The sequence below is a fragment of the Bordetella sp. H567 genome, from assembly GCF_001704295.1.
Classification (GTDB): Bacteria; Pseudomonadota; Gammaproteobacteria; order Burkholderiales; family Burkholderiaceae_B; genus Bordetella_C.
Map to the genome: position 1 here is coordinate 2788338 of NZ_CP012334.1, position 55975 is coordinate 2844312.

The 55975-nt window shown below is 63.8% G+C and carries 56 protein-coding genes and 2 pseudogenes (1 of these 58 running past the window's edge); 31 read left to right on the top strand and 27 right to left on the bottom strand.

Translation table 11 applies throughout. The features are described 5' to 3' along the window. From AKI39_RS12530 to AKI39_RS12570, 10 genes are all read right to left on the bottom strand, one after another. On the bottom strand, positions 1-494 hold the 5' portion of the coding sequence (locus tag AKI39_RS12530) for an ATP-grasp domain-containing protein (protein ID WP_066636282.1). Its footprint begins 472 nt before the window's first position; the window shows 494 of its 966 coding nt (coding positions 1-494); the start codon lies at positions 492-494; its stop codon lies beyond the left edge, outside the window. 124 nt (positions 495-618) lie between these two features. Further along, a complete protein-coding gene (locus tag AKI39_RS12535) occupies positions 619-1311 on the bottom strand; it encodes a GntR family transcriptional regulator (RefSeq protein WP_066636285.1) in 693 nt (230 codons plus the stop codon). 38 nt (positions 1312-1349) lie between these two features. Beyond that, positions 1350-4508 (bottom strand): FAD-binding and (Fe-S)-binding domain-containing protein, encoded by a 3159-nt coding sequence (locus tag AKI39_RS12540; RefSeq protein ID WP_066636288.1) that lies wholly within the window; start codon positions 4506-4508, stop codon positions 1350-1352. Then, the gene (locus AKI39_RS12545; RefSeq protein WP_066636292.1) at positions 4505-6025 is read right to left on the bottom strand and encodes a tripartite tricarboxylate transporter permease; all 1521 of its coding nucleotides are present in this window, start codon (positions 6023-6025) and stop codon (positions 4505-4507) included. Before AKI39_RS12545 ends, AKI39_RS12540 begins: the two co-directional genes overlap by 4 nt. 94 nt (positions 6026-6119) lie before the next feature. Further along, positions 6120-6626: a tripartite tricarboxylate transporter TctB family protein gene (locus AKI39_RS12550; protein ID WP_066636295.1), complete on the bottom strand. Its 507-nt coding sequence runs from the start codon at positions 6624-6626 to the stop codon at positions 6120-6122. Positions 6627-6793: 167 nt separating this feature from the next. Then, the gene (locus AKI39_RS12555) at positions 6794-7771 is read right to left on the bottom strand and encodes a Bug family tripartite tricarboxylate transporter substrate binding protein (protein WP_066642864.1); all 978 of its coding nucleotides are present in this window, start codon (positions 7769-7771) and stop codon (positions 6794-6796) included. Positions 7772-7842: 71 nt separating this feature from the next. Next, positions 7843-9060, bottom strand: a complete 1218-nt coding sequence (locus tag AKI39_RS12560; RefSeq protein ID WP_066636298.1) for a pyridoxal-phosphate-dependent aminotransferase family protein — start codon at positions 9058-9060, stop codon at positions 7843-7845. A 179-nt stretch (positions 9061-9239) separates the two neighbouring features. Next, positions 9240-9974 carry a metallophosphoesterase family protein gene (locus AKI39_RS24915; protein WP_076879695.1) on the bottom strand — a complete coding sequence of 245 codons (735 nt, stop codon included), beginning with the start codon at positions 9972-9974 and terminating at the stop codon, positions 9240-9242. Between the two features lie 140 nt (positions 9975-10114). After that, entirely contained in the window at positions 10115-10660 is a 546-nt protein-coding gene (locus AKI39_RS12565; protein WP_066636302.1) for a GNAT family N-acetyltransferase, read from the bottom strand. A gap of 1 nt (position 10661) precedes the next feature. Then, positions 10662-11237, bottom strand: coding sequence for a helix-turn-helix domain-containing protein (locus AKI39_RS12570; protein ID WP_066636311.1), 576 nt, complete (start codon positions 11235-11237; stop codon positions 10662-10664). A gap of 402 nt (positions 11238-11639) precedes the next feature. Here AKI39_RS12570 and AKI39_RS26045 point away from each other — a divergent pair. Next, positions 11640-11738: pseudogene (locus AKI39_RS26045) on the top strand (IS5/IS1182 family transposase); the annotation flags it as partial. A gap of 213 nt (positions 11739-11951) precedes the next feature. On the opposite strand, the pseudogene AKI39_RS26050 reads toward AKI39_RS26045, so the two are convergent. Continuing rightward, positions 11952-12173 (bottom strand): annotated as a pseudogene (locus AKI39_RS26050) (DoxX family protein); the annotation flags it as partial. A 473-nt stretch (positions 12174-12646) separates the two neighbouring features. Between AKI39_RS26050 and AKI39_RS12580 the strand changes: the two are divergent. From AKI39_RS12580 to AKI39_RS12590, 3 genes are all read left to right on the top strand, one after another. Continuing rightward, the gene (locus tag AKI39_RS12580; protein ID WP_066636315.1) at positions 12647-13201 is read left to right on the top strand and encodes a YSC84-related protein; all 555 of its coding nucleotides are present in this window, start codon (positions 12647-12649) and stop codon (positions 13199-13201) included. Positions 13202-13346: 145 nt separating this feature from the next. After that, a complete protein-coding gene (locus tag AKI39_RS12585) occupies positions 13347-14864 on the top strand; it encodes a DUF3300 domain-containing protein (RefSeq protein ID WP_066636316.1) in 1518 nt (505 codons plus the stop codon). Between the two features lie 10 nt (positions 14865-14874). Beyond that, a complete protein-coding gene (locus AKI39_RS12590; RefSeq protein ID WP_083229107.1) occupies positions 14875-15825 on the top strand; it encodes a DUF2950 domain-containing protein in 951 nt (316 codons plus the stop codon). Between the two features lie 89 nt (positions 15826-15914). Here AKI39_RS12590 and AKI39_RS12595 read toward each other — a convergent pair whose 3' ends face one another. Next, positions 15915-16913: a LysR family transcriptional regulator gene (locus AKI39_RS12595; RefSeq protein ID WP_083228809.1), complete on the bottom strand. Its 999-nt coding sequence runs from the start codon at positions 16911-16913 to the stop codon at positions 15915-15917. 93 nt (positions 16914-17006) lie between these two features. On the opposite strand from AKI39_RS12595, the gene AKI39_RS12600 reads away from it, so the two are divergent. The 14 genes from AKI39_RS12600 to hutH all read left to right on the top strand — a co-directional run bounded on the left by AKI39_RS12600 (position 17007) and on the right by hutH (position 31214). After that, the gene (locus AKI39_RS12600) at positions 17007-17792 is read left to right on the top strand and encodes an MBL fold metallo-hydrolase (protein WP_066636318.1); all 786 of its coding nucleotides are present in this window, start codon (positions 17007-17009) and stop codon (positions 17790-17792) included. Beyond that, the gene (locus AKI39_RS12605; protein WP_443101952.1) at positions 17789-18928 is read left to right on the top strand and encodes an Ldh family oxidoreductase; all 1140 of its coding nucleotides are present in this window, start codon (positions 17789-17791) and stop codon (positions 18926-18928) included. The genes AKI39_RS12600 and AKI39_RS12605 overlap by 4 nt, the downstream gene beginning before the upstream one ends. Before the next feature lie 15 nt (positions 18929-18943). Continuing rightward, positions 18944-19891 carry a hydroxyacid dehydrogenase gene (locus tag AKI39_RS12610; protein ID WP_066636325.1) on the top strand — a complete coding sequence of 316 codons (948 nt, stop codon included), beginning with the start codon at positions 18944-18946 and terminating at the stop codon, positions 19889-19891. Positions 19892-19963: 72 nt separating this feature from the next. Beyond that, on the top strand, positions 19964-20770 hold the full coding sequence (locus AKI39_RS12615; RefSeq protein ID WP_066636327.1) for an HpcH/HpaI aldolase family protein: 807 nt from the start codon (positions 19964-19966) through the stop codon (positions 20768-20770). Between the two features lie 40 nt (positions 20771-20810). Next, entirely contained in the window at positions 20811-21872 is a 1062-nt protein-coding gene (locus AKI39_RS12620) for a Bug family tripartite tricarboxylate transporter substrate binding protein (protein WP_083228810.1), read from the top strand. 21 nt (positions 21873-21893) lie between these two features. Further along, positions 21894-22868 (top strand): Bug family tripartite tricarboxylate transporter substrate binding protein, encoded by a 975-nt coding sequence (locus AKI39_RS12625; protein ID WP_066636332.1) that lies wholly within the window; start codon positions 21894-21896, stop codon positions 22866-22868. An 8-nt stretch (positions 22869-22876) separates the two neighbouring features. After that, a complete protein-coding gene (locus tag AKI39_RS12630; protein WP_235610623.1) occupies positions 22877-23824 on the top strand; it encodes an amidohydrolase family protein in 948 nt (315 codons plus the stop codon). A gap of 277 nt (positions 23825-24101) precedes the next feature. Beyond that, positions 24102-24602 (top strand): hypothetical protein, encoded by a 501-nt coding sequence (locus tag AKI39_RS12635; protein ID WP_443103616.1) that lies wholly within the window; start codon positions 24102-24104, stop codon positions 24600-24602. 187 nt (positions 24603-24789) lie between these two features. After that, a complete protein-coding gene (locus tag AKI39_RS12640) occupies positions 24790-25884 on the top strand; it encodes a TauD/TfdA family dioxygenase (protein ID WP_066636338.1) in 1095 nt (364 codons plus the stop codon). 70 nt (positions 25885-25954) lie between these two features. Then, positions 25955-26827, top strand: coding sequence for an ABC transporter substrate-binding protein (locus AKI39_RS12645; RefSeq protein WP_066636341.1), 873 nt, complete (start codon positions 25955-25957; stop codon positions 26825-26827). A gap of 13 nt (positions 26828-26840) precedes the next feature. Next, positions 26841-27977 carry an amino acid ABC transporter permease gene (locus tag AKI39_RS12650; protein WP_083228812.1) on the top strand — a complete coding sequence of 379 codons (1137 nt, stop codon included), beginning with the start codon at positions 26841-26843 and terminating at the stop codon, positions 27975-27977. Between the two features lie 11 nt (positions 27978-27988). Beyond that, the gene (locus AKI39_RS12655) at positions 27989-28732 is read left to right on the top strand and encodes an amino acid ABC transporter ATP-binding protein (protein WP_066636344.1); all 744 of its coding nucleotides are present in this window, start codon (positions 27989-27991) and stop codon (positions 28730-28732) included. Positions 28733-28780: 48 nt separating this feature from the next. Beyond that, on the top strand, positions 28781-29563 hold the full coding sequence (hutC, locus tag AKI39_RS12660) for a histidine utilization repressor (protein WP_083229108.1): 783 nt from the start codon (positions 28781-28783) through the stop codon (positions 29561-29563). A gap of 85 nt (positions 29564-29648) precedes the next feature. Then, positions 29649-31214, top strand: coding sequence for a histidine ammonia-lyase (gene hutH, locus AKI39_RS12665; protein WP_066642878.1), 1566 nt, complete (start codon positions 29649-29651; stop codon positions 31212-31214). A gap of 44 nt (positions 31215-31258) precedes the next feature. On the opposite strand, the gene AKI39_RS12670 is transcribed toward hutH, so the two are convergent. Then, positions 31259-31690, bottom strand: a complete 432-nt coding sequence (locus tag AKI39_RS12670; protein ID WP_235610629.1) for a cupin domain-containing protein — start codon at positions 31688-31690, stop codon at positions 31259-31261. Between the two features lie 520 nt (positions 31691-32210). On the opposite strand from AKI39_RS12670, the gene AKI39_RS12675 reads away from it, so the two are divergent. The 4 genes from AKI39_RS12675 to AKI39_RS12690 all read left to right on the top strand — a co-directional run bounded on the left by AKI39_RS12675 (position 32211) and on the right by AKI39_RS12690 (position 36118). Continuing rightward, a complete protein-coding gene (locus AKI39_RS12675; RefSeq protein ID WP_066636347.1) occupies positions 32211-33185 on the top strand; it encodes a Bug family tripartite tricarboxylate transporter substrate binding protein in 975 nt (324 codons plus the stop codon). A 134-nt stretch (positions 33186-33319) separates the two neighbouring features. Beyond that, a complete protein-coding gene (locus AKI39_RS12680) occupies positions 33320-34282 on the top strand; it encodes a chromate resistance protein ChrB domain-containing protein (protein WP_066636349.1) in 963 nt (320 codons plus the stop codon). A 23-nt stretch (positions 34283-34305) separates the two neighbouring features. Further along, positions 34306-35508, top strand: coding sequence for a chromate transporter (locus AKI39_RS12685; RefSeq protein WP_066636352.1), 1203 nt, complete (start codon positions 34306-34308; stop codon positions 35506-35508). A gap of 148 nt (positions 35509-35656) precedes the next feature. Next, a complete protein-coding gene (locus tag AKI39_RS12690) occupies positions 35657-36118 on the top strand; it encodes a chromate resistance protein ChrB domain-containing protein (RefSeq protein ID WP_066636354.1) in 462 nt (153 codons plus the stop codon). A gap of 98 nt (positions 36119-36216) precedes the next feature. On the opposite strand, the gene AKI39_RS12695 is transcribed toward AKI39_RS12690, so the two are convergent. Next, positions 36217-36606 carry a hypothetical protein gene (locus tag AKI39_RS12695; RefSeq protein ID WP_066636357.1) on the bottom strand — a complete coding sequence of 130 codons (390 nt, stop codon included), beginning with the start codon at positions 36604-36606 and terminating at the stop codon, positions 36217-36219. Positions 36607-36635: 29 nt separating this feature from the next. After that, positions 36636-37580: a nickel/cobalt efflux transporter gene (locus tag AKI39_RS12700; protein WP_066636359.1), complete on the bottom strand. Its 945-nt coding sequence runs from the start codon at positions 37578-37580 to the stop codon at positions 36636-36638. Positions 37581-37615: 35 nt separating this feature from the next. On the opposite strand from AKI39_RS12700, the gene AKI39_RS25525 reads away from it, so the two are divergent. Beyond that, positions 37616-38005 carry a hypothetical protein gene (locus AKI39_RS25525; RefSeq protein ID WP_145925264.1) on the top strand — a complete coding sequence of 130 codons (390 nt, stop codon included), beginning with the start codon at positions 37616-37618 and terminating at the stop codon, positions 38003-38005. 39 nt (positions 38006-38044) lie between these two features. On the opposite strand, the gene AKI39_RS12705 is transcribed toward AKI39_RS25525, so the two are convergent. The 8 genes from AKI39_RS12705 to AKI39_RS12740 form a co-directional block, all read right to left on the bottom strand. Further along, the gene (locus tag AKI39_RS12705) at positions 38045-38539 is read right to left on the bottom strand and encodes a MarR family winged helix-turn-helix transcriptional regulator (protein ID WP_066636363.1); all 495 of its coding nucleotides are present in this window, start codon (positions 38537-38539) and stop codon (positions 38045-38047) included. Between the two features lie 223 nt (positions 38540-38762). Further along, complete coding sequence (locus AKI39_RS12710; RefSeq protein WP_066636365.1) at positions 38763-39728, bottom strand: Bug family tripartite tricarboxylate transporter substrate binding protein; 966 nt, start codon at positions 39726-39728, stop codon at positions 38763-38765. 138 nt (positions 39729-39866) lie between these two features. Next, entirely contained in the window at positions 39867-40364 is a 498-nt protein-coding gene (locus AKI39_RS12715; RefSeq protein WP_066636367.1) for an aromatic-ring-hydroxylating dioxygenase subunit beta, read from the bottom strand. 27 nt (positions 40365-40391) lie between these two features. Beyond that, positions 40392-41705 carry an aromatic ring-hydroxylating oxygenase subunit alpha gene (locus AKI39_RS12720; RefSeq protein WP_083228813.1) on the bottom strand — a complete coding sequence of 438 codons (1314 nt, stop codon included), beginning with the start codon at positions 41703-41705 and terminating at the stop codon, positions 40392-40394. Positions 41706-41752: 47 nt separating this feature from the next. Further along, positions 41753-42670 (bottom strand): PDR/VanB family oxidoreductase, encoded by a 918-nt coding sequence (locus AKI39_RS12725; RefSeq protein WP_158515172.1) that lies wholly within the window; start codon positions 42668-42670, stop codon positions 41753-41755. Between the two features lie 453 nt (positions 42671-43123). Further along, a complete protein-coding gene (gene catA / locus AKI39_RS12730) occupies positions 43124-44059 on the bottom strand; it encodes a catechol 1,2-dioxygenase (protein WP_066636369.1) in 936 nt (311 codons plus the stop codon). 51 nt (positions 44060-44110) lie between these two features. Continuing rightward, on the bottom strand, positions 44111-44401 hold the full coding sequence (gene catC / locus AKI39_RS12735) for a muconolactone Delta-isomerase (protein ID WP_066636371.1): 291 nt from the start codon (positions 44399-44401) through the stop codon (positions 44111-44113). A gap of 20 nt (positions 44402-44421) precedes the next feature. Next, on the bottom strand, positions 44422-45600 hold the full coding sequence (locus tag AKI39_RS12740) for a muconate/chloromuconate family cycloisomerase (RefSeq protein WP_066636379.1): 1179 nt from the start codon (positions 45598-45600) through the stop codon (positions 44422-44424). A 147-nt stretch (positions 45601-45747) separates the two neighbouring features. Here AKI39_RS12740 and AKI39_RS12745 point away from each other — a divergent pair, with 147 nt between their 5' ends. Next, positions 45748-46707 (top strand): LysR family transcriptional regulator, encoded by a 960-nt coding sequence (locus AKI39_RS12745; protein WP_066636381.1) that lies wholly within the window; start codon positions 45748-45750, stop codon positions 46705-46707. A gap of 71 nt (positions 46708-46778) precedes the next feature. On the opposite strand, the gene AKI39_RS12750 is transcribed toward AKI39_RS12745, so the two are convergent. Continuing rightward, the gene (locus AKI39_RS12750) at positions 46779-47405 is read right to left on the bottom strand and encodes a family 16 glycoside hydrolase (protein WP_066636384.1); all 627 of its coding nucleotides are present in this window, start codon (positions 47403-47405) and stop codon (positions 46779-46781) included. A gap of 463 nt (positions 47406-47868) precedes the next feature. On the opposite strand from AKI39_RS12750, the gene AKI39_RS12755 reads away from it, so the two are divergent. Next, positions 47869-48099: a hypothetical protein gene (locus AKI39_RS12755; protein ID WP_066636387.1), complete on the top strand. Its 231-nt coding sequence runs from the start codon at positions 47869-47871 to the stop codon at positions 48097-48099. A 133-nt stretch (positions 48100-48232) separates the two neighbouring features. On the opposite strand, the gene AKI39_RS12760 is transcribed toward AKI39_RS12755, so the two are convergent. From AKI39_RS12760 to AKI39_RS12770, 3 genes are read right to left on the bottom strand one after another with little or no spacing between them, the layout of a single operon-like run. Beyond that, positions 48233-48547, bottom strand: coding sequence for an AtuA-related protein (locus tag AKI39_RS12760; protein WP_066636389.1), 315 nt, complete (start codon positions 48545-48547; stop codon positions 48233-48235). Further along, positions 48544-49905 (bottom strand): acyclic terpene utilization AtuA family protein, encoded by a 1362-nt coding sequence (locus tag AKI39_RS12765; RefSeq protein ID WP_066636398.1) that lies wholly within the window; start codon positions 49903-49905, stop codon positions 48544-48546. The genes AKI39_RS12760 and AKI39_RS12765 overlap by 4 nt, the downstream gene beginning before the upstream one ends. Next, complete coding sequence (locus AKI39_RS12770) at positions 49902-50360, bottom strand: PaaI family thioesterase (RefSeq protein ID WP_066636401.1); 459 nt, start codon at positions 50358-50360, stop codon at positions 49902-49904. Before AKI39_RS12770 ends, AKI39_RS12765 begins: the two co-directional genes overlap by 4 nt. 302 nt (positions 50361-50662) lie before the next feature. Here AKI39_RS12770 and AKI39_RS12775 point away from each other — a divergent pair, with 302 nt between their 5' ends. The 6 genes from AKI39_RS12775 (at position 50663) to AKI39_RS12800 (ending at position 55930) form a co-directional block, all read left to right on the top strand. Then, positions 50663-51466, top strand: coding sequence for an enoyl-CoA hydratase/isomerase family protein (locus AKI39_RS12775; RefSeq protein WP_066636404.1), 804 nt, complete (start codon positions 50663-50665; stop codon positions 51464-51466). A 107-nt stretch (positions 51467-51573) separates the two neighbouring features. After that, positions 51574-51954 carry a MaoC/PaaZ C-terminal domain-containing protein gene (locus AKI39_RS12780; RefSeq protein WP_235610631.1) on the top strand — a complete coding sequence of 127 codons (381 nt, stop codon included), beginning with the start codon at positions 51574-51576 and terminating at the stop codon, positions 51952-51954. Positions 51955-51987: 33 nt separating this feature from the next. Next, the gene (locus tag AKI39_RS12785; protein WP_066636410.1) at positions 51988-53127 is read left to right on the top strand and encodes an acyl-CoA dehydrogenase family protein; all 1140 of its coding nucleotides are present in this window, start codon (positions 51988-51990) and stop codon (positions 53125-53127) included. Then, on the top strand, positions 53127-54386 hold the full coding sequence (locus AKI39_RS12790; protein WP_066636412.1) for a CaiB/BaiF CoA transferase family protein: 1260 nt from the start codon (positions 53127-53129) through the stop codon (positions 54384-54386). Before AKI39_RS12785 ends, AKI39_RS12790 begins: the two co-directional genes overlap by 1 nt. After that, positions 54383-54889, top strand: a complete 507-nt coding sequence (locus tag AKI39_RS12795) for an FAS1-like dehydratase domain-containing protein (protein WP_083228815.1) — start codon at positions 54383-54385, stop codon at positions 54887-54889. The genes AKI39_RS12790 and AKI39_RS12795 overlap by 4 nt, the downstream gene beginning before the upstream one ends. A gap of 30 nt (positions 54890-54919) precedes the next feature. Next, on the top strand, positions 54920-55930 hold the full coding sequence (locus AKI39_RS12800; protein WP_066636416.1) for a Bug family tripartite tricarboxylate transporter substrate binding protein: 1011 nt from the start codon (positions 54920-54922) through the stop codon (positions 55928-55930). Positions 55931-55975: the final 45 nt, after the last annotated feature.

The window sequence follows — 55975 nt, forward strand, 5'->3', positions numbered from 1 at the left end:
TCGAAGGCATCGCTGTCCAGATGCTGCTTCAGCGCGTCCACACCATGGAACAGGTGCACGCCCAGCCCCTTGCCGGCGCGGTTGTGTTTGGTGATGAAGGACCCGCGCATCTTGCGCGCAGCGGCCAGGATGTTGTCGCGCCCGATCGCCGCTACCGTGTGCGGCGTGCGTATCCCGAAATTGGCCAGGGCCGCATACTGCGCGATCTTGCTTACTTCCAGCTGCAGGGCGCGGCCATTGTTGATGACGCGGCGACCGTGCGATTCCAGCCACGCCAGCACGCCGGCCGTGTATTCCGGCGCGTAGCGGTGGCCCCGGCTGTGCGAAGAGGCGCTCATGCGGTTGTAGAAGACCCCGTCGGGCGGCGCGCCGGACAGGTCCAGCGTGCCCTGGTCCAGGAACCATTCCTCGAAGGGCAGGTCCAGTTCGTCGAACGCCGCGCGCAGCGGCTCCACCCAGGTCGCGTTCTCGTGGATCACGTAGATTTTCGGCATGGTCGCTCTTTCGGATGCGCTTATGGCGCGGAAGAAGGGATTTGGTCTGCTTTTTTTAGCGAGCATACCGGCCGGGATCCGCATTGGATATGGCGGATCCGGCATATGGTTATGGGGATTTTTTCTAAGCGAGCAGGCCCAGCTCCAGGATGGCATCGCGCTTGTCCAGCAGGTGCTGGCGCAGGATGCGTCCCAGCCGGGCGCCGTCGCGCTGACGCAGGGCCAGCAGCATCTGTTCGTGGTCCTCGATCGCGCTGGCCCACTTGGGCGCCTTCAGGTTGGAGCGCAGCCGCAGGGCTTGCACCCGGCGGTTCACGGAAAGGTAGGTCTGCCGCAGCACCTGATTGCGGGCCGCCAGATTGATGCGGTCATGGATCTGCTGGTTGCGGCTGTAGTAGCCGGGCAGGTCGTTGCGGGCGCGGCAGTCCAGCATGGCGGCATGCAGGGCCTCGATCTGTTGGACTTCGTCGTCCGTGATGCGTTCGCAGGCGAGCTCGCCGGAGAAGGCTTCCAGCCCGCTGAGCACTTCGAAGGCCTCGCGGATTTCCGCTTCGGACATGCGCGCCACGGCGGCGCCGCGGTTCGGCGATATCTCGATCAGTCCTTCGGCGGCAAGCACTTTCAGGGCCTCGCGCAATGGCGTGCGCGAGATTCCCAGCGTTTCGCACAGCTGCCGTTCGTTCAGCTTCATGCCGGGCGCGAGTACGCCCTCGATGATGAAGTTGCGCAAGTGCTCGGTGACCGAATCGTGCAGGATCGCCCGTTCCACCGGCGTCAGCAGCGGTGTGGCCTGGGAAGTTTCCGGGTCTTTGTACATAGCGAATCTGGATGGACGGGCTGGCGCGCCATCATCGCTCAGGCGGGCGCATCCTCCCCTTGCCGCGGCAATGGGGCGGGGTCCAGCGCCGCCGCCAGCACCTGCGCGACGTGCAGGGATTCTACCCCGGTCCCATCCAGGACCTGGTGCCGGCAGCTGGTGCCGTCGGCCACGATCCAGCTGTCCGGCGGCGCGGCGCGCACGGCGGGCAGCAGCGCGGCCTCGGCCATCGCCTTGGAGGCGGCGAAGTGCTCGGCCTCATAGCCGAAGCTGCCCGCCATGCCGCAACAGGACGATTCAATGACCGAGACTTCCAGTCCGGGTATCCAGCCCAGCACGGTCTTGACGGGCTCAAGCGCATCGAAGGCCTTCTGGTGGCAGTGGCCATGGACCAGGGCCAAGCGGCGCGCGGGCGCGCGCAAGGGCAGCGCGAGCCGGCCGGCCTTGTGCTCGCGCACCAGGAACTCCTCGAACAGAAAGGCCGATTCCGCCAGGCGCCGCGCGGCGTCGCCGTAGCCATAGTTCAGGAACTCGTCGCGCAGGGTCAACAGGCATGAGGGCTCCAGGCCCACGATGGGTATACCGCGCTCGACATAGGGCGACAACGTATCGAGCAGCCGTCGGGCCTCGGCCTTGGCCTGGTCCACCAGGCCCGCGGCCAGGAAGGTGCGGCCGCAGCACAGCGGTCGCTCACCCGCGCGCAGGTTCAGGTGCACCGCATAACCGGCCGCCTCCAGCACTTGCCGGGCGGCGCGCGCGTTGGCCGGCTCCATGTAGTTATTGAACGTATCGACGAAGAGCAGCACTTCCCTGGCGGGCGGCCTTCCGGCGGCATGCGGGGCTGCCCCCGCGCCTGCGCTCGCGCTTGCGGGTACGTGAGGGGCGGCACTCGGGGCCGTCCGCGCGCGGGCATTCGCGGCCACATCCCGACCGCCATCGCGGGCCGCGTCGGCCAGGAAAGACCGGCCAAGGCGGGGCAGCGACCGCTGCTCGGCCACACCCAGGCTATTCTTGACCAGCCGTGCCAGCGCGGGCGTGCGGTCTATCCATCGCATCAGCGCCCCGAGACGGCTGGCCATCGGTGCATAGCGCGGCAGGAACGCCACCACGCGGTCCCGCAGTGTCAGGCCATGCGCGGCCACCCACGCGCTGCGCGCCTCGATTTTCAGCTTGGCCATGTCGACGCTGGTCGGGCACTCGCGGCGGCAACCCTTGCACGATACGCACAGATCCAGCGCCTCCCTGACGGCGCTGCTGGCAAGCCCGTCCAGCCCCACCTGTCCGCTGATCGCCAGGCGCAGGGTATTGGCGCGGCCGCGCGTGACGTGCTGTTCGTCCTTGGTCACGCGGTAGCTCGGGCACATGGTGCCGGCGTCGAACTCGCGGCAATGGCCGTTGTTGTTGCACATCTCCACGGCCTTGGCCAGCCCGCCCGTGGGGTCGCCGGCGCTGCCGGGCGCCGACTCCTGGCCGGTCATGGGGTCGCGGGTCACGTCCCACGCCGACCAGTCCAGCGCGGGCACATACGGCGTGACGCGATAGGCCGGCGGGAAGCGGAAATTCCCGGCATCGTCCATGCGCGGCGGGTTGACGATCTTGTCAGGATTGAAGCGGTTGGCCGGATCGAACAGCGCCTTGATCTCGCGAAACGCCTGGTTGATGCGCGGCCCGTATTGCCAGCTGACCCACTCGCCGCGGCACAAGCCGTCGCCGTGCTCGCCGGAATAGGCGCCCTTGTAGCGGCGCACCAGTTCGGCGGCTTCCTCGGCGATGGCCCGCATCCGGGTCGCTCCGTCGCGCCGCATGTCCAGGATGGGCCGCACGTGCAGTGTCCCCACGCTGGCGTGCGCGTACCAGGTTCCCTCCGTGCCGTGGCGATGGAACACCTCGGTCAGCTGGCGCGTGTATTCCGCCAGGTGTTCCAGCGGCACGGCGCAGTCCTCGATGAAAGAGACGGGCTTGCCGTCGCCCTTCATGCTCATCATGATGTTCAAGCCGGCCTTGCGCACTTCCCACAGGGCCTTTTGCGGGCCGGCTTCGGTCATCTCGACCACCGCGCCCGGCAGGCCCAGGTCAGCGGCCAATTCCGTCAGCCCGCGCAACTGTTGAAGCAGCGCCTGCTTGTCGTCGCCGGCGAACTCCACCAGCAGGATGGCCTGCGGCTGCCCCACCAGGGCGCGTACGATGACCGGACGGAAGGCGGGGTTGTCCATCGCCAGTTCGATCATGGTGCGATCCACCAGCTCCACGGCCACCGGGCCGAGCCGCACGATGTGCTGGGCCGCCTCCATGGACTGGTAAAAGGTAGAGAAGTTCACCACGCCCAGCACCTTGTGCGCGGGCAAGGGCGACAGCTTCAAGGTAAGCCGCCGGGTGAAGGCCAGCGTGCCTTCGGAGCCCACCAGAAGGTGGGCCAGGTTGGCCTCGCCATCGTCGGTATAGGCGCGCGGATTCTGGCAATCGAAGATATCGATGTTGTAGCCCGCCACCCGCCGCAGCACCTTCGGCGTGCGCGTAGCGATCTCGTCGCGTTCACGCATCGCGATGCCGCGCACGCCCTCCAGGATGGCGCGCAGGCGCGGCTCGGGCGCCAGCCGCGACACCGGCCCGAACGTGCCTTGCGTGCCGTCGGGCAGGATGGCATCGATGGACAGCACGTTGTGCACCATGTTGCCGTACTCGATCGAGCGCGAGCCGCAGGAGTTGTTGCCGGCCATGCCGCCCAGCGTGCACTGTGCCGAGGTCGACACGTCCACCGGGAACCAGAGTCCATGCGGCTTGAGCCACGCGTTCAGGTGATCGAGGACGATGCCGGGCTCGACCGTGACGGTGCGGGCCTGTGGGTCGAAGTCGATGACCTGGTTCAGCCATTTGCTGGTGTCGATGACCAGCGCCTCGGCCACCGTCTGCCCGCACTGGCTGGTGCCCGCGCCGCGCGCCAGCACCGGTATCTGTTCGTCGCACGCGATGTCCAGGGCGGTGGCCAGGTCGGCCTGGTCGCGCGGCACCACGATGCCGATGGGCGTCATCTGGTAGATGGATGCATCGGTGGCGTAGCGGCCGCGGCTGGCGCCGTCGAAGAGTACATCGCCGCGCAAGGCCTTGCGCAGCCGCGTGGCCAGGGCCGGCGCGGCGCCGGCGGCGTAGGGGACCAGGCGGACAGGCTGGGGCAGCACCGGAGAAGGCGTCGTGGTCATGGATAGCGTGGCGACAGGTTGTTGCGGGTCTTGCGCAGGCGCGAGAAGGCCATCGAGATCACAGGCCAGAACAGCGCGAACAGGGCGAGCGCGACGATGCTGCCCACCAGGCCGTTGGACCAGAACACGCTCAGGCTGCCCGAGGAGATCAGCATGGTCTGGCGAAAGGCATCTTCGGCCCGGTCGCCCAGGACCAGCGCCAGCACCAGGGGCGCCAGCGGATACTGCAGCTTCTTGAAGAGATAACCGACCACGCCGAAGACGAGCATCAGCCAGATATCGAAGGCCGCGTTATGCACCGTGTAGGCACCGATGGCGCACACCACCAGGATCATCGGCGCGACGATGGAAAACGGGATGCGCAGGATGGCGGCGAACAGCGGCACGGTGGACAACACCACGAACAAGCCGGCCAGATTGCCCAGGTACATGCTGGCGATCAATCCCCACACGAACTCCTTCTGCTCCGCGAAAAGCAGGGGGCCGGGCTGCAATCCCCAGATCATCAGTCCGCCCAGCAGCACCGCGGCGGTCGCCGAGCCGGGTATGCCCAGGGCCAGCATCGGCAGCAGGGCGCTCGTGCCGGCCGCATGGGCCGCGGTCTCGGGCGCCAGGACGCCTTCCACGTTGCCTTGGCCGAAGGAATCCGGGTCCTTGGCGAACTTCTTCGCGACGCCATAGCCCATGAAGGATGCGGCGATGGCCCCGCCGGGCGTCACGCCCAGCCAGCAGCCGATCGCCGCCGACCGCAGCAGCACCAGCCAGTAGCGCGGCAGCGATGCCCAGGTCTTGAAAACGACCTTCAGGTCGATGGCGGCCTTCTTGCCCTTGAAGGCGACGCCTTCCTCCATGGTGAGCAGGATTTCGCCGATGCCGAACAGGCCGATCACCGCCACCAGGAAGTCGAAGCCGCGCAACAATTCCGAAGAACCGAAAGTCATGCGCAGGTCGCCGGACACGGTATCCATGCCGACGGCGGCCAGCGCGAAGCCGATGCCCATGGAGATGACGATCTTGGGCTTGGACTCGCGTCCCATGCCGATGAAGCTGCAGAAGGTCAACAGGTAGACCGCGAAGAACTCCGCGGGCCCAAAGCGCAGCGCGAAACGGGCCACCGCCGGCGCGAGGAAGGTGATCAGCAGCACCCCCACCAGCGCCCCGAAGAACGACCCGGTGAACGCCGACGTCAGCGCCTGTCCGGCGCGTCCTTGTTGCGCCATGGGATAGCCGTCGAAGGTGGTGGCCACGGACCAGGCCTCGCCCGGGATGTTGAAAAGAATCGACGTGATCGCGCCGCCGAACAGCGCGCCCCAGTAGATACACGACAGCAGGATGATCGCCGAGGTGGGGTGCATGGAGAAGGTCAGCGGCAGCAGGATGGCCACGCCGTTGGGCCCGCCCAGGCCCGGCAGCACACCCACCACGATACCCAGCAGGATGCCCACCATCATCAGGCCGACGTTGCCCCAGGACAGGACGACGCCGAAGCCGTCCCAGAGCGCGGATAGTTCTTGCATCGTGTTCTCCCAGAGGCTGCTGCCCCCTTGTCGCCGCGCGGCTCACCCCCTTAGGGCGAACATACGGCGCTACGGGCCGGCCACCCCGTCATACCTAATAGCCGATCAGGCTTTCCAGCGGCCCCTTGGGCAGCGGCACCAGGAATTTCATTTCGAAGACCCAGAACAGGACCGCCATGATGGCCACCGCCAGCGGCAGGCCCTTCCACAGCGGATACTTGCCTACCCATCGCATGAAGGCCGCCACGAAAATCGCCGAGGAGACGTAGATGCCCAGGAATCGAATAAGCCCGACGTAGATCACCAGCGGCACCAGTACCACGCACACCTGGCGCAGCTCGTCCACGTGCACGAAGGGCCGCCGGTCGTGCTTGCGCAGGGCCTGCACCGCCACCGCGGCAGTTGCCGCCAGGATGATGATGCCGATCCGCATCGGGAAGTAGCCCGCCTGCGGACCGTCGTCCGTCCAGCCCGCGCCGATGGTGTAGTTGCTCCAGATCACCGTCACCGCCAGCGCGGCGAGCAGGGCGGCGACCACCAGTTCCATGGCCATGTACGAGACCACGGCGCGGCTCGCGGGCCGCTCTTGCTCTTCCACCATGATCGTGCTTCCTCCGTGGGCGTACGGACTATCCATCCTTCCGTCCATCGATCAGTCCATCGAGCCATGCATCGATTAGTCCATCCACCGTTCCCCCAGGCGGATCATCGGCACGCTGGGGCGCCCAGATCGCGCCGCGGACGGCGCGCGCCGGGCACCTGCCTCGCCTAGAACCCGGCGGACTTGATGATGTCCTTGTGCATCGCTTCGTCCTTCTCCAGGTACTGGTTCAGGGCCGTCCCGGTCAGCAGTTCCGGCTTCAGCGCGGACCGCTCCAGGTATTGCTTCCACTCCGGCGTCTCGCTGATCTTCTTGAAGACATCGGTGTAATAGGCCACCTGGTCCGGCGCGACCTTGCCGGGCAGCAGAAAGATGCGCAGCATCTCGTAGTGCACGTCCAGGCCCTTTTCCTTGCAGGTCGGGATGTCGGCCCAGCTCTGGGTGTCGGTGACCTTATGCGTATAGGCCAGGCGCTGTTCGGCGAAGACGCATAGCGCCCGGTGCTCGCCCGCGCGCCATTGCGCCACGGACTCGGCGGGGTTGTTCACGTTGGCGTCGATATGGTTGCCCGACAGCTGTGTGGCCGCCTCGCCGCCGCCCTTGTAGGGCACGTAGATGAACTTCGCGCCGGTGGCATGTTCCACCATCGCCGTGATCATCTGGTCCTCGCGCTTGGAACTGGTGCCGCCCATCTTCAGCTTGTTGGCCTTGGCCGCGGCGATGAACTGGTCGACCGTCTGGTAAGGCGCCTTGGCATTCACCCACAGGATGAACTCGTCCACCGCCACCATGGCGACGGGTGAGAGGTCGCGCCAGTTGAACGGCAGCTTGCTGATCAAGGGCACCGTATACAGGGCCGAGGACGCCACCAGCAGCTTGTGCGGGTCGCCGCTCGCACTCTTGGCATCCATGAGCCCTTCGGCCCCCGATGCGCCGGCCTTGTTCACCACGATCAGTGGCTGCTTCATCAGCTCGTGCTTGGCGACGATGCCCTGGATGGTGCGGGCCATCTGGTCGGACGCGCCGCCGGCACTGAACGGCACGATGATCTCGACCGGTTTGGTCGGTTCCCACGCCCAGGCGGCCGCCGGCATCAGCGCCGCCATGGCCAGGGCTATCACGCTACGCGCCTTGCTTGTCTCCATCATGGTCTCCTCCGTGGTGTGTGGCCGCGGATGTGGCGTCGCCTTCTGCGCGGCGATCGCCCCGCGCAGCGTCAGGCCGCCTTGGCCCGGCACGCTTCCGCGCTGTGTTGCAGTATGTCCATGGCCGCCTGCACGCCGCTGCCGGCCAAGGTGACGCCCGAGAGCTTCAGGCCCATCTCGCATCCCGACAGCGTGGCCATCAACGTCAGGTCGTTGCAATCGCCCAGGTGGCCGATGCGGAACATGCGGCCCTTGACCTTGCCCAGGCCGGTGCCCAGCGACATGTCAAAGCGCTCGTAGATCAGCTGGCGCACGGCATCGGCATCCACGCCGGCCGGCATCACGACGCCGGTCAGCACGGGCGAGTAGCATTCGGGCTCCACGCACTGGATCTCCAGGCCCCAGGCCTGGACCGCGGCGCGGCAGGCGCGCGCCAGGCGCTCGTGGCGCGCGAAGACGGCGTCCAGTCCCTCGGCAAGAATCATCTCCAGGGATTCATGCAAGGCGTACAGCAGGTTGGTGCTGGGCGTATAGGGCCAGTAGCCGGTCTTGTTGGTTTCCAGGATCTCCGACCAGCGCCAGAAGCTGCGCGGCAGGCCGCCATGCTGGCTGCGCTCGATCGCCTTGGGCGAAAGCGCGTTGAAGCTGATGCCCGGCGGCAGCATGAGGCCTTTTTGCGACCCCGATATCGAAACGTCGACGCCCCACTCGTCGTGGCGGTAATCGGCGCAGGCCAGGCCCGAGATCGTATCGACCATCAGCAGGGCAGGGTGGCCGGCCGCGTCGATGGCGCGGCGAACCGCGGCGATGTCGGAGGTGACGCCGGTGGAAGTCTCGTTATGGACGACGCACACGGCCTTGATCTGGTGGCCGGTGTCCGCGCGCAGGCGATCCTCGATCATCCGCGCCTGCACGCCGCGGCGCCATCCCTCGGTGCCGGGCAGGCCCAGGAATTCCGTCTTCAGGCCCAGGCCGTCGGCCATTTTTTTCCAGAGGCTGGCGAAATGGCCGGTCTCGAACATAAGGACCTGATCGCCCGGGCTCATGGTGTTGGAAAGCGCGGCTTCCCACGCACCGGTGCCGGAGGCCGGGTAGATGATGACGGGGTGCTGCGTCTTGAAGATCTTCTTGATGCCTTGCAGGACCTGCAGCCCCAGCGCGCCGAACTCGGGGCCGCGGTGGTCGATGGTGGGGTAGCTCATGGCCCGCAGAAGCCGATCCGGTACGGGACTGGGGCCGGGGATCTGCAGGAAATGGCGGCCGGCGGGATGGAAGTCGAGTCGCAGCATGGGGCCTCGCTCCTGGCATCTTGAATTTTGAATGCAAAATACCATAGCAGCGGGCGGGGGCTGTGGGAAGTGGCCGAAGCGTAGTGGTTTACCCCTGTTGGGAAGAGGGACGGAGCTGGCGCACCGGTGCTAGATACCGAGCGTCATTCAAGGCATTCTCGAAGACACCTACCTGCTCATCAACACCGGCCACCGCGAAGTGCGGCTCCCCAGTCCGGACGTCCGTTCAACTCGGCCATTGCCGCCGCCTTATCCCACTCGTACTGGACGGACCGAAATTCAACTCTCCATTCAGAACCGACTCTAGTCACGCAGGAGTAACGAGCGTGCGGTGAGCCCATTTCCATACGGTGGGGAAAAGGACGATCGTCCTTATAAGCCTGTAATCCAACGCTGCCAGGATTCACGATTAGACGCCCATCCTCGAGCTTCATCGATCGCTGCAAATGCGTATGTCCGCACAGTATGAGCGCAGCATCGCAACTGCCTGCAAGGCATTTGACTTCATCGTGCGTTGCCGGTCGGCAACCGCTCGGCGTTACGGTTTCGAGAAAGTAGGCGACATCGTCTTCGGGTGTACCGTGCACGAGTAGAACGTCTTCCGTAAGCCTCAAGGTTACGGGTAGTTCACGTAACCAAAGAAATTGGTCGTCGCGCAGAGAGCCGTACGCCCACCGATCTGAAGGCCCCATACCAGATGGGTCACCGGAAAGAAGCTGTCTTTCATGATTGCCACGGATCGTAGGCAGGCGCAACGGTCCCAAGCGATCCGCCGTTGCTGACGGTTGTAGCGGCCCGGAAAGGATGTCCCCCAGGTTAACGACTACATCGGCGCCTTGCTGACGAATATCTTCTAACACCGCGTCCAACGCAGCTAGATTGCCGTGTATATCCGAAATGGCTGCTATCTTCATCGCGTAAACCGGTTTTGACCTTGGTCTACAGAGCCTTGATTGTCAGAAAATCTGGAAGAGCTGTCCAATGGCTGGTCCTGGAACATAGCAGACTGTCACCGCAATCCATTGGTATTTTCGTCGCTCAACCTGGACGCGGCTCATCGGCCGCGGCCGGAGGGCGATAGCCGCTTGTAGAAGTAAGTCGTCGCAGCCAGGCCGCCGAACGGCTTCACGGCGTAATCGGGAATCACCCCCGCGCGCGTCCAGCCGGAACGGACATAGAGCCGCTCGGCATCGCTCCCTGTCTCCGTATCCAGGACCAACAACGTCCGCCCGGCGCCCGCGGCGACGATATCGACCTCCGCCATCAACTTGCCGCCAAGGCCCAGACGTCGGAAATCGCGATGAACCAATAGCTTGGACACGTCTGCTCTGTGCGGTTGGTTCTCGGGTTGCCCGATGACGATCTGCACCGTGCCCATGATCCGCTCATCGGATTCAGCGACAAGCAGGATCCTATCGCCTTGCGCGATGCCGTCAGCGACATTCCTCCAGAATTGCACGGCGCGCGACATCTCAAGCGGCGCAATAAAGCTGACCGAGGCGCCGCCGGCGACGCAGCCCACCAAAAGCGCGGCCAGCTGCTCCGCCAGACTTCGTGCCTCTTCCGCGCCTACGATGCGGATGTTTGCTTGAGTCGTCATCTCAGATTCCTTTTTGGGAAGGCGCGGTTATCGCTACCAGATAGCGGGCCGTTACGCGGCCTGGGTTGTGGAATGCGGTTGGCTGATTCAGTTTCATCGTCAGGCAGTCGCCTTTCCCCAGGCGCCAGGTCGTCTCTCCGACACGCACCTCCATCGTTCCTTGGATCATCCAGACCTGCTGCACCACATCCGGCTCCTGCATCGACGTCTCGTACGAGACCCGCTGACCGGCTGGGAAGTGGATTTCGACTAGCTGGGTGGGACAGGCCACAGCCGCCGAGAGGTGGCGACGAACATATCCCGATGCCGGGTCCGTCCAGACCGCTTGCTTGTCAGCCCGGGAGATCGGGGAGGGGGTGTCTTCAGCCGAGGGGCGCTCGAACAACGATGCCAGGGGGACATGAAGTGCCGCGGCCAGTTTGTCCAGGACAATGGCAGTCGGGCTGCTTACACCTCGTTCGATCAGGGATATGGTGGAACGGCTGACGCCACTCCGGTCGGCGAGCGCATCAAGCGACCAGGCGTGTTTGCCGCGTAGATCCCGAATGCGAGACGCAATGAGCTGGTTGATGTCCATGGATATCCATAATACTAGAATATCCGTCTATTTTTATGGATGTCGCGCTCGCGACATCCATTCGTGATGTCGTGTGGAAAGCTCAAGAGCGTGTGTCGCTGAAGTCGCGGCAGTCCGCTGTCCAGAGCAAGTAGCAGCCGCTGGACGGCCTCAGCACGCCGGTAGCGCACAGGCGGCACACGTGCAACCAATGCGGACGCGTTCGGTGGACAGTCGGGACGTCAGATAAATGCAACCCTGCGCGCCCTTCGCCCGCAACTTCCTTGCGAAGTGCGAACGATCTCGCCCGCATGCTGACGGAGTGGAGGAAATCTCACGAGAGTCCATCGGCCATACCGACGGAGATGTCACCGCAAGCGCAATCCCAACTCGCGGCGGAGGCTGGGCCGCAATTACGTCGCCCGCAGCCGTCGCCGACCTGACATTCATGAAGCATTCCTCAAACGAGCCTGCTCACTCGTTTGCTGGAACATCTTCAGCCGAACCAAGACGTCTTTCTGAACTGGCCTTTATCCGGTCTCTGCCGGTGTTTCCTCGCAAATTATCGAGGGCGTAAGCTCCGCCTCCGGCAAAAAATAGGTACAGCAGGATGAAGCACAACAGGACCGTATCATTGCCTCCGTTCTGAACCGGAAACAGGCCGCGCGGTTGAAACACCATAAAGTACGCGAACGCCATTTCGCCAGATAGGATGAACGCTGTCCAACGAGTGAACAGGCCAACGATAAGAAGCAGGGCCCCCACGATATCCAAAATGCCAGCGAAGCCCAAAAGCGAATAGATCTGGACGCTGTCGAACTTCGCCACATGCGGCCAATGGAGAATCTTGGCTGTGCCCTCCTGGAGGTAAATCAGGCCAGTGACAATGCGTAACAGGGCGAGCGCCCTCGGCGACCAGGCGGTCCAAAAGTTTTCTGCTGGATTAGTGCTCGACATGACAGCTCTCCCTACGTTGGGTGACGTTCGCAACGTCAGCGGCTTGATTTTACGCAACCGCAGAGAAGCCGCTCGGTCTTGACCTTGGCCAGTCCTCGGCACAGTTGCTCGATCTCTTGCTGCTGGGCATTCTTTAGCGATTTACCACACTGGGTGGCTGTCTTCGGGGCCTCGCCGCCTAAAGTCGTTGATCGGTACGGACGTGGAAATCTAAATCCGGTGAGCTTCGACACCGCCCATCGCTCGGATGGCCACCGACCGCCGAAAGCCGCAAGTAGTGCCGCTTTCTCGCAGATTTGCCAGTCTGCCTGGCCCTGCTGCATATTGATAACGGCACCGAACTACCGGGATCGTTTACCCGGATTGCGACCGAAGGCGGACGCCAGCGATCCATGCCCGGTATATCTTTGCAACGACAACCAAGCCCGCACACCCGCGGTGTTGTCCCCCTACACCGCACGGAAGGAGAAATCATGGCCCCACGTTCACTTCGGATTCTCTGGCTGGCATTCCTGGTTTTCTTGACAGCGTGTGCAAGTCAATCAAGTTCGCAGGGCGATGCTGAGTTGGAGGCTAAGTCCAGGGCCGCTCTGACGCAGCTCTTCGATACGACGCCAAAAGCCTCGGAACTGCGGCAGGAGGCGCGGGCGATCCTGGTGTTCCCCGATATATTGAAGGCCGGCTTTCTGGTGGGTGGGCAAGGCGGCAAGGGCGTGATGTTCTCCCGCGATGGCAAGGTATTGGGCTACTACAGGGCCACTGCACTCTCATTCGGCATGCAGGCTGGGGCGCAAAGCTTCTCGGAGGCCTTGTTCCTGATGACCGACGACGCCATCCGCTATGTCAACACGACGGGCGAGTGGTCGATCGGCGTGGGACCCAGCGTGGTCGTGATGGACGCGGGCGCAGCCAAGTCCATGACGACCACCACCATGAAGTCGGACATCTACGCCTTCATCTACGGCCAGCAAGGACTGATGGCGGGGATCGGATTGCAGGGCCAGCAAATTCGTAAACTCGACCAATGATCCCCGGCCGGGCGGCCCCTAAGGGTCACCCGGTAAGGGGCTATAGCGCCACTCGATGACGCAACAACCCGCGCGGCCTCGGTACGAGGCCGCGACGGCGGATTCGCTCCGTGCAGCGGGACGGCGCCAATCCGAGGAGGGAGACATGGCCTCTTGGTACGGACGAGGAGCGTGCGCCATTCTCATCTGGCTGGTGACCTTCACGGCCTGTCCGGCGGACAGCCCGGACGCCACGCCTGCATTCAAGCCCGAGGAAATCGAGGCCCTGGTCGCTCCCATCGCGCTATATCCGGATACCCTGCTGTCCCAGGTCCTGATGGCGTCGACGTATCCGCTGGAAATCGTACATGCGGGACGTTGGATCCGGGAGAACCCGAACCTCAGGGGAGACGCCGCGGTCAAGGCCGTCGAGCAAATGCCCTGGGATGTCAGCGTCAAGTCGCTGGTGGCATTCCCCCAGATCCTGGCGCCGATGAACGACAAACTGGACTGGACCCAGAAGCTGGGCGATGCGTTTCTCGCACAACCCTCCGATGTCTTCGCCGCCGTGCAGCGGCTTCGGGGCCGCGCGCAGGCATCGGGCAATCTTCAGTCGAACCCGCAGCAGACCGTCAGCGTCGAGCCCGCGCCGGCGGGCGGACAAGCGCAGGTCCTGCGCATCGAATCCGCCGACCCCCAAGTGATTTATGTGCCCGCGTACAACCCGACGGTGGCCTACGGTGGGTGGAGCAGTCCTTCCTATCCCCCGACGTATTGGCCGCCGCCTCCGGCCTATTACCCCGGCACGGCACTGATGAGCGGCTTGGCCTGGGGCGTCGGTATCGCCGCCGCGGGCGCGATCTTCAGTGATTGCAACTGGGGCGGCGGCGACGTTGATATCGACTACAACAAGGTAACGAACATCGATCGCAACTTCGACCGCTCCAAGGTGCAAGGGCAGGGCGGACGTTGGCAGCATGATCCCGGCCACCGGCAAGGCGTGGCCTATCGGGACAACGCCAGCCGGCAGCAATATGCAGGGGCCGTGCCGGGCGCCGACCGGCGCGCGGAATATCGTGGTCGCGACGCCGCCGGCGCGAATCAACGGGCGGCGGATCGCGCGAACGCCGGTGGCCGCACGGCCGGCGCGGGCGGGCCGGCCAACGCCAACCGCGCCGAGGGCGCCGCCCAGCGCGGCGCGGCAGGGAACCGGCCATCCGGGGCCAATAGCCCAGGTGCCGGCAATCGCTCAACCGGCCCGGATCGCTCGACAGCGGCGAACCGGCCCGCGTCTGCGGATCGGCCCTCTTCAGCGAACCGGCCGACGTCTGCGGACCGGCCTTCTTCAGCGAACCGGCCAACGTCCGCGGAACGGCCTTCTTCAGCGAACCGGCCAGCGTCCGCGGACCGCCCTTCCTCGGCGAACCGAGGGGCAGTGAACAACCCCGCCGGCGGTAGAGCGAATCAGGCGGGCGGTGCTAACCGCGGCGCCACCAGCGGCACGGCGGGCGGCGGACGCGATAGCGCATTCGCGGGCGTGGGCGGGGGGGGAAATTCCGCCCAGCGCAGCTACGATCGGGGCAGGTCCAGTGCGCAGTCGTCCGGCGCCAACCGGGGCGGCGGCGGCCGGTCCGGCGGCGGTGGTGGCGGCGGCGGTGGTGGTCGCGGCGGCGGCAGGCGTTGAGGGGAAAACCATGGATGTCCAACGGCATGGCGCGGGCAAGCGATTCATACATCTGTGCATACGCCTCGCCACCGCGAGCGTCTTGGTGTTCTGCACGGCAACGGCAGTGCATGCGCAGAAGAATTTCAGTTCCCCGGACGCGGCCATGGAAAGCTTCGGCGATGCGGTCTTGAATAATCGGGAAGACGCATTGAGGGAAATCCTTGGCAAGGATTTCCGCACGCTGATTCCCCCCGCCGATGCGGGGGTACGGCAGACTTTCCGTGGCGAATGGGCGAAGGCACACGCGGTGAAGCCGACGGACGCCTCGCGCGCGGATATCACCGTTGGGGACGCGGGATGGACCCTTCCGATCCCTCTGGTCAAGACCGATAAGGGATGGCATTTCGATACGCGCGCCGGCGCTGAAGAGATGCGCCTGCGGCGTATCGGCCGCAACGAGCTTGCCGTCATCCAGACCATGCTGGCGATCTATGACGCGCAGCGCGAATACGCGCAAACCGAGCACGATGGCCAGCGTGTACTCGTGTACGCGTCAAGGCTGATCAGCTCGCCGGGCAAACACGATGGTTTGTACTGGCCGACGACGGCGAACGAACCGCCAAGTCCGCTTGGCCCCGCCTTCATCGATGCGGGCGTCAAGAATGCCGCGAGTGGCGGCTACCATGGCTACCATTTCAAACTGCTGGAGTCGCAGGGCACGCACGCGCCCGGCGGCGCCTACGCTTACGTCGTACGCGGCAAGCTGTTCGGCGGTTTTGCCGTCATTGCCTGGCCCGCGAAGTATGGCGACTCCGGGATCAAGAGCTTCATGGTCAGTCATGCGGGACAGGTCTATGAGGAGGACCTCGGGCCCGACACCACGGCCAGGGCCGAGGCGATCCGGTCATTCGATCCAGGGCCGGGCTGGAGCAAGGTCTCTGGCGATGACAGCCGTTTATCCGGCGATGACGGTCGTTGATCCGGCGGATACCGCCGCGCCCCGACGCATCGAATCTTCGACAGTCGCCACCGCATGCTCCGAAACCATGTGGCGGCCAGGCATTGCCGCTATCCCGTCTTGGCTCGCTTGCGCGAGTGCCTGGCCGGACGTGCCGACGCCGGTATGCCCGGCAGGGCCACATCCGCGTCCTGGGCGGCGGGCGGGGAAAGCATCATCTCCGGCATGGCGGCCAGTTCACGCCGCAGGTGCACCACGAACTGATCCATCAGTTCCGAGCGCGGCGACTGGCGCGCCCGGATCAACAGCGTGTTCAGCTCGATGCGCGGCCGCAGCGGGCGCGCGACCAGCCCCTCCAGCCGCAACGAGTTCAGCAGGAAAGGCTCCACCAGGGCGATGCCCGCCCCGTGGTACGCCATGATCATCCCCGTCAGCGACAGGCTGACCTGCACCGAGATGTTCGGCACCACGCCGGCCCGGTTCAGCGCGCCATCCACATAGCCGCGCAGCAATGCCTGGGGCAGATAGGTGATGATCGGGTAGGGCGCCAGTTCGCCGACTTCGATCTCCTCCAGACGGGCCAGCGGATGGTCGTCGCGCATCACACAGGCCACGGCGGAACGCACCAGGTGTTCCGTTTCGACCTCGGCGTTGATCACGGGCCCGTAGGCGATGCCGATCTCCACCTCGCGGCTGGCCACGCGGTCGATCACCTGGGGAGAGGTAAGGGATTGCAGCGCGACCTGGATGCCGGGACGCTCTTGCAGAAAAGTGGCCACCGCCTTGGCCAGATAACCGTTAGCGATGGGAAAGGACGCGGCGAGCGACACCGACCCCAGCCGTCCGCCCGCCAGGTCCTGCATCAGCCGGCTCATCGCATCCAGGCGGCCATAGATCGCGCTGGCGTCCGGGAACAGCGCGCGCGCCTCCGGGGTCGGCCGCAAGCGGCCACCGGCGCGTTCGAACAGCTTGATGCGCGCGCGGGCCTCGCAGTGCTTCAGCACCGAGCTGACCGCGGGCTGCGACACATTCAGCAGCCGGGCCGCGCCGGTGACCGAGCCTGTCTGCATGATGGCGTGGAAAACCTCGATGTGGCGCAGGGTCAACATGGATAAGCTCGCCTTATGGCTTGGCAATAAATTTTGATTGGAAAGTTATACCCCACGCCGCCATCATGCATAAAAAAATTTCAGGAGGAAGACATGGAAATCGCCGGCTACGCGCTGGACCTTCTGGTCGTGGGCTTTCCCGGAAAATCGGTGTGCCATGGCGGCATGGGGTGGAGCACCATCGCGCTTTTGCGCGGCCATGGCCGTGTCGCCCTGATCGATACGGGCCCGATGGGCATGCGCAAGGTGCTGATCGAGCGGCTGCGCGCCCATGGACACGCCCCGGCGGACGTGACCGACGTGCTGCTGACTCATTCGCATCACGATCACACCATCAACTGGGTGCTGTTTCCGAACGCGCGCATCGCCATCGGTGCGCGTGAACTGGCGTGGTCGCTGGAGCAGCCGTGGGGCGAGACGCCGGTCCCGGAGCTGTATATGCGCGAATTGGCGTCGTCCCCGCGTGTCGACCGCCTGGCCGACGGCGCCCAGGCGCTGCCGCATCTGCGCGCCCATGCGGCGCCGGGCCACACGCCGGGCCACCTGTTCTTCGTGCTGGAAGACGAGGACCGCGACGTGCTGTTCGTCGGCGACGCCGCCAAGACGCGCGCCGAACTGGCATCGCGCCGCTGCGAGGCCACGCTGGATTCCGACGCATCGGCGGCGACGGTCGAACGCATTTGGTCCTGCTGGTCGCGCAAGCCGGGCAGCATCGTGGTGCCGGGACATGACGTGCCGCTGCTACAGCGGGATGGCCGCATCGAATACATGCAGCGCCACCAGGCTGCCGTGAAGGCCAACTTCGGCGACGATCCGGAAGCTTTCGAAATCATCGATTTGACGGGCGCCATATCGCGCGCCGGGGAGACGGCACGATGAGCGCCGACTACATGAACGATTCCGCCGCACAAGGACCCGGCTGGATCCGAGCCGACGCCGACACGGTGCACGCGCAGATCCTGTCCCTGCTGCTGGCCTGGGGCATGAGCGACGAACAGGCCCGCACCAGCGCCGCGGTCATGGTGGATACCGACCTTTCTGGCGTGGACTCGCACGGCATCTCCATGCTGATGGACTACGACCAGTCGCGCCGCAAGGGCAAGTTGAACCTGCATGCCAAGCCGCGCGTGGTACGGGAAAACGCTGTGACGGCCCTGGTCGATGCGGACGCCGGCCTGGGCCATGCGGCGGCCGTGCTGGGCATGCGCATGGCGATGGACCGCGCCAGGCAACAGGGCGTGGGGATCGTCACGGTGCGCAACTCCCATCATTTCGGCGCAGCGGGCTATTACGCGCGCATGGCCAGCGCCGAAGGGCTACTGGGGCTATGCCTTAGCTCCACCCGCACCATCAACACCGTGCCTACGCGTGGCCGCGTGCCCGTGCTTGGCACCAATCCGATTGCATTCTCCGCGCCGGCGCGGCGCAACGCGCCTTTCGTGCTGGACATGGCCACCAGCAGCGCGGCATCGAACAAGGTCAAGGTCTACGATCTGCGCGGCAATCCCATTCCGGCCGGCTGGGTGGTGGACGAGCAGGGCGAGCCGGTCACCGACGCCTCCAAGGCGATGGAGATCCTGTTCCAGCGCCCCAAGTACATCGGCGGCGGTTTGACGCCGCTGGGCGGCTCGGCCGATATGTCCAGCCACAAGGGCTACGGACTGGCCATGCTGGTCCACATCCTGGCGGGTACGCTGTCGGGATCGTCGTTTTCACCGATACGGGTGCGCACGCAGACAGCGACGGATCCGGACAACCTGGGCCACTTCTTCTGCGCGATCGACCCGGCCGTCTTCCGCGATCCCGGCGAGTTCGAGGACGACATGGACGAAGTGATCGACACGCTGCACGCCACACCGCCCACGCACGCCGACGAGCCGGTCCTGGTGCACGGCGACCTGGAGGCCTTGACACGCGCACGGCGCAAGGCCCAGGGCATCCCGCTGCCCGTCACGCTGGCCAACAAGATACGCGCACTATGCGAAGAGGCGAACGTGCCGTTTTTATTCGATTGAGGGGAGACCGTTTTCATGAAGAAAATCTACGTACTGGATGCCTTCCATCCCGCCGGCATCGACTGGCTGCAAGGCAAGGCTGAAGTCATTCCCTTCCGCGATCCGCGCGGTGAGCATTGGCACGAGGACGCCGACGGCATCATGGTGCGCATGCGGCCCGTCACGGCTGAAGACTTCAAGAAGGCGCGCAAGCTCAAGGGCGTGGTCAAGCAGGGCGTGGGCGTGAACACGCTGGACCTGGATGCGGCCCGCAAGCACGGCATCGTGGTCGCCAACACGCCGGGCGTGAACAGCGAGACCGTGGCGGAGCTTGCCTTCTCGCTGGCCCTGGCGGTGGCGCGCCGCGTCGTCGAATTCGATCGCCTGATCCGCGCGGGCGTGCCCATCGAGCGCCCGAAAATGCTGGGCCTGGGCCTGGAAGGCAAGACGGTGGGCGTGGTCGGCATGGGCAATATCGGCGTGCAGGCCGCGTCCAAGTTCCATCGCTACGGCTGCCACATCGTGGCCTACGATCCCTATTACCAGCCGCGCCAGGATGGCGATGCCTGGGCCGCCATTCCGCATGAGCGCGTCCAGGACCGGGGCCAGCTGTGGCCGAGACTGGATGTGCTGACCATCCACGTGCCTTACACCAAGGAAACCGCCAACCTGGTCGGCGCGAAGGAACTGGCGGCGCTCAAGCGCAATGCCATCGTCATCAATGTCTCGCGCGGCGGCATTGTCAACGAGGCGGCGCTGTACGACGCCTTGGTCTGCGGCCACCTGTTCGGCGCGGGCCTGGACGTGTGGGAAGAGCGCGAACCGCCTGCCCCGGAGCACCCGCTGCTCACGCTACCCAATGTGGTGGCGACGCCGCATGCCGCGGGCGGCACGGTGGAAACCCAGGAGCGCAGTTCGCTGCGCGTCGCCCAGGAACTGCTGAATATCCTGGACGGCGGCCAGCCTGCCTCTCGCGTGGCCTGACGCCCAGCCATTCCCGTTGCGGGCCGCGCCTGCGCGGCGCGCGCCTTTCCGTTTCGCCAACAAGGATGTCCCATGTCGTTCAGCTTACCGGTCAATCCCGTCAAGAAGCGCATGCAGGCCGGCGACGTTGCGCTGGGCATGAGCGTGCGCATGTCGCGCTCCGCCGATATCGCGCGCATCGCCAAGGCCACCGGCCATGACTTTATCTTCATCGATACGCAGCACTCCATTTTCAATCTGGAAACCATCAACCACATCGCCCAGACCGCGCTGGCGATCGACATCGCGGCCGTGGTGCGGGTCAAGAGCATCCACGATCCGGACGTCTCGCTGCTGCTGGACAACGGCGTGACGGGCATCGTGTATCCCGACATCAACACGGCGGCAGAGGCCCGCCGGGCCGTGGACGTCTGCCGTTTCGCGCCGGTGGGCAAGCGTTCCGTCTCGGGCAATTTCATGCACTTCAATTTCCAGTCCACACCCTATGCGCAGTTCAGCACGGCGCTGAATGACGTGGCTTTGCTGGTGTGCATGATCGAGACCCCGGAAGGCCTGGCCAATATCGAAGAAATCTGCGCCGTTCCGGGCATCGACGTGATTCATATGGGTACGGGCGACTTCGCCGCCAATATCGGCAAGCCGGGCAAGTTCGACGATCCGGAGGTGGTCGCGGCGCAGGCGCGCGTCATCGAGGTCGCGCGCAGGCACGGCAAGTACGCCGGCTGCGGCGGCAATCGCGACGTCACGCGCCAGGCCAATGCCATCCGTCACGGCGTGCAGTTCGTCACGACTCAGACCGACATCAGTTTCCTGGCATCGGCCGCGCAGCAGTGGACATCAGGCGTGCGCGAGGCGCTGGCCGCCGGCGCGCGATCCTGACCGCAAGAAGGGGACGAGGGTGGCGAACAAAACAAAATCGATGTCGCGCCCAGCGCGGTGGTGGCTCGGCGCGCGCGGCCCGCGATACGTGCAGGATGCACAGGAAGCTGGCGTACCGACGCGTCGCGCCGCCTTGTGCGCAGCCGGCGGCTTCTGGCTCGCGGCCATCCTGTGCGGGGTGCCCGCCGCGCAAGCGGCCGATGCGTGGCCGACCCATGCCATCAAGCTGGTTGTTCCTTTCGCCGCGGGCGGCGGCGTGGACGCCGTGGCGCGCGCCCTGGCCGCCCAGCTGAGCGACGAACTGCATCAAAGCGTGGTCGTGGAAAACCGCGTCGGCGCGGGCGGCCTGATCGGCACCGACTATGTCGCCAAGTCCGATCCCGACGGTTACACGCTGCTGATGGGCACGCAGACCACGCTGGCCGTCGCGCCGCTGCTGAGCAAGGGCGCCACGCTGGATCCGCTGAAGGCATTTGCCGGTACCAGCCTGGTGGCGGACTCGCCCATGCTGCTGGTGGCCAACCCCGGATTCGCGGCCAAGGATATGAAGCAGCTTATCGAGCTGGCCAAGCAGAAGCCCGGCTACGTGAACTACGGTTCCGGCGGCGTGGGGACCACGCCGCACATGGCGGGTGAACTGCTGGCCCTGAGCACGGGCATCAAGATGACGCATGTGGCGTACAAGGGCGAGCAGCCGGCGCTGACCGATGTCGTGGGCAACCAGATCCCCCTGATGTTCTCCAACCTGGTGGTGGCGCTGCCGCTGGTGCAAAGCGGCAGGTTGCGGGCGCTGGCGATATCCACTGCCCAGCGTTCTCCGGCCGCGCCCGCTATTCCCACCGTGGCGGAATCCGGTGTGCCGGGCTTCGATGCCGCGACCTGGTTCGGCGTGGTCGCGCCCAAGGCCACGCCGCGCGCCGTCGTGGACAAGCTCAGCGATGCCATCCACCAGGCCGTGAACAGCCCACGCCTGCGCCAGATCCTGCAAAGCCAGGGACTGAACGTACGCACCAGTACCCCGGCGGCGTTCGACGCCTACATGGCCAGCGAGTTCGACAAGTGGCGCGGTGTTATCCAGCAGGCGCGCATCAGTACCCAGTAATCCGCCAGGAGACCAAGCACCATGCACAGACGGCATTTCTTGCAGGCATGCGCGGCGGCGCCGCTGGTGGCCTGCGGCGCAGTGCGCGCGGCAGGCGGCTACCCGTCGCGCCCCATCCGCTTCCTGATCGGCTACGCCGCCGGCGGCACGGCCGACATCAGCCTGCGCATCGTCGCGCCCATTCTGTCCGACAGGCTCGGCCAACCCATTGTCATCGAGAACAAGCCGGGCGCGGGCGGCATCGTTGCCTCGCAAGGCGCGCTGACCGTGCCCGCGGACGGCTACACCTTCGTCCTGGCCGCGACGGGCAACTTCGGCATTTCTCCCGTACTGCTGAAGTCCATGCCCTATGACGCGGTCAAGGACTTCGACATGGTGGCCCAGGTCGCCGACTTCGATTATGTGCTGGCGGCCGGTGCGGACTCGACATTCAAGAACATCAAGGACGTGGTTGCCTACGCCAAGGCCAACCCCGGCAAGCTCAGCATAGGCACCGTCCAGGTCGGTAGCGCGCAGTTCTTCGCGGCCGAACTCTTCAAGTCGATGGCGGGCATCCAGGCCGTGACGGTTCCGTACCGCACGTCCGGCGACGTGGTGGCGGCCGCGCGCAGCGGCGATGTCCAGCTCATGGTGGATACGATCGCCCCCGTGATCGCGCAGGTCCGGGGCGGCGCCTTGCGCGCCTTGGGCGTGACCGGCGACGCGGCTTTTCCTGCGTTGCCCGACGTCCCGCCCGTGTCGCGCGCCGGCGTTCCCGGCTATGTGGTGAAGGCCTGGAACGGCCTGGCCGCGCGCACCGGCACACCGGCCGAGGCCACCCAACGAATAGGGCGGGAGCTCTCCGCCATCCTGGCCATGGACGAAGTAAAGAAGCGCTATATCGACCTGGGCATCATCGCCCAGTACGGCGCCCCAGAAACGCTACGCGCGCTGCAGCTGGCCGACATCAGGAAGTGGGGCGCGATGATGGAATCCGCCCATCTGGAAAAACAGTAGGGACCGCCATGAACCGCAATAACCACGCCGCCGGCGACAGCCACGCCGGCACCGCGATGTATCGGGCGCCGTCTGCCTCCGCCACACCCATGCCACCACGCGCCTGCGATTGCCATACCCACATCTTCGGTCCGGCGTCGCGCTATCCCTACGCGGCGGAACGGCACTACACGCCGGGAGAGGCCAGCGTGCGGCAGCTGCTCGCACTGCACGACAGCCTGGGCATCGAGCGCGTGGTCATCGTGCAGCCCAGTCCCTACGGTACCGACAATCGCTGCACGCTGGACGCCGTCGCTGCGCTGAATGCCGATGGCGCCGATCGCGCCCGCGCCGTCGTGGTCGTGGATGGCCAGACGACAGGGCAGGCGCTGCGGGCCATGCACGCGCAGGGCGCGCGTGGTGTACGCATCAATCTGGAAACCCGCGGCGCCAACGACCCCGCGGCGGCCGGAGCCGCCTTGCGCGAAGTCGCCGGCCGCGTGGCGGACCTGGGCTGGCATGTGCAGATGTACACGAATCCATTGGTCGTCGTACGGCTGGCCGACATCATCGATCGGCTGCCGGTACCTGTCGTGCTGGACCACCATGCGGGCATGCGGGTGGCCGATCCGGCGCACCAGGCGGTGCGCGGGGCACTGATCGACCTGATCGCAGGCGGCAACGTCTACGTCAAGCTGTCCGCGCCACATCGCGCCTCGTCGCAACCAAATCACGCGGACCTGCAACCGCTGGTCGATGCCTTCCTGGGATGCCGTCCCGACCGCATGGTATGGGGCACCGACTGGCCGCATCCCGGCGCATGGCCCGGCATCAAGCGCAACCCGGCCACCATGGAGCCGTTTCATCCCGTCGATGACAGCGCCGCACTGCGGCTCGCGCGGCAGTGGATCAGCGACCCGGCCGGCTTCGCCGCGGTGCTGGCCGGCAACCCTGGGCGGCTTTACGCGTTCCCGTAGCGCAGGGAAGGAGAGGCCACGCCCACCTTTCAGCCTAAAGCGGGGTAAACGACCCCTACGCGACCCGGTAACCCGACTCTACACTGCCGCTGTTCCGTGGGCTCGACACCCCCGAAGGCTGGCCATGAGTGCGTGGCAGGGCGCCCCGACGTTCAAGTCCGGCCACTCCCCCTACGATGCCAAGGCACGCGGGAACCATCCGGGTGTCGGCATAAGGTTCCGGGTCATGCCACAGCGATCTTTTCAGTTCGAGCCTGGCCGTTACGTGCGCTGGGCGATGGGGATGTTGCTGATCCTGATCGCCATCAGCGCCATGGCACAGGAGGCGATCTTGCCGTCCTGGAATGAGGGTCCCTCGCGCAGGGCGATCGTATCTTTCGTGCAGGACGTCACGAAAGAAGGCGGCGAGCACTTCGTGCCGGTGTCCGAACGTATTGCCGTCTTCGACAACGACGGCACACTCTGGAGCGAGCAGCCACTGTATTTCGAGGTGATGTATTCGCTGGACCAGGTGAAGGTGATGGCACCCCGGCATCCGGAATGGAAAACCCGGCAGCCCTTCAACCTGGAGATGCTGCAATGGGTCGCCGACGGTTCCGGCCGGCGCTTTGCGGGCCTGGTGCACCATACCGACGCCGCGCGCGAATGGGCCTACGACAGGGACTCAAAAATCGGCCGGCTGGACAAGGCGCTGGACGTGGCGCGGCGGCGTGACTGGGTCGTGGTCGACATGAAGGACGAGTGGAAACGCATCTATTCCTTCGATGCGCCCCGTTAGCCGGCACGTTCCGCCGCGGGAACGCTGCGGGGGAACGGAGCGTAGGGACTTTCCCGCATGACGGAAAGTATGTATTTGCAGACCAAATAGAAAACGGTACCTTAGCTGCCTGTCTATACAGCACTAGCCAGATACGCTGCTGGCCGTGTCCCGAAATCGCTTCCCGTCCCTCTGCCAGGAGAGTTTCATGTCGGAGTCGAGTGTTCTGCAAGGCGCCTGCGTGTGGAAGGGGCCCGAGATGGTGGATAACCCCCGCTGGGTCAAGACGTTCCCGCCGGCCGTACTGGAGCAGATCGACGCCGCGGTCCGCAAGACCGAGGGCGTGGCGTGGCGCGAGATCAATCGACAGAACTTCCCCTTGCCCGATGCCGCGCCTTTCCTTGACGACGTGCGCGAAGAGCTGGAGAACGGCTCGGGCATGGTCAAGATGAAGGGCCTGGACGTGGGCCGTTACGAGCAGGAGCAACTGCGACGGCTGTGGTATGGCCTGGGCGCCCATCTTGGCACGCCCATGTACCAGAACTACCGCGGCGAAGTCATGCGGGAAATCAAGGACGAAGGCATGGGTGTCGGCGCCAAGCTGTACGGCTCGACGGTGGATGAAACCGGCAAACAATTCCTCTCGTCCGGCGCCCGGACGCTGACGCCCGGACAATTGCGCTTCCATACCGACCGGTGTGACGTCGTGGGCCTGCTGTGCGTGCGCCAGGCAGCCGAGGGCGGCGTCAGCAAGCTGGCGAGCAGCGCAACCGTCTACAACGAGATCCTGCGGCGCCGTCCCGACCTGCATGCCTTGCTGTGCAAACCCATCCCGCGCAGCCGGTTCGGCGAAGAAGCGGGCGGCGAGCATATCGTCTACGACCTGCCCATCTTCGGCGTGCGGGACGGCAAGCCAACCAGCCATTTTTCGCTGACGTACATTGAAAATGCCCAGATGGTGCCCGGCGTTCGCAAGCTGACGGACGCCGAACACGAAGCGATCAAGCTCTTGATGACCGTGGCGGAAGAGTCGTGCTTCGAGATGCGCTTCGCGCCCGGCGACATCCAGCTCCTGAACAACCACGTCATCTATCACGGACGCACGGCGTTCAAGGATCAGGCCGAAACCGGCCAGAACCGGCTTCTCATGCGCCTGTGGCTGTCGGTGCCGAATTCCCGCGCCTTGCCTACGGATCACGCGGTACTGTGGGGAGACGTCGGGTCGGGCAAGCCGCACGGCGGCATCGCGCAGCCCGCCGCCGCGATGAGCGCCCAGGCGGCAAACGGAAGCGCCAACGGATAGAGATACCTTCAATCGCGAACCAGCCGGCTCGCCCGGATGGGCTTTGCTTCATGTACCTCGGGAGAACTCAATGAAACGGCATGCAGTCAAACAGGCAGGATGGTTACGCAACGGAGCCCGCTTTCTTCTCGTTCCGCTCCTGCTGGGCCTGACCGCCGCCACCGCGTCGGCCGCGAAGTTCAGCAATTGCGAAGTGAGCGGCACGCGCGGTTCGGTCAAGCTTGAAACTGTGGTGCCCGGCGCCCTTTCCGTGCGCCCGGTACTGCCCGCGCCGGGGTGGTGGAATGGCGACTCGCCGGAAACGATCAATGGCGGCTTTGAATATTGCATGGCCGCCAATATGGCCTACCGTGCGGGGCTGGACCGCGTGAATGTCGTGAGCCGTTCGTTCGCGCAGATCCTGACGGGCCAGGCCCAGGGCTTCGACATCGCGCTCAGCGAAATCACCATTACCGAAGAGCGCAAGAAGGCGGTGAACTTCACCGATCCGTACTTCGATTCCGACATGGGCATCCTGGTGAAGGCGGGCGACAAGATCACCGCGGAGAACATCAAGAGCAAGCGGCTGGGCGTCAAGCAGGGCACTACCACGTACCAGTTCCTGTTGGACCACGTCAAGCCCACCGAGGCGCCGAAGGTCTATCCCGAGGTGGCGGCCATGTACGCCGCTCTCGCGGCCGGCCAGGTGGATGCGGTGATCTACGACACCCCGAACGTACTGGCACAGGCCAAACAATCGGGAGGCCGGTTCCAGGTCGTGGGCCGCTATGACACCGGCGAACGGTGGGGCGGGCTGGTCAACAAGGATTCGCCGAACCTGGCGACGTTCAACAAGCTCATCCAGGAAATGAAGGACGACGGGACATTCGCCCGCCTGGCCGCGCAATACCTTGCGCCCAGTCTTGGCGAGGATCCGAACAAGGTGCCGGTCTTCAAGCCGTAACAGCGCCGCTTCCATGCGCCATCCCATCGATCCCATGCCGGGCACGGCGGGCCCCGCCGGCCGTGAGCGCCGGCTGGACATCGGCGGCATGCCTTCCATGCCGACGGCACTGTTCCTCTGCGCCCTTGCGGCGGTGGCGCTCACGATAGCGTCCAGCTGGTACACCATCGGCGCCCTGCGTGCGGTCCTGCTCGCGAACAAGCTCGATGGCGTGTGGGTGCCGGCAGGGATGGTGGTGCTGGGCCTGGCCTCGGCCTGGATCGCGCTGCCGCTGTATCGGACCTTCAAGCGGTGTAGGGAGGTTCGCGCCGCCGCCGCGCGCAGCGATATCGTCGCCGCTCGCGTGGCCCGATCGCAGGCACGCGTACAGGGCTGGATCGTCCTCGGCTATACGCTCACGCAGTTCATCTGCGTGCTGGCCCTTCAATTCCTTCTGGCGAACAACCAGGCGGTGGCCAAGACCTTCTTCTTCGTGCCGCTGATCGTCAATACCTTCCCGCTGGTGCTGCAGGCCTTCTGGATCAACGTAAAGATCTTCATGATCGCCGAGGTCTTCGTGCTGATCTGGGGGCTGATCGTGGCCTTGGCCATGCTGGCGCCCGGCGAGGCCGGCAAGCCCTTGCGTGTGCTTGCCACGGCCTATGTCGACATATTCCGCGCGATGCCGGCGGTGCTGGTGATCTATCTCGTCGGCTTCGGCTTGCCGCTGACCGGCGTGCCGATCCTGAAGGACCTCTCGCTGACGACCTATGTCGTCATTGCCCTGACCCTGACGGTCGGCGCCTACGTCGCGGAAATCTACCGTGCCGGCATCCAGGGGATCCATTGGAGCCAGACGGCGGCCGCCCGCTCGCTGGGGCTGTCGCATATGCAGACGATGCGGTTCGTCGTGCTGCCGCAGGGGATCCGGCACATCATCCCGCCCTTGCTGAACGCCTTCATCGCCCTGCAAAAGGATACGGCGCTGGTCAATGTGGTCGGGGTGATCGATTCCTTCAACCAGTCCATGGTGCTGGCCTCCAACTACTACAACCTCTCGGCCGCCACGACCGTCGCGCTGCTGTTCATCATCATCTCCGTACCCCAGGTGCGCCTGGTCGAGCGCATGGCAAAGCGCGATCGCGCACGCATGCGCGCCGGCGGCGCTTAAGGAGCCAGGGCGTGTCGTTCATCGAAATCCGCGGCATCTCCAAGTCCTACGGACAATTGCCGGTCATCGATCAATTGAGCATGACCGTGGAAAAGCACCAGGTGGTGTGCCTTATCGGCCCATCCGGATCGGGCAAGTCCACCTTGCTGCGCTGTATCAACGGCCTGGAGCCTATCGACGACGGCGAAATCCTGGTCCACGGCGACCGTATCACCGGGCCGGGCGTCGATGTGGACGCCTTGCGGCGTGACATCGGCATCGTGTTCCAGGGCTACAACCTGTTCCCCCACATGACCGTGCTGGAGAACGTGACCTTGGCGCCGGTCCAGGTGCTCAAGCACTCGCGCAAGCAGGCCGAGGAACAGGCGATGGCGCTGCTCGCGCGCTTCGGCCTGGCGCAGAAGGCGGGGGAATACCCGGACCGGATGTCCGGCGGGCAACAGCAGCGCGTGGCCATCGTACGCGCGCTGGCGATGGACCCCTTGGTGCTGCTGCTGGATGAAATAACGTCGGCACTGGATCCCGAACTGGTGTCGGATGTATTGAATATCGTGCGCGACCTGGCCAGCGAGGGCATGACGATGTTGCTGGCCACGCACGAAATGGGCTTCGCCTCCGAAGTGGCGTCCAAGATATGTTTCCTGTGCGACGGCGCCGTCTACGAAGAAGGCCCGCCGGCGCAGATTTTCCGGGATCCGCAACGCGATCGGACCCGCGCATTCTTGCGCAGTATCCGAGAGGCCGGCCGCATCTAACGTCAACAGGCCCTAGCCATGAACCATCGCACCGTCGAACGCCTCGCCATGGCCACCGCACAGGGGAAACAGACACCGGCAGCGGGGCAGGGGGCCGCCACGGCCATTCAGGGCGGCGCGGCAACGACGCTGCATGAACGGATCAAGGCATATGTGACGCGCGGCATCGCCGACGGTACCTGGGCGCCCGGGGAACGGCTGCCTTCCGAACATGAACTGGTCTCCCAGCTAGGCGTGTCGCGCATGACGGTCAACAAGGCGCTGCGCGAACTGGCCGCCGCGGGACGGATCGTGCGCGTGCCTGGCGTGGGTACTTTCGCGGCGGAGGCCAAGCCGCAGTCAACCTTGCTGCAGATCGCCAATATCGCCAACGAGATCCGCTCGCGCGGACATGAGCACCAATGGCGCTGCCTGTCCCGCGAACGGGTGGCCGCCGCCCCGGATGTCGCGGTGTGGCTGGGCATGCTGCCGGGTCAATCCGTCTTTCACATGGTCAGTGTCCACCTGGAAAACGGGGCGCCGATCCAGCTGGAAGACCGCTACGTCAATCCCGGGATGGTCCCCGACTTCATGGACCAGGATTTCGAGCACACCACGCCGGGCGAGTACCTGCTGGCCTCGATACCGGCCGACTTGGTCGAGCACGTTGTCGACGCGGTCATGCCCACGCCCAAGCAAGCACGCATACTCGACATGAAAGTCACGGAGCCCTGCCTGCAGCTGACGCGCCGCACGTGGTTCGAAGACGTCCCCGTCACGTGGGTGCGCTGCCTGAATCCGGCATCGCGCTACAGCCTGGGCAGCCGGTTCCGGCCCGGCCCCGATCAGTGAGATAAGCCCTTTTACGCATGCGCGGGGTGTAGCCACTCACGCGATTCTGCTTCTCAACGCTGTATAGACATGAATAGAGTTGACCATGGAAAAAAAACCTATCGTGCAACTCACGGCCCAGTCCATGACCCTGGCCGATCTTCGCCGCATCCATGCCGGCGACGTACAGCTGGCCCTGGCGGATGAACTTATCCCCGCATTGAGGCGGGCACACCAGACCGTGAGCGACATCGTGGCCGGCGGCCAGGTTGTCTACGGCATCAACACCGGCTTCGGCAAACTAGCCAGCACCCGTATAGACAAGAATCACCTGGCCGACCTGCAACGCAACCTGGTGTTGTCCCACAGCGTGGGGATAGGCGACATCCTGCCGGCTCCGGTGGTCCGCCTGATCCTGGCGACCAAGGCCATGAGCCTGGCGCGCGGCTTCTCCGGCGTCCGGCCCGAGCTGGTGGCGGCCTTGATCAAGCTGTTCAATGCGGGCGTGATCCCCTGCATTCCCGCCAAGGGCTCCGTGGGCGCATCGGGCGATCTCGCACCGTTGGCGCACCTGGCCTGCGTACTCATCGGGGAAGGGCAGGCGCTGCTGCCGGACGGACAAAGGGTGAGTGGGGCGCAGGCCATGGGCGCCGTGGGCTTGAGCCCCTTCGTCCTGGGCCCCAAGGAGGGGCTGGCGCTGCTGAATGGCACCCAGGTATCGACGGCATTGGCGCTGGCCGGCCTCTTCGGAGCCGAACACGTGTTCGCCGCCGCGCTGCTGGCAGGCGCGCTTTCGCTGGAAGCGATACAGGGATCGGTCAAGCCGCTGGATCCGCGCATACACGCGGCGCGCGGGCAACCGGGCCAGATCGCGGTGGCGCGCGCATTGAGTACGTTGTTGGCGGGCAGCCAGATCGTGACCTCGCATGCGAACTGTGGACGGGTCCAGGATCCGTATTCCATCCGCTGCGTACCGCAGGTGATGGGCGCCTGCCTGGATAACCTGGCCTACACGGCCGGTGTATTGGCCAGGGAGGCCAACGCCGCCTCGGACAATCCGCTGGTCTTTGCCGACACCGGCGAAGTGATATCGGGCGGAAACTTCCATGCCGAACCGGTCGCCTTCGCCGCCGACATCATCGCCCTGGCAGTCAGCGAAATCGGCGCGATCTCCGAACGGCGCACGGCGCTCCTGCTGGATAGCGGCCTGTCCGGCCTGCCGCCATTCCTGGTACGCGACGGCGGGTTGAATTCCGGATTCATGATCGCGCAGGTCACCGCCGCGGCCCTTGCGTCCGAAAACAAGTCGCTCGCCCACCCGGCCAGCGTCGACAGCCTGCCCACCTCGGCGAACCAGGAAGACCACGTGTCCATGGCCACCTTCGCCGCGCGTCGCCTGGGCGACATGGTGTCCAACACCGCGGCGGTCGTCGGCGTGGAGGCAATGGCTGCCGCGCAAGGGATCGAACTCAAGCGTACGCCCCAGGGGCCGCGCAGCTCGGCGGCGGTGGAGGGCGTCCTGGCGGAAATCCGCCAACATGTGGCGTTCCTGGAGCAGGACCGCTATCTGGCCGACGATGTGGAGACCATGCGCGAATGGGCGATGAACCCAGACCGCGTCAACGCCTTCACGGATATCATTCCCAGTCTGAACAGCGCGAACCAGGCCTAGACTCACGCTGGTCCTAAGGCAGGGCCCGGCACAACGAACGATCGCTATGGGTGTACCGTGTCCAGTTCTGGCAGAAGTACGACGCTTTCCTGCTCGTTAGGGTCCGTCCTTGCGATCAACACGACGGCAGGCTCGGCCGAGTCGTTGTAGGGCTGGTGCGGCACACCGGCAGGTATGTAAAAGAAATCGCCCGGAGAAACGACCTGGTGGTGTTCCAGCCTGGGGCCGAACCACACCTGGGAGACGCCCGATAATGCATAGATCGCCGTTTCATGTTCGCTGTGCATGTGCGTCTTTGCCTTGACGCCGGGCGGGATGCTGACGATTTGAAGGTTGATACCCTTTGCGCCAACGGTTTCCGCGGAAATGCCGACGGCGTACTGCAGCCCCTGCTTCCCGGTATTCGGGGTCCGGGCACGCAACAGACGGCACATACCGTCTTCGGTCTGGTCAATCCTTTCTTTGCTGCTATCCATACATACACTCCATAACGCCACGCAGAGCGTGCGGTCCCTTATCGCAAGCATCCATTTCGTGCGACCACATCGGGGAAGGAGCATACCGGATTTCGATTCTCCACATGTCGGCCGTGTCGGGGAAAACCCGTGCATCTGGCACGGCAGCGCAGAAATAAGGGTATGCGCCGGCGCGGGCGGCATCCCATGCTGGAAGCCGGCCTCGCGCGGGATGGAAACGGCAGCATGTGCTGCCTGACGGCAGGTAGAGTCACGCTTCGTAAGCCGCCATACCTTGGCACTCCTTCGTCGACGCCCACCCGCCTAGACCAACGAGGGCGATTGCCCTCATGGCCGCGTTCCTTGCAGCGACGTACCCGTCCTGCAAGAGAAAAAACGCTGGCCGCCATCACCCGAAAAGCGCTACCACGCGCTCGACGGGCATGGCATTCCGCTGGCGATTGTTCCCCAAAAAGACAGAAGCGACATGAGAACCGCAATGCGGTTCACGCGCGCGATCTGAAAACAATGGAGACGAGACATGAACCTTCTACGCCGCTCATTGCTTGTTGCGCCGCTGGCCTTGGCCTGTGCGATCGCAACGGCACAATCCGAATCCGGTTATCCGAACAAGCCTATCAAGATCGTCGTGCCGTTCGCGCCCGGTGGCACGACCGACCTGCTGGCACGCATCATGGCCCAGCGCATGACGACCGCGTGGGGCCAGCCCGTGGTCGTGGAGAACAGGCCGGGCGTCGGGGGGACGATAGGCGCGAATATGGTCGCCAAGGCGCCAGCCGACGGTTACACGCTGCTGCTGGGTACGGCGCATCACACCATCGCGCAGGCCGTCTACAAGAACGTGCCGTATAACTTCGGGCGTGACTTCGCACCGGTGAGCGTCATGGCGATGGTGCCAAACGTCGTGGTGGTGAACATGGCCGTTCCCGCCAAGACCATCCAGGAATTCATATCGCTCGCCAAGTCGCGGCCAGGTGAACTCAACTACGGAACGGCGGGCGCGGGGACAGCGCACCACTTGATCGGCGAGCTGTTCCAACTGCAAGCTGGCGTGCGCTTGGTCCACGTGCCGTACAAGGGCAGCGGGCCCGCGGTCACCGACCTGATCGGTGGCCAGGTGCAAGTCATGTTCGACACCGTGACGTCAGCGCTGCCACAAGTCAAGGCCGGCAAGACGCGCGCGCTTGCGGTGACGACGGCAAAGCGCTCTTCGGCCTTGCCCGATATCCCGACGCTTGCGGAAACGGTGTTGCCGGGATTCGACGTCGGCACGTGGTTCGGTCTTGTTGCCCCGGCCGGCACGCCGGCGCCCGTCGTGCAGAAGATCTATGGCGAGATAGACCGGACGGTGAAGGACCCTGACGTGCGCCGGCAATTGCTCGAAATAGGCGCCGAACCGATCGGCAGCACACCGGCGCAGATGGGCGCGCAGATCCAGGCGGAGCTCGATTCGTACAAGGCACTGGCCACGAAAATCAACCTTGTCGTCGAATGACCGGGCGCGCTCCTCACCAGGGCGGGCCGCTCGCCGGGGTTTGACGGTAGCCCTGTAGCCGCTTCCCCCCGGCAGGGGTCTGTAGAGATCTCTACGTGATTGCAACGTCCGTTACGGCGGCCTAAGCTGCCGTCATGACAACGCTTCTTGATCCCTGGCTATTGCTTGTGGTGAGCCTGCCCACCGGCAGCGCGAGCACCCGCATGCGCGTCTGGCGCACAGTCAAGGCGCTGGGCTGCGCCGCGTTGCGCGACGGGGCCTACCTGCTGCCGGCCGCTTCGCCGCAGGCAGCGCAGCTCGTCGATCTGGCCGAGATGGCGCGCAAGGACGGCGGGCAGGCCTGGCTCGTCCATGTCCAGGCTCGGGACACCGAGGAGAACGCAGCCCTTCGGGCGCTCTTCGAGCGTTCCGCCGAGTACAGCGAGTGGCTGGACGGGCTGGCGCAGGCACGCAAGACACTGAACGAATTGCCCGCCGGCGAACTCGGCCGCCTGTTACGCCGCCATGCACGCAGCTATGAAGCGCTGCAGCAGTTGGACTTCTTCCCGGATGGGACGTCCGATCGCGCGAAGGCGCAATGGCGCGATTTCCGGGATGCCGTCGAAACCATCCTGTCGCCCGGCGAACCCCGCGCAACCCCGGGCACGATCGCGCGGCGCGATCCGATACGGTACCAGGGCAGGACCTGGGCGACGCGCCGGCACCTGTGGGTGGACCGCGTCGCGTGTGCCTGGCTGATCCAGCGCTTCGTCGATCCCGGCGCGCGCTTCGTATGGCTGGAGGATCCTGCCGCGTGTCCGGACGATGCCCTGGGATTCGACTTCGACGGGGCGACCTTCACCCATGTCGGCGATCGTGTCTCGTTCGAAGTCCTGTTGGCCAGTTTTGGGCTGGACAGCAATCGCGGCCTGGCCCGGCTCGGTCTCCTGGTCCATGCGCTCGATATCGGAGGGCCGAAGGCGCCCGAAGCGACCGGCTTCGAAGCGGTATTGGCCGGCGCCCGCAAGCGCTTGGCGGACGACGACGCCTTGCTGGCCGAAATGGGCTCGGTGCTGGATTCCCTGTACGCCCATTTTTCCACCGACCGAAAACCCTGAAAGCCCACGCTCCCGGAAGCATCATGCAGCCCAACCCTCCGCAAGTCGATGACACCACCGGGGTACCACGCCCGCGCTATAGCCTGTGGCAGCTTGCCCGCTATTTCCTGCGGCTGGGCACGTCCGGCTTCGGCGGCCCCGTGGCGCTGGTCGGTTATATGCACCGCGACCTGGTCGAGGCGCGGGGCTGGATCGGCGAGGCCGACTACAAGGAAGGCCTCGCGCTCGCACAGCTGGCTCCCGGGCCGCTGGCCGCTCAATTGGCCATCTACCTGGGCTATGTCCATTACCGCATCCGGGGCGCGACGATCGCCGGCCTCGCCTTCGTGATGCCGTCTTTCGTGATGGTGGTCGCCCTGGGCTGGGCCTATGTGCGCTATGGCGGACTGGCATGGATGCAATCCGTGTTCTATGGCGTAGGCGCGGCGGTCATCGGGATCATCGCGATCAGCGCCTACAAGCTCACCCGGAAAAGCGTGGGGCGGGACAAGCTGCTCTGGGCGATCTACCTATCGCTCGCCGCCGTGACCGTGGTGACGGAGTCCGAGATGGCATGGCTCTTCCTGGCCGCCGGTGTCCTGGTGTGGCTCTGGCGCGCACCGCCGCCATGGCTGCGGCGCGGCAATGTGCCGATGCTGGCCGCGATATCGCTTCCCGCCACGGCGGCTGGCACCGGAATGACGGACTGGACGCTGTTATCGCAGCTGGGCGTCTTCTTTGCCAAGGCCGGCGCCTTCGTCTTTGGCTCCGGCCTGGCGATCGTGCCCTTTCTCTACGGCAGCGTGGTAACCGAGTTTCATTGGCTCAGCGAAAGGCAATTCGTCGACGCGGTGGCCGTGGCCATGATCACGCCCGGCCCGGTGGTCATTACGGTGGGATTCATCGGCTATCTGGTGGCCGGGCTGCCCGGGGCCTGCATCGCGGCGGCGGCCACCTTTCTGCCGTGCTACCTCTTCACCATCCTGCCCGCACCGTATTTCAAGAAATACGGCAAGTTGCCCGCCATCCTGGCCTTCGTCGATGGCGTGACGGCGGCCGCGATCGGGGCCATTACGGGCGCGGTCATCGTGCTGGCTCGGCGCTCCATCGTCGATGTGCCCACCGCCGTGCTGGGCGTGGCCGCGGCGCTGCTGCTGCTTCGATCCAGGAAGGTTCCGGAACCATTGCTCGTCGCGCTCGCGGCAGTGATCGGCCTGTTGATTTATCCGCTCGTCCACGGCTCGTGATGAACGTATGGACAGCGGCCTTATCGGTTCCCGTGTATTCAGAGGAGGAATTGCCTATGACGCAGGAAGCAGGGATGAACCATGGATGCCGGTTCCCGCGACCCCGACTGTGTCGGCCTGACGCGCGGGAGCGGCGAAGGAGAACATCATGCAATGGATTACCCGAGAACGCCCCAAGATCGACCGGATTGCCTGTCCGTGGCTGATCGCCCGTTTTATCGACGAAACCCCCGAGTTCCTGTATGTCCCGCCTGGTGACGTGCTGCGTATCGCGAAAGAGCAGGGGGCGACCCCCTATGACATACCCGGCGTGGCGCTTTCGCATGTTGGCGAGCGCTGCAGTTTCGACGCCTTTCTCGAAAAATATGGGCTGGAGGGCGATCCCGCGTTGCGGCAGATCGCCACGATCGTGCGAGGGGCGGACACCTCCCGGCTGGATCTCACGCCGCAGTCCAGCGGGCTATATGCGATTTCCCTCGGACTGTCGCACGTGTTCGCGGACGATCACGAGATGCTCGAGCACGGGCTGGTGATGTACGACGCGTTGTATGCCTGGTGCAAGGCGGGCCAGGACGAGACTCATAACTGGCCGCCCCGAATGCCGGGTTGATGTCGTCATGGGAGGCATGCGCCCCTGGAGCGGGCGCATGCCTGCGCGCCGCAGCGGCTTGCCCAACCGCTCGCGGGATGGCCCGGGGTGCGGGCCAGCTATTTGAGACGCTCAGGTTTGGCCTGGCTGGCTGTGTCCCGCGTGGCGGCGACCAGGATACCGTCGTGGAACAGCGCCGTGACGGTGCCGCCCCCGTTGGCCGCATCCTGCTGGAAACGAACCTGCCAGCCGTAGATATAGCCGCCGGGATTGTCGAGATCGGTCGCCCAGCCCATGCTCAGGCGGTGTCCGGCGTCGCGGCGGTTTTCGGTGTCGAAGCGTGCGACATCGCCGCCCAATGCCCGGACGCCTTCCCTTATCTGCGCCGCCGTGGGCGGTGGACCATAATCCGCGGAGTCCCGGTCCGACATGCTGGGACCGGACGACGAACAGGCAGTCAGCACCGCAACAAGGCAAGCGGCCGCGGCAAGCTTGATCAAGTTTTTCATGAGCATGTTCCGTAGTAATCCACCGGTTCCTAGGCCATCGCCGGCAATGCTTGCATGCCGATCCAGCCCTGTATACCGACATAAACCCCGACGGCGATGATCAAAAGACTGGAGAAGTAGGGCGCTCGGCGCGCCAAGGTGGAAAACCAGGAAAATCGCTTGGTCGCATGCCGCACGCTCAGCGCGGCGGCCGCCCCGACGGAAACCAAGGTCAGTGCCAGTCCGATGGAGAAGCACAACACCAGCACCGCGCCCAGGGTGAATTCCTTCAATTGCAAGCACAACAATAAAACGGTGATGGCGGCCGGGCAGGGGATGAGCCCGCCGGTCAATCCGAACAAGGCGATCTGCCAGTTGGTGACCTTGCGATTCGCGAAGCGGCGACGAATATCATTGGCATGCGCCCGTTCATGGGTATCCTGGGCGTCCTTGCCGATCGCCTCGAACCCGCGCGTCTCGTGGCTGTGGTCATGGTCATGACCGTGGCTGTGGCTGTGGCTGTGGTCATGGTCATGGTCATGGTCATGATCATGATCATGATCGTGGCTATGGTCATGGTCATGGCCGTGGCCGTGATCGTGGCCATGGTCGTGCTGGTGTGGGTGATGCCGGTGGAGACCGTCCGGATGCTGATCGCGCCAGATTCTCCACAACATCCAGAGCGCGATCGCGATGATGACCAGGCCGGAAGCAAACTGGAAGTAGGGCTCCAATCGCTCCGCGTCCACGCCTTGCCACAAATACATCCCACCCAATCCGATTCCCCAGACGATCAGGGTGTGCGAGATCGTGGCGGTAATGCCAAGCAGGACAGCTTGCCCCACGGTGCCCCGGATTGCCACGATGAAAGCGGCCATCATTGTTTTCGAATGGCCCGGTTCAAGCCCATGAAGGGCGCCCAGCAGGATCGCGCTAGGAACGAACAGCCAGCCATGCGTGGCGCCGCGCGCCACCAGATCGGAAAAAGTCAACATTGCGGAACCAGAGATACGCGGTCCACGCATGATACATGGCTCTTTATGAAGAGAATGGTAAGTTCCATGACCTGACCATTTACTCCGAAACTTCGTCGGACGATTTCAAGCGGTGGATACAGTCCGCCACCAAGGAAAACGTCCACTATACGTGCGATCTCAAAAAATTGACCGCCGAAGGCGTAAGCGTTTACCAATTACAGTCATGCGCTGCCGGAAATTGGAGCAACGTCGCCCCTTATTTGGTAAAGGCCAGCCAACAGCTACAAGACTGCCATTATGATCCAGGTAGAAAAACCTGGAATTGCCCGGATAAAAACACGCCGATCAACCACTACAAGACTTACTTCTCGGCGCCTGTCCTGCAGTCCAACGGTAGTTACCAGTCACAGGCCGCTGTCCCGTTGACCGAGCTGGGCAACTAGCTCAGGAAGCAATACCTTGGGGCGCCCATGGCGCACAAATCAGGGCGGGTCCCCACCGAGCAACATTTCCTCTGCCCGCCGTTGCAGCTTCGACAGCAAGCGATCCATCATTTCGGCTTCGCTTTTGGTCAGCACGCTCAGGAGTGCTTCCTGCCGCTTCATCACCAAGGGCACCGCCTTCGCGTAAAGCGCTTTTCCCTGTTCGGTCAGACTGAGAATTACCTTTCTGCCATCGATTTCGTCGACGCTCGTCTTGACGAACCCTTTTTTGACAAGCGCCGCAACGATGCGGCTGACCCACGCCTTGTCCGTGCTCAACTCTGCGCTAAGCGCGTTCATGCTTATGGGCTCATGCAGGGCCAACGCGGCAACCAACCTCCACTCGGCCAATGGAATACCCAGTCGTCGCGTATAAAAACGAACCGCGCCCTTGCCCAAGGTGTTGGAAAGTACGAGTATCCGATACGTCAATAGCTCCTTGTAGCTGTATCTCACGGGCTCAACCGATTCTTCGGCGCGAGACGACGACGTCATGATTTACACTCCTAAAAACCCGAAGCATGCGCGTCAGTCTTAATGGAGACACGCAGCAGCGTGACCGGAATCCGACTCGTCCGGCCAACCAAGCCCGGTATGCTAGAGGGTCTCAGCGGATCGTTCAAGCTCGAACCATACTTCGTGGCGGGAGCCCGTGGCTCACGCAAACCACAGACCAGCGACATGAGTGGCGTGATGGGATTCAAAGTGGCCCATGCGCTTATTCACGCTGTATTTTTGCCGCCTTCACTGCCTTCTCAAACTTCTCCATGTTGGCGCGCAAACTTGCCGAATACTCGGCGGGCGAGCTATAGGTTACGGCGATACTGGTATCCTTGAGTTGTTCCTTGAATTCGGGCCTTTGGACGGCTTTCTTTATTGACTCAGTCAGCTTAGTCAAAATATCGGGCGGAAGGCCTGCCGGAGCGAGAATGCCAACCTCTGAAGAAAAGTCGAAGCCGGCAATGTACTTGGAGAAAGAAGGAACATCCGGGTACATCGGGAGCGGAGCGGCCGAAGTCGATGCAAGGATATGCAGCTCGCCACTGCGGATATGCGGTCCGGCGGCGGTGATGGAAGTGATCAGTAGCGGTATCTCGCCCGACAGCGCGGCCGTGATGGACTGTCCGCTGCCCTTGTACGGGACATGGACGATGTCCAATCCCATGGAGGTCTTGAACGCTTCCATTGCGATATTATGAATCGTCCCGATCCCGGACGAGCCGTAACTTAAGCTGCCAGGTTTGGCTTTCGCTTGGCGAATAAGATCTTCCATCGTGTTGATCGATGACTTCGAACTTGCCACCAGCAACATCGGATCCGTTGTTATTTTCGCCACGGGCGTGAAGTCGGTAAGTGTATGGTAGGGAACCGACTTGTTCACGAAGGGCGCTATCACCAATTGGCCGGTTTCTCCCAACAACAGGTTGTAGCCGTCCGGGGGCAGCTTGGCCAATAGTCCTGTCGCAAGCACACCGCCGGCGCCGGGTTTGTTTTCGATTATCACCGGTTGCCCGATCGTGTGGGCGAGGTTGTTCCCGAGCACTCGCGCGATCATGTCCGGCCCACCGCCCGCGACGTATCCCACGAGCAGTCTTATCGGCCGTGAGGGATAATCGTCTGCAGTTGCATTAAAGCCTGCTGCCAGACAAAGACAGGCTATTATGTATCGCAAAAAAATTCGCATTTTGTCTCCACCGCGCCGTTATTCGGACGAATCGTCCTTTGTCATAAAACCAGCATAGGGCCTACGTTGTCACGTCGGCATCCCTCGTATGGGAACGCTCGATTTTCCCCAAGCGGAAGGATGCGGCCCAGGTCTTCATCAGAAGTAAACGGCCAGGGGACCGAAGGCGGAATCGCAATTTATCAGCATCGCTTTTTTACCCAGAATGCGAAAACTGCCGTCGGTCTCCTTCAGGATGTGCTGATACTCCCCACCGAACATTCGCTGCACCCCTTCCGGCACACTTGGTCGGTACTCCAGAACCAGGAATTTCGACGTCACACTTATTTCGCCCGCGTCTCCGGGGATGTCCGAGGCCACCACGTTGCTCACCATGTGCATCGTGCGCGAGTGGGGGATTTGGGAATGAACTCTCTCGTGGCGCAGGCGGGTTATCCGTTGCGCCATCAACTCCCTATTGTCGAAAAATATCGAGACTTCAGTCAGTGGACTTTGCTGGCCAACGACTGACGGTGCCCAATAAAAACCCTCGTCGTCGAAGAGGGCCATCCAGTCCTCGAACTTCCGGTCGTCCAAGAGCCGAGCTTCATGAATCAGGAACGATTCAACTGCTTTGGAATCCAGTAAAGCTGCCATAAATATCTCCAAATTGACCAGCTGCTATCAGACTTCACTGCACATGTAATTGAGCCAGGCTCTGTATTGGTTTCTCATCGCCACTTCGCTGGTCCCAAACCCTTTCAGCCCGCCTTTGTCCGATACATCTTGTCCAAAACCACGCCCAAGGACCACCCACTCCGTACCCTTCGATTTGACCCCGACCTGAATACGGCGAAACATCTCGAGGTCGTCGGTTTGAATCAACGAGGCGGGTGAATGTGTGAAGTTCAGATAACGGATAACCTGGTGATACATCTCATCAGGCGCACCTTTCAAGCGCACCGGGTAGACCCGGACTTCGGTTCTATCCACCGCGATTGGCCTGACTACGCGGATGTGGTTCGACAGGAGCTGGATGCACAGATTCGGGTAGATGATGGCGTTATGGAAGGGCTCCGCCAGAATCTCCGCGACCCGTTCCGGGCTGTGTTTTTCGAGCAGGGCTGCCTTATAGCGCTCGAAAACCGGTCCTTCCCGTTGCTTGTCCTTGTCGTCGGGCAGGGGGCCGCAATAGCTGTGTCCACCGTCGAACGCCCAGATATTCACTCGGTCCCACGACGAAGACTTGTCGTCGCTGTCCATGATTCGCGGCCCTTGCGAGTCGCCAACGCGACGCGCGAATTGACGACCGTCGGGGCGTACCGTCGATTCGTGCGAGTAGGGCGGGTGATAGAGATCGTTCAGGTTCTCGAGCTGTGCTTTCCAGTTGCCGTTGAAGATGTACTTCTGGACCCCACCTGACAGAACGATCTCCCCATCGGGGGCTCGATCGCACAGCGTGTCGATGCAGGTTTTCATCTGGCCAAGGTGCGATTCGATGTCGAACTCGCCGTCCATCGATGCACCAAGGTTGGCAAAAAGGAAGCCCCGGTATTTCTCGATTCTGATGGGCATCAGACCGAACTGTCGGTCCTTGATGTCATAACATTCCGGATAACCGTTCTTCAGCGGCGCCGCCAGCAGCTCGCCGTTTGTCTTGAACGTCCACCCGTGATAGCCGCAGCGGAAACTATTCCCTGTATTCCCGCGTTCCTCATTGCAGACCGTGGCGGCGCGGTGTCCACATCGGTTGTGCATGGCATGGACGGTGCCATCCTTGTGCCGGCTGATAATAATCGGCTGGCCACCTATCGCGTTGGTGACAAAGTCACCCTTGTTGGGTATTTCGCTCTCGTGTCCAACATAGATCCAAGCTTTGCCGAATAGGTGTTCCATCTCGAGCTGGAAGATGTCGGTGCTCTCATAGACGTCTTTATGTACGCGATCTTCTTTAACGAGACTTTTCAGATAATCGGGATTCAGTTCCATTTTTGTCATTTCTGTAGTCCTACTGAAAATTTGGCGCAGGTTCAGGCATTTCGGGATCAAAGATCCAAAACCAATTTCTCCGAGCTTGCCCAGGACACGCAGGTGCACATCGCGTCGCCCTTTTGCCGCTCTTTCTCATTCAGGTAGAAATCCCGATGAAGCGGCACGCCGTCTATCACTTTCGTCAGACAAGCGCCACACTCACCGACTTTGCAGTCGTAGTCACAATCAATGCCCGCCGCCGCCACCGCGTCCAAAATGCTTGTGCCGGCTTGCACAAGCAAAGTGATGCCGGTCTGACGTAGTTCGACGGCGATATCGCCGTCCTTCGCTTGTTTCGCGAGGGGATTGCTGAACAGTTCAAAATGGATCGCACTTTCCGGCCATCCATGTTCTTGCGCCAATTCGCGAACCGCCTGGATCAGGCCGGCCGGGCCGCACACGTAAACATGGTGGCCGGGCTGATACCCCGAAAGAATGTCTGCACAGCTCATCCCGCTTTGAGCATGCTCGTCGTCCGTATAAATCCTCCAGCAGGGGGCCAGGCTTGTTGTCACCTCCGCATGGAGCGCCATTTCGGGAATGGATCTTCCGGCGTAGTGCAGCTCGTAGCTTTGAGCTTGGCTTTGCAGCTGCTTTGCCATGCAGAATATGGGCGTAATGCCGATTCCTCCGGCAATCAGGATGCTGTGACGAGCCTGGGGATTCAGCGGGAAGTGGTTCGACGGCGGCAATATGTCGATCTCAGTGCCGGCCTTCACATGGTCGTGAAAATAAACAGACCCGCCCTGGCCTTCGTGTTCGCGCTGAACGGCAATCCGGTAGGGCTGAGCAGGGTCGTAGGGATCAATCAAGGAGTAGCTGCGCAATTCCTGCATCCCATTGGTTGCGGTAACGCGCACGCGGATGTGTGCCCCCGGGGCATAGGGCGGAAGAGGGCGGCCTGATGTCGCGGCCAAGGCGTAGACATTCACGCGCGGCGTCACAGCGATACAGGACTGGACTCGAACGTGGATAGGTACTGGGCCTGCGGAACTATCCGCGACGCATGAGCCGTCGTGATCGCCGCTAAGAATCGCGTTTGTCGTTGTCATGGCAACTAAATGGGTAAGATGAGATGGCGTCGTCACAACACCATCCCGGATAGCCAAAAAGCTTTGCCGAACGAAGCGCGGTCAGCGCTGAGGACTTTTACGTTCGGTCTGCGCGGCTCTGGCCGATACGCGCACGTCAAGAGACCCCCCAAGGAAAAACCTTGGGCAACCGCCATATCATTGTTATGACAACAATATAGGCGTGGGTATACTAGTTGTCAACACAACAATCAGCTTATGCGCCCGTCTTTTGATCTTCGACGTCCGAAAGTGAGCCGTCGACTTCGGCGATCTGATCGACGGCGGCCGACATGGACCATCCTTCCCCTAGGATCACGCCCGCGCCACGGCGCGCAAGCGATTGACGATCTGGTTGTCCTTGCCCTGAACCAGCGGGGTTAGTTCGAAGTTGAACTCTATGTCGCGGTAGTTGTCGGCCTTCAGGCCCAGCGCAATGCCGCCTGTTTTGGCGGTCACGCCGGCGATCAATTCCTCGCGAGTCGCATAGGCAAAGTCGTCCCAGATCAGCGGATCGCCCGCGATGTTGAACTGTGTAGTGAGCTTGCGGTGGTGGTCACTGCTGACGAAGAAATGCACGTGGGCAGGGCGGTTGCCATGGCGAGCCAGTAGGTCGAGCAACTGCTGGGTCGCGCCTTGCGGCGGGCAGCCATAGCCCACGGGCATGAGCGTATGCAGTTCGTACTTGCCGTCGGCGCCCGTCCTGACCGCGCCGCGCAAGTTGAACGGGCTCTGCTCCCCGGTTGGGTCGAAGTGCGAATAAAAGCCCTTGGAGTTCGCGTGCCAGCATTCGACCACGGCGCCGGCAACGGGTTTGCCGTCCACACCCGTGACAATGCCATGGATCACCAGCGGGTCGGCGTCCGGGTCGGGGTCGATATCGATCCTGGCCACGCGATCGCGCACGGGCGCGCCCGCGACGTACAGCGGACCTTCGATGGTGCGCGGCGTGCCGCCCTGGATGCCGGCCTTCCTGTCGGCCGTGTCCATGCAGATGTCCAGATATCTTTCCAATCCGATTCCCGCGGCCAGTAGCGCCGCTTCGCCGTCGCGGCCGAGTCTATTCAGGTAGTTGATGCCAGTCCAGACTTCCTCAGGGGTGATGTCGAGATCGTCGATGGCCTTGAACAGATCGCTCAGCACGCGGTGGAATATCTGCTTGAACCGCGGATTGCCGTTCTGGCCGTCCAGGTTACAGGCGGCGCGCAACAAGTCTTGTGTCTCCGCGGTGGCAAAAGCATCAATGCTCATGGTTTGTTCCTTTGGGAAGTTGCCGGTGCGATGCCGGTTGTCTGCGTTGTGTCAGCGGTCGTCGCCGCGGATCGAAGAAGGGTGGCGGCACAGAGGTGTGACCGTCACTTTCATGTAGGGATAGAGCGGTAGCCCCGTCAGGATGTCGTGCAGCGCCTGGTTGCTTTCCACGTCGAAAATGCTGAAGTTGGCGTACTCGCCGGCGATCCGCCAGATGTGGCGCCACACGCCTTTTTCCTGCAGTGCCTGCGAGTATGCCTTTTCCCTTGCCTTGATCTCGTCCACGACCGCGGGATCCATGCCGGTGGGAATATTGACGTCCATACGCACGTGAAAAAGCATGTCCTCGTCTCCTGTCGGGTCTACTTGATTACGCTGATCGTCCTGTGCAGTCCGTCACGCCGGAAGAAGCGCACGCGGTCTTCGTCCAGCTCTATCCCCAGCCCCGGCGCGTCGGGCACGGTCAACTGGAAATCGCTGTAGTCCAGCGGCTCGACCAGGATTTCCTCCGCCAGCAACAACGGGCCGAACAACTCCGTACCCCAGCGTAGCGAGCTGAAGGTGGAGAACACGTGGGCGGAAGCCAAAGTGCCGAAGGCGCCTTCCAGCATGGTGCCGCCGTAAAGTTCGATGCCCGCGGCCTCGGCAATGGCTGCGACGCGCTGCGCGGCGAACAGTCCGCCGGACTGTTCGACCTTGACCGCGAACACATCCGCTCCATGCACCTGGGCGATTTCGAATGCCGACTCGGGGCCGTGCAAGGACTCGTCGGCCATCAGCGCGATCGGGAAACGCCGCACCAGGCGCCCCAGCGCGGCGGCCGTCGCCACGGGTTGCTCGACAAGTTCGCAACCCGCGCCGGCCAGCGCCGCCATGCCGTAGGCCGCCTGCGTCTCGCTCCAGGCCATGTTCACGTCCACGCGCACTGAGACGTCGTCGCCCAGGGCGCGCTTGATGGCAGCGACATGGGCGATGTCGTCCTTGATGGGCTTGGCGCCGATCTTCAGCTTGAAGATCTTGTGCCGGCGCAGATCGAGCATCTTTTCAGCCTCGGCGACATCCTTCGCCGTGTCGCCCGACGCCAGCGTCCATGCCACCGGCAGTCGTTCGCGGCGGCGTCCGCCGAGCAGTTCGGACAAGGGCAGGCCGGTACGCTTGCCCAGTGCATCGAGCAAGGCGGTCTCGATCGCGCACTTGGCGAAGCGGTTCTCCTTTACCACGCTGCCGATGCGGTCCATGAGCCGCGGCACGAGGGAAGCCCGCTGGCCTATCATCCCCGGCGCGAAATACGTGTCGATGGCCAGCTTCATCCCTTCGGGACTTTCACCGCCGTAGGCGAGTCCACCGATCGTGGTGCCTTCGCCGATGCCCACGACGCCGTCGGAGCAATGCACGCGCACCAGCATCAGGGTCTGGCCTTGCATCGTCGCCACCGACAACTTGTGCGGGCGGATAGTGGGAAGATCGAGCAGCAGGGTCTCGACGCGCTCCACCACGGAAACGTCGGACTGAGGGGAGGGGGCGGGAAACGGGCTGTTCATAGGCGCATTAAGCGCCTGGCGGGACACCGCCGTCCAACACCATTTAGGTCTCGAACTATACTTATAAGGTATAAATCGGGCTTCTCTCCGTGTTTTTATGGCTACTAACCCGGCACCATACTTTATTGTGTAGGTAGAAACCCCCACATGGACCTCAGGCAACTACGCTATTTCGCCACCGTCGCACGTGAGAGAAGCTTCACCCGTGCGGCAGAGCAGTTGCATATCGCTCAGCCACCGCTAAGCCGTCAGGTGCAATTGCTGGAGGAAGAGTTGGGGGTCAGGCTGCTGTCGCGCGATAGCCGGCCGGTGCAATTGACCGAGGCCGGACGGCAATTCTATGAACAGGCGCTGCAATTGCTGGGACGGGTCGAGCAGCTCAAGCTGGCCACCCAACAGATCGGCCGCGGTGAACGCCGCCTGCTGTCCATTGGCCTTGTGCCCTCGGTGCTGTATGGCGAGCTGCCGTGGCTGCTACGTCGGTTACGCAAGCAGGTGCCCGACATGGACTTCCAGTTCATCGAGATGATGTCGCTGCAGCAACTGGAGGCCTTGCGCAACGGGCGCATCGACCTGGGCTTCGGCCGCATTCCGGCCAATTTTCCCGACATCACCCGGGTGGTACTGCGGGAAGAGAGGCTTGTCGTCGCGTGTCCGCACGACAGCCCTTATGCGGCGCATCCCACCGGGACGCCGTTGCCTTTCGCCGCGCTCGCCGGCCACCGCCTGATCGTCTATCCCAAAGAGCCGCGCCCCAGCTTTGCAGACCAGGTCCTGAGCCTGGTCCGCAGGCATCAGGTCCAGCTTCTCGACATCCAGGAAGTCAACGAAATGCAGACGGGACTGGGCATGGTGGCCGCCGAGGCCGGCCTATGCATCGTGCCGGCCTCGGCCGAGCTGCTTCGTTCCGACGTGCACTATCGGCTACTCGATGACGAACACGCCACCTCGCCGGTCATCATGAGCTATCGGGCGAACGACAACTCGTCCATTCCTGAATTGATCCTCCGGCTGCTCAAGGAGCTTTACGCGGAAAAGCACGCGTGGGCGAAGTATTCCTACAATCGCCTGGGAGAGCCGGATTCGGGAGAGCCGGATGGGCTGTAACAGCCCGCCGAATATCGGCTGTCCACCCGGACGGCTGTCGTAGTTGTCCTCGTAATGCGAGCGCTTCAGGCCTATTTTTCCGCTCGAGTACCGAACGAGAAGGCGTGGAACACCGTTACGCTGTCGGCCTTGGTCCACATGCCGACGGCGCCGGCGCCAGTGATGTGGTCATCGGTTGCATCGATATAGCGTTTGCCGTCCAGTGACACCTGGATGCGCTGCCCGGCAAAGTCCACACGCAACGTGTGCCACACCTGACCCGCGACGGGCGCTGCCTGATATCGAATCGTATGTCTGCGACCGCCTGTCGTGTGATAGAGAGAGACGTTGTTTTCCAGTGCGTTCGCCCGCGCAACGTAATAGTTATCGCCATCCTTCCACCGCCAGACCACACCCCCGGCCTGGTCGTCGCGACCTGCGATGGTCTTGAATTTCACCTCTACGTACCCATCGCGAACAGCGGTCCCTTGCTTGATGCACCAGGGAAAGTCGCCGACGGCCGATTGCTTCAGGACAACCCCACCATCGGGCACGGTGGGGTCCGATTCGACCGTCCATTTCGACCTGCCGTGCCCAGTCACACCGGTCACCCAGCCGGCCGGCGGGCCGCCGAGCTGATCCCGGCTAAAAACGATCGTTTCCGCTGTCGCTGGGACACCGGCCGCTAACAACCCTAAAAGCAGTAACGTGCGCCACATGGATGTTCTCCGACGGGCGTAGCAGCCTGCGCTGCGCTACGTATACTCGCGCCGATCTCTGGCAATTCGTAAGTGCGGCATGCTCTCGCGCAGTGAGGCCATGTGCACGACCCGGTCGCCGCTGGCGGGTGCCTGTCGCCTCATGCCACTTCCCATTATCCAACGGATATCGCCGTCGCCGTCGCCACTAGGCGGAGTAGGGCAGGCGTCCGAAGTTTCGCTGACTCCTCCCCAGCCGCGACCCGGCCGACTGCGCGAGCCCGGTGCGGCAGATCAAGCGCCTGCGCATACCGGCCGCACTTCGGTCAGTAGGGACAATATGCCTGGGGCATTATGTCCAATGTTGATCGCTGTTTGCTTAAACTAAAATAGACCGACTTCGATTGAGATGGCATACAGCGGTTTGAGGGAGCGCTCCTCACGATGGGTAGTGTCAAGTAACAGCCTGGAAATACTCAAAAAGATGGATTGGACCCCTATAGTCTTCGGTACGTTCAAGGTTCTCGTGTTCGGCACGGGCGTGTTCTTCGCCATCAAGTGGCATTACGATCAAGGGAAGAAAGAAAAAGAGATGCGCGCGGTGCTACCCGCGCTCGGCAAGGTGGCAGCAGTCTTCATGCTATCGCTCCTGGGCCTGCTGCTCTTCACCTACGTCCTTGGCAGGAAGCTCGGTTTGGACTTGACCTTCCCATGATCAGCCGAGTGCAGTGGCCCGTCGAGGTCAAAAAATAGGCTTGGCGTGGTGTCCAAGCATGACTTTACATAATATACATTATGCGGGTAAAGCAGCTGCGGTGAGAGCCCGTCGCAGCCGTCCGCCGCAGGTCTCAGCTTTCAGCTATCTCCAGCCGCAGCACCGCATAGCCCAATGATTTCGCGGTCTGGTCAAAGCGCAGCGTCTGCGTCGCGCCGCCGCCCAGGGCGTGCTCCAGGAGGACGAGGCAGCCATCAATGTTGGGCATGGGGTAAACATCGATCTCGCCGCGCGCCCAGTCGGCGAACAGGGTGCGCAGGCGCTCCGGCGTGACGGTGCGCAGCAGCGCGGGGTAATCTTCCGGCCGCTTGGCCAGTACGCCGATCGAGACATTGTCGCCCTTGTCGCCGCCACGTACGTAGGCGATCTGTTCCAGCAGTCGGGTCATGATTCGATGATCTCCATGGTGCTTTCGACCAATTCCCGGTCGATGACCGTCGGCCACAGACTGACGGCTGGACGAGGCTTGAAAGGCGCGCCGAACGAGGTGCCGCCCGGGCCCATGATCCAGAGGTGCGTGCAGGCCCGGCGCACTTTCTCGGCTTCCTCCTGGGTGCGCGTGCGTACCGCCACGCGCAGGCCTACTTCGTTCATGTCGGCCGCGGCGGGCCAAGGCGCGGCCGGGCCGTGCAGCGCATTCACGCCCACGTAGGAAAACAGTATGTCGTCGGCGTTCAGCCCCAGGCGCTCGAAGCGCTCCGATAGCGTCGCCTGCGCCTTTCGCGCCCGCTCCAGCGCGCGCGGCCAAGGGAAAAGCATGAATCCTTCGCCTATCCAGCCGTCGGCGTAGCCGATCAGCAGCTTCAGCTGGCGGGGCCGCCCTGCTCCCTTGCAGCCGCTGACGCGCACGCGGTCCGGGGCAATCTCGCGCAGGCTCGGGGCGGTAAAGTCCGCGATACCGTCAGGCGCGGCATAGCTGCGCGGGTCGCCGATCTCGTAGACCAGGTGCTCCTTGACGGTGAATTCGTCCACGCGGCCTCCGGTGTCCGGTAGCTTGGTGACCACCGCACTGCCGTCCGCCTCGAATTCGATGATGGGAAAGCCCACCCGGCCCATGTGGGGCATTTCATCGAATCGCGACGACATGCCGCCGGTGCAGCCGGCGGCGCATTCCGCGATGTGGCCCGCGGTGATCGCGGCTGCAACCAGGTCCGGATCGTCGTAGCCCTTGCCCAGGCGCTGCAGGATAGGACCGACAAAAAGGGCGCTGTCGGCCACGCGGCCCGTGACGACGATGTCGGCGCCGGCCTGTACCGCCTGCATGATGCCATCCGCGCCGGCATAGACGTTGGCGCACAGGATGCGGTCGCGCAAGGATTTCAGGTCGCCCTCTCCCGTTGCGGTGTTGACCAGCGGAAGGCCATCCGCGATCAAGGCATCCAGGCGATGCATCAGGTCATCGCCGCCCACCACGCCTATTTTCATGCCAGGCGAACCTTCCCGCCGCAAGGCGTCGGCGATGGCACGGCCGGCGGCCAGCGGATTGGCGCCCCCGCCGTTGGAAACCAAGCAGGTGCCATGCTCGCGGGCGATTGGCGCCAGGCTGGTCATGAAAGACAGCACGTCCGGCACGTAGCCGGAGTCGGGATTGCGCTTTTTCTGCCGATGCAGGATAGCCATGGTCAATTCGGCGAGAAAGTCGAAGCACATGAAATCCAGCCGGCCCTGCCGCAGCAGCTCTTCTGCCGGATCGTAGGCATCGCCCCAGAAACCGCCGCCAGCACCCAGCCTTATCGTCGTACTCATCGCTGTTCCTCAAAAACGTGGGGGCCGCGACGTGGCGTCGAGAGGGCGCCATCGCTACGCAACCGGAAGGTCCCTTCTCCCAGGGCAGCAAGTTCGCCTTGGTCGTCGAGCACTTCGACAGTAGAAAAAAAGATCCGGCTGCCCTGCTTGCGCACTCGGGCATGTGCTAACAGGCGCCCTTCCCTGACCTGCCCTGTGAAGCTCGTGGTCAAGGACAAGGTAATCGCCAGCTTCGAGCGTGCCGGATCGGTGCTATGGCAGCCCGCCAGGCCTCCCGCGGCGTCGATAAGCACGGAATACAGGCCACCATGGACCACGCCGGAGCGATTGAGATGCCGTCCGTCCAGGGGAAGCACGACGGTGGCGCGGCCTTCGGACCAGTCCGCCACGTACGCGCCGATGAATTGCAGAAAAGGGGCTGCGTGATCGAACTCCGGCGGGCTTGCGCCTTCCATGTGCCTGTCTCCTGTGGTCCGCCCTCACGCGCCGCATGGCCTGTGCCCCATCGGCACTTCAGCCATCACGCGCGATGTTGCAAAACCGTCTAGTTGGTCGGTTTTATTCTATGGCTGCTTCAGGCAAGGCGTCAATGGCGTATTTGTCCATCTTATGGCGGGATTTAAGGGCTTTCACGGATAGAAAGCCATTGACGTATTCCTCGAACCGTTTATGATTTCCACAAAACAGACCACACGGTCGGGAAACCATAGGGGCTGGCTCGCGCCGCCTCGCATGACCGCCGCAATGGAGGAGACATATGGGGCATGCCTCGGAGGACGGCGCCGAAGGCCAGGTGCTGCTACGACGCGACGGCGCCATCGCGACGATCACTCTGAACCGGCCGAACCGGCGCAATGCGCTGTCCCACGCGGCGAACCGCCGCCTGTATGCCTTGTGGGACGAGGTCGATGCCGACCCGGACATTCGCGCGGTAGTGCTCACCAGCGCCGATTGCGGCACGTTCTGCGCAGGCATGGACCTGAAGGAAGCCGCGGCGCTACGCGCCTCCACCGGCAAGGACATCCTGCAATTGCTGGACGACCCCTTCTACGAGCGCATGCGTTCGGTGCGCGTACCTATCATCGCCGCCATGACCGGCCACTTCACCGCCGCCGGCATGGTACTGGCGGCCAACGCCGACCTGCGTGTGGGGCTCGCCGGTACGTCGGGCGGCATTACGGAAGCCCGAGTCGGCCGTGGCACGCCCTGGGCCGCGCCCATGGTGTCCATGCTGCCGCTGGCGGTACTGATGGAGATGGCCGTCACCGCGCAGCTGCTGCCCATCGAGCGGTTGTACGCGCTGGGCTTCATCAACGCCGTGGAAGCCACGCCCGATGACGTGCGCGCGAAGGCGGCGAACTATGCGCGCGTTATCGCCGACAACGCGCCGCTTTCCGTCGCGGCGGCCAAGGCCGGCCTGCTCTCCAGCGTCGCCCTGGGCGCGCAGGCGGGCTACGCCGCCTCCAAGGCCAGGCACCGCGAAGTCTATGCCAGCGAAGACGCCATCGAAGGCCCGCGCGCCTTCGCCGAAAAGCGTCCGCCACGCTGGCTGGGACGCTGATACGAACCTACCCTTCCCCACCCCTCCACGTAACCTGGTACCCAATGATCGACCTTCCCTTTGGTGAACTGTCGCTTGGCCAACGCCGCCGCTCCCGTGGCCGGACCATGACCGAGACCGATGTCGTCAACTTCTGCGGCCTGACGGGGAACTGGCTGTCCATCCACGCCGACGCGGAATTCTCCAAACGGTCCATGTACGGGCAGCGTGTCGTGCAAGGCGGGCTGGTGTTCGTGGTGGCCAACGCGCTACTCGGCTTCGATTCCAGCCTGGTCGAGGCGTTCTACGGCGTGGACAAGCTGCGCTTTCTCAAGCCCACATTCATCGGCGACACCCTGCACGCGGAAAGCGAAGTAATCGACCTGCGCGACAAGGGCGAGAACCATGGCCTGGTCACGACGCGGCTTACCGCCATCAACCAGCGAGAGGAGACCGTGCTGAGCTGTGAATTCACGCTGCTGATCCGCCGCCATCCCTTGCTGGCCTGAATCCTTAATCCAGACCCCAACCGCGAGTTTGAAATGGACTTCCTGAACGACGAACAAATGCTGTGGCGCGACACGGTCGCGCGCGTAATGGAACAGGAGATCACCCGGGAATACGTTCGCCGCTGCGACATCGACCGCGCATATCCCTACGAAGCCTACGAAAAAGTCGCGAAGCTGGGCTGGCTGCGCCTGCTGATTCCGGAGGAAATAGGCGGCGACGGCGGCACGATCTTCGACTACGCGCTCATGTGCGAGGGGCTGGCGCGCTATGGCTTCGATTTCGCCACTGCCTTCATGGTGTCGACCTTCACCGGCATGAACATCGTCAAGTTCGGCACGCGGGAACAGCAGGAGCGCTATCTTCCCGCCTTCATGCGCGGCGACCTGCGTTTCTCGATCTCGATTTCCGAGCCGCAGGCGGGATCGGACGCCGCGTCGACCCGCACGCGCGCCGAGCCCCGCGACGACGGCTGGGCGATCCGTGGCCAGAAGCTGTGGTGTTCCGGCGCGGCGGCGAAGAATGTAGTGATCGCGATGCTGGTGCGTACCGACAAGGAAGCCAAGAAGCACAAGGGCCTGTCGGTGCTGCTGGTGCCCAACGATACGCCCGGGCTGGACATCCGCCGCTTGCCGACGATGGCGCGCCGCGCCACGGGCACCACGGAGATATTCGTCGACGATGCCTGGGTACCCAACGCGAACATGCTGGGGGCGCCGGGCAGCGGTTGGAGCATCATCACCGACCACCTTGAGCTGGAGCGCATCGCGGTGTCCGCCGCCTACGTGGGCAACGCCCAGCAGGCCGTTACCGACGCGCTGCGCTACGCCCACGAGCGTATCCAGTTCGACCGTCCCATCTTCGAGTTCCAGGTCATACGCCACATGCTGGCCGATATGCAGACGGCGGTCGATGCCTCGCGCCTGATGGTCTATCGCGCGGCGGACATGGCGTCGCGCGGCCTGCCGTGCTCGCGGGAGGTCAGCATGGCGAAGCTGATGGCATCGGAAACCCTGCAGACCGTATCGCGCCAGGGCATGCAGATCCTGGGCGGACACAGCATGCTGCCGGAATCCGACATGGAGCGCTATTTCCGCGAAGGCATGCAGTCGACCATCGGCGGCGGCACCTCGCAGATCCAGCGGACCATTATTTCGAAGGCGATGCACCTGTGATGAGCGACGCACATAACCAGGCCCCGCTGCCGTTGCGGGGGGTGCGCGTGCTGGACATGACGCGCATCCTGGCAGGACCATGGGCCACGCAGAGCCTGGCCGATCTGGGGGCGGAGGTGATCAAGATCGAGCACCCCGCCGGCGGCGACGATACGCGGCGGATGGGACCGCCGTTCATCCGCGATGCCGGCACGGGCGAGGAAACCGATGCCGCCTACTTCCTGTGCTGCAACCGAGGCAAGGACTCCGTGGCGATCGACATCGCCACGCCCCGTGGCCGTGAACTGGTGCGCCGGCTCGCCGCCAAGTGCGACGTGCTGATAGAAAACTACAAGGTCGGCGGGCTGTGCAAGTACGGGTTGGACTACGAGACGCTGCACGCGGAGCTGCCCGACCTGGTTTATTGCTCGGTCACCGGGTTCGGGCAGACCGGGCCCTATGCGCAACGTCCGGGCTACGACTACCTGATCCAGGGCATGGGCGGCCTGATGAGCGTGACGGGCGAACCCGACGGAATGCCCGGCGGCGGCCCGCAGCGCGCCGGCGTCGCGCTGGCCGACATCCTCTCGGGCATGTATGCCGCGCTGGCGATCCTGGCGGCGCTGCGGCATCGCGACCTGGGCGGTGGTGGCCAGCGCATCGACATCGGCATGCTCGACGTGCAGGTGGCGGTGCTGGCAAACCAGGCGATGAATTACCTGACCACCGGCAAGGCGCCCAACAGAATGGGCAATGGCCATCCGAACATCGTGCCCTACCAGTCCTTCCGTGCGTCGGACGGGCATCTGATCCTGGCGGTGGGCAACGACACCCAGTTCCGCAAGATGGCGCAAGCGATGGGACGTCCGGACATCGGCGAGGACCCGCGCTTCCAGACGATCAAGCTGCGCGTCGCGAATCGCGGCGTGCTGGTGCCCATGCTGGAAGAGATCATCGCTTCGCGCACCATAGAGGAATGGGTGGCGGCGATGGCGGCCGTCGAGGTTCCTTGCGGGCCGGTCAACACCCTGGACCGCGTCTTCGCCGATCCGCAGGTGCTTGCGCGCGGTGCCCGCCTGACGCTGCCCCATGCCAGTGCGGGCGAGGTGCCGTCGGTGGCCAGTCCGATGCGCCTGTCGGAGTCGCCGCTGCGCTACGAGGCCGGGCCGCCGGTACTGGGGCAGCATACGGCGGGCGTATTGCGGCGCGTGCTGGGTCTCGCGGACGAAGATATCGCGGCATTGGCCGAGCAACACGTGATCAAGGACACCGCCCTATGAAGCATACCGAGGAAAACGTAAGCACGGACCCGGCCTGGCGCGACGCGCCCGTCATGGGCCTGGGCCTGCACTGGAACGACGTACGGGTCGGCCAGCGCTTTAAGACCCTGGGCCGTACCGTGACCGAAGCCGATATCGCGATGTTCGTCGGCGTGACAGGCATGGTCGAGGAAATGTTCACCAATCTGGAATACATACAGCGCGAGTCCCGGATGGGTTCGCGGCCTGTTCCGGGTTCGCTGGTTTTTTGCGTCGCGGAAGGCCTGCTGATGCAGTCCACCATGCAGCGTACCGGTGTCGCCTTTCTGGAATGCGACCTGCGGATACGCAAGCCCACGCTGGCGGGCGACACGCTGCATGTATGCGTAGAGGTGGTCGAAGCCCGCGCCACGAGCAAGCCCGGCAGCGGCCTGCTGCGCACCATGAACCGAGTGGTCAACCAGCGTGGCGAGGTGGTGGCCACCTATAACCCATTGCGCATGGTCAAGGGCCGACCCGACTGACCCCAGCGCAGGATAACGAGGAGACACGCTATGCGAGCTTTTTTGAAAGCCAGGGACTGGCTATTGCTAGGCGCGCTGGCCCTGGGCGCCGCGTCCGTCGCAGGCGCCCAAGCCCAATCCCAAGTCCAGGGCAAGGCTTCGGCAGCGGACTACCCGAGCAGGCCCATCACCATCGTGGTGCCATTCGGGGCCGGCACCACCACAGACCAGACCGGTCGATTCCTGGCCAAGCACATCACGGACGCCACCAAACAGCCCGTGATCGTGCAGAACATGCCTGGCGCCGAGGGTTTCATCGGCATACAGCATGTGTTGCGACAGCCGGCGGACGGCTACACCATCGTCATCGGGTCCAATACGACCCACGCCGCGAATCTCAGCCTGTTCAAAAAGCTGCCCTACGATCCCGTGAACGACTTCGTTCCCATCTCGGGCATCATCATCGGCGGCGTGACGCTGGTCGTGGCGCCCAATTCGCCCTACAACAATGTGCAGGACCTGGTCGCGGACGCCAGGAAGCATCCCGGCAAGCTGTCGTTCGGCTGGGGCAATTCGTCGTCCCGCTCCGGCGGCGAGGTGCTGAAGGAGTTGACCGGCATCAACATCCTGTCGGTGCCGTACAAGGCGCTGACGATGGCCATTACCGATCTGATCGGCGGGCAGATCACCATGGTGTTCGGCGACGCGCCCGCGGTGATGCCCCTGGTGCGCGCCGGCAAGCTCAAGGCCCTGGGCGTGTCGACGACATCCCGCATGCCCGGCTATGAAGATATCCCGACGATCGCCGAACAGGGCATCAAGGGCTACCAGGCGAGCGGCTGGCTCGCGGCCTTCGCGCCCAAGGGCACACCGCCCGAAGTTGTCGCCAAGCTGAACTCCCTTATCGTGCCCATCATGAAATCGCCGGAGGCCGCGCAGTTCTTTGGCCAGAACGCCTGGAAGCCCTTCCCGGGCACGCCGCAGGACCTCGCGCAATTCCAGCAGACCGAGATCAAGCGCTGGGCCGATCTGGTGAAATCAGCCGGCATCGAGCCGCAGTAGGCCACGCTTTGAATCGGCGCGGTCCGTCGGATCGGGGCCGCGCCG

Bases quoted from the DNA above. Each gene is read 5' to 3' on its own strand.
- AKI39_RS12535 (WP_066636285.1), bottom strand. From the start codon at position 1,311: ATGTACAAAGACCCGGAAACTTCCCAGGCCACACCGCTGCTGACGCCG.
- AKI39_RS12540 (WP_066636288.1), bottom strand. From the start codon at position 4,508: ATGACCACGACGCCTTCTCCGGTGCTGCCCCAGCCTGTCCGCCTGGTC.
- AKI39_RS12545 (WP_066636292.1), bottom strand. From the start codon at position 6,025: ATGCAAGAACTATCCGCGCTCTGGGACGGCTTCGGCGTCGTCCTGTCC.
- AKI39_RS12550 (WP_066636295.1), bottom strand. From the start codon at position 6,626: ATGGTGGAAGAGCAAGAGCGGCCCGCGAGCCGCGCCGTGGTCTCGTAC.
- AKI39_RS12555 (WP_066642864.1), bottom strand. From the start codon at position 7,771: ATGGAGACAAGCAAGGCGCGTAGCGTGATAGCCCTGGCCATGGCGGCG.
- AKI39_RS12560 (WP_066636298.1), bottom strand. From the start codon at position 9,060: ATGCTGCGACTCGACTTCCATCCCGCCGGCCGCCATTTCCTGCAGATC.
- AKI39_RS24915 (WP_076879695.1), bottom strand. From the start codon at position 9,974: ATGAAGATAGCAGCCATTTCGGATATACACGGCAATCTAGCTGCGTTG.
- AKI39_RS12565 (WP_066636302.1), bottom strand. From the start codon at position 10,660: ATGACGACTCAAGCAAACATCCGCATCGTAGGCGCGGAAGAGGCACGA.
- AKI39_RS12570 (WP_066636311.1), bottom strand. From the start codon at position 11,237: ATGGACATCAACCAGCTCATTGCGTCTCGCATTCGGGATCTACGCGGC.
- AKI39_RS12580 (WP_066636315.1), top strand. From the start codon at position 12,647: ATGGCCCCACGTTCACTTCGGATTCTCTGGCTGGCATTCCTGGTTTTC.
- AKI39_RS12585 (WP_066636316.1), top strand. From the start codon at position 13,347: ATGGCCTCTTGGTACGGACGAGGAGCGTGCGCCATTCTCATCTGGCTG.
- AKI39_RS12590 (WP_083229107.1), top strand. From the start codon at position 14,875: ATGGATGTCCAACGGCATGGCGCGGGCAAGCGATTCATACATCTGTGC.
- AKI39_RS12595 (WP_083228809.1), bottom strand. From the start codon at position 16,913: ATGTTGACCCTGCGCCACATCGAGGTTTTCCACGCCATCATGCAGACA.
- AKI39_RS12600 (WP_066636318.1), top strand. From the start codon at position 17,007: ATGGAAATCGCCGGCTACGCGCTGGACCTTCTGGTCGTGGGCTTTCCC.
- AKI39_RS12605 (WP_443101952.1), top strand. From the start codon at position 17,789: ATGAGCGCCGACTACATGAACGATTCCGCCGCACAAGGACCCGGCTGG.
- AKI39_RS12610 (WP_066636325.1), top strand. From the start codon at position 18,944: ATGAAGAAAATCTACGTACTGGATGCCTTCCATCCCGCCGGCATCGAC.
- AKI39_RS12615 (WP_066636327.1), top strand. From the start codon at position 19,964: ATGTCGTTCAGCTTACCGGTCAATCCCGTCAAGAAGCGCATGCAGGCC.
- AKI39_RS12620 (WP_083228810.1), top strand. From the start codon at position 20,811: ATGTCGCGCCCAGCGCGGTGGTGGCTCGGCGCGCGCGGCCCGCGATAC.
- AKI39_RS12625 (WP_066636332.1), top strand. From the start codon at position 21,894: ATGCACAGACGGCATTTCTTGCAGGCATGCGCGGCGGCGCCGCTGGTG.
- AKI39_RS12630 (WP_235610623.1), top strand. From the start codon at position 22,877: ATGAACCGCAATAACCACGCCGCCGGCGACAGCCACGCCGGCACCGCG.
- AKI39_RS12635 (WP_443103616.1), top strand. From the start codon at position 24,102: ATGGGGATGTTGCTGATCCTGATCGCCATCAGCGCCATGGCACAGGAG.
- AKI39_RS12640 (WP_066636338.1), top strand. From the start codon at position 24,790: ATGTCGGAGTCGAGTGTTCTGCAAGGCGCCTGCGTGTGGAAGGGGCCC.
- AKI39_RS12645 (WP_066636341.1), top strand. From the start codon at position 25,955: ATGAAACGGCATGCAGTCAAACAGGCAGGATGGTTACGCAACGGAGCC.
- AKI39_RS12650 (WP_083228812.1), top strand. From the start codon at position 26,841: ATGCGCCATCCCATCGATCCCATGCCGGGCACGGCGGGCCCCGCCGGC.
- hutC (WP_083229108.1), top strand. From the start codon at position 28,781: ATGGCCACCGCACAGGGGAAACAGACACCGGCAGCGGGGCAGGGGGCC.
- hutH (WP_066642878.1), top strand. From the start codon at position 29,649: ATGGAAAAAAAACCTATCGTGCAACTCACGGCCCAGTCCATGACCCTG.
- AKI39_RS12670 (WP_235610629.1), bottom strand. From the start codon at position 31,690: ATGGATAGCAGCAAAGAAAGGATTGACCAGACCGAAGACGGTATGTGC.
- AKI39_RS12675 (WP_066636347.1), top strand. From the start codon at position 32,211: ATGAACCTTCTACGCCGCTCATTGCTTGTTGCGCCGCTGGCCTTGGCC.
- AKI39_RS12680 (WP_066636349.1), top strand. From the start codon at position 33,320: ATGACAACGCTTCTTGATCCCTGGCTATTGCTTGTGGTGAGCCTGCCC.
- AKI39_RS12685 (WP_066636352.1), top strand. From the start codon at position 34,306: ATGCAGCCCAACCCTCCGCAAGTCGATGACACCACCGGGGTACCACGC.
- AKI39_RS12690 (WP_066636354.1), top strand. From the start codon at position 35,657: ATGCAATGGATTACCCGAGAACGCCCCAAGATCGACCGGATTGCCTGT.
- AKI39_RS12695 (WP_066636357.1), bottom strand. From the start codon at position 36,606: ATGAAAAACTTGATCAAGCTTGCCGCGGCCGCTTGCCTTGTTGCGGTG.
- AKI39_RS12700 (WP_066636359.1), bottom strand. From the start codon at position 37,580: ATGTTGACTTTTTCCGATCTGGTGGCGCGCGGCGCCACGCATGGCTGG.
- AKI39_RS25525 (WP_145925264.1), top strand. From the start codon at position 37,616: ATGGCTCTTTATGAAGAGAATGGTAAGTTCCATGACCTGACCATTTAC.
- AKI39_RS12705 (WP_066636363.1), bottom strand. From the start codon at position 38,539: ATGACGTCGTCGTCTCGCGCCGAAGAATCGGTTGAGCCCGTGAGATAC.
- AKI39_RS12710 (WP_066636365.1), bottom strand. From the start codon at position 39,728: ATGCGAATTTTTTTGCGATACATAATAGCCTGTCTTTGTCTGGCAGCA.
- AKI39_RS12715 (WP_066636367.1), bottom strand. From the start codon at position 40,364: ATGGCAGCTTTACTGGATTCCAAAGCAGTTGAATCGTTCCTGATTCAT.
- AKI39_RS12720 (WP_083228813.1), bottom strand. From the start codon at position 41,705: ATGACAAAAATGGAACTGAATCCCGATTATCTGAAAAGTCTCGTTAAA.
- catA (WP_066636369.1), bottom strand. From the start codon at position 44,059: ATGAGCATTGATGCTTTTGCCACCGCGGAGACACAAGACTTGTTGCGC.
- catC (WP_066636371.1), bottom strand. From the start codon at position 44,401: ATGCTTTTTCACGTGCGTATGGACGTCAATATTCCCACCGGCATGGAT.
- AKI39_RS12740 (WP_066636379.1), bottom strand. From the start codon at position 45,600: ATGAACAGCCCGTTTCCCGCCCCCTCCCCTCAGTCCGACGTTTCCGTG.
- AKI39_RS12745 (WP_066636381.1), top strand. From the start codon at position 45,748: ATGGACCTCAGGCAACTACGCTATTTCGCCACCGTCGCACGTGAGAGA.
- AKI39_RS12750 (WP_066636384.1), bottom strand. From the start codon at position 47,405: ATGTGGCGCACGTTACTGCTTTTAGGGTTGTTAGCGGCCGGTGTCCCA.
- AKI39_RS12755 (WP_066636387.1), top strand. From the start codon at position 47,869: ATGGATTGGACCCCTATAGTCTTCGGTACGTTCAAGGTTCTCGTGTTC.
- AKI39_RS12760 (WP_066636389.1), bottom strand. From the start codon at position 48,547: ATGACCCGACTGCTGGAACAGATCGCCTACGTACGTGGCGGCGACAAG.
- AKI39_RS12765 (WP_066636398.1), bottom strand. From the start codon at position 49,905: ATGAGTACGACGATAAGGCTGGGTGCTGGCGGCGGTTTCTGGGGCGAT.
- AKI39_RS12770 (WP_066636401.1), bottom strand. From the start codon at position 50,360: ATGGAAGGCGCAAGCCCGCCGGAGTTCGATCACGCAGCCCCTTTTCTG.
- AKI39_RS12775 (WP_066636404.1), top strand. From the start codon at position 50,663: ATGGGGCATGCCTCGGAGGACGGCGCCGAAGGCCAGGTGCTGCTACGA.
- AKI39_RS12780 (WP_235610631.1), top strand. From the start codon at position 51,574: ATGACCGAGACCGATGTCGTCAACTTCTGCGGCCTGACGGGGAACTGG.
- AKI39_RS12785 (WP_066636410.1), top strand. From the start codon at position 51,988: ATGGACTTCCTGAACGACGAACAAATGCTGTGGCGCGACACGGTCGCG.
- AKI39_RS12790 (WP_066636412.1), top strand. From the start codon at position 53,127: ATGAGCGACGCACATAACCAGGCCCCGCTGCCGTTGCGGGGGGTGCGC.
- AKI39_RS12795 (WP_083228815.1), top strand. From the start codon at position 54,383: ATGAAGCATACCGAGGAAAACGTAAGCACGGACCCGGCCTGGCGCGAC.
- AKI39_RS12800 (WP_066636416.1), top strand. From the start codon at position 54,920: ATGCGAGCTTTTTTGAAAGCCAGGGACTGGCTATTGCTAGGCGCGCTG.